General features: G+C 35.6%; 54 protein-coding genes, 1 riboswitch and 3 other annotated features (2 of these 58 cut by a window edge). Of the genes, 1 reads left to right on the top strand and 53 read right to left on the bottom strand.

The window, feature by feature from the left end:
- The 26 genes from aspS to LN051_RS05170 all read right to left on the bottom strand — a co-directional run.
- A protein-coding gene (gene aspS / locus LN051_RS05290; protein WP_229293513.1) for an aspartate--tRNA ligase crosses the window boundary here: on the bottom strand, positions 1-467 show its 5' end (the start). 1,300 nt of this gene lie to the left of the window's left edge; the window shows 467 of its 1,767 coding nt (coding positions 1-467); its start codon is at positions 465-467; its stop codon lies beyond the left edge, outside the window.
- Positions 467-1,738: a histidine--tRNA ligase gene (gene hisS / locus LN051_RS05285; RefSeq protein ID WP_229293512.1), complete on the bottom strand. Its 1,272-nt coding sequence runs from the start codon at positions 1,736-1,738 to the stop codon at positions 467-469. Before hisS ends, aspS begins: the two co-directional genes overlap by 1 nt.
- Positions 1,739-2,074: 336 nt before the next feature.
- Complete coding sequence (locus LN051_RS05280; RefSeq protein WP_229293511.1) at positions 2,075-2,950, bottom strand: N-acetylmuramoyl-L-alanine amidase family protein; 876 nt, start codon at positions 2,948-2,950, stop codon at positions 2,075-2,077.
- Complete coding sequence (gene dtd, locus LN051_RS05275; protein ID WP_229293510.1) at positions 2,947-3,399, bottom strand: D-aminoacyl-tRNA deacylase; 453 nt, start codon at positions 3,397-3,399, stop codon at positions 2,947-2,949. Before dtd ends, LN051_RS05280 begins: the two co-directional genes overlap by 4 nt.
- An 11-nt stretch (positions 3,400-3,410) precedes the next feature.
- Positions 3,411-5,600: a RelA/SpoT family protein gene (locus LN051_RS05270; protein WP_229293509.1), complete on the bottom strand. Its 2,190-nt coding sequence runs from the start codon at positions 5,598-5,600 to the stop codon at positions 3,411-3,413.
- 233 nt (positions 5,601-5,833) lie between these two features.
- Entirely contained in the window at positions 5,834-6,352 is a 519-nt protein-coding gene (locus LN051_RS05265) for an adenine phosphoribosyltransferase (RefSeq protein ID WP_229293508.1), read from the bottom strand.
- A 17-nt stretch (positions 6,353-6,369) separates the two neighbouring features.
- Complete coding sequence (gene recJ, locus LN051_RS05260; RefSeq protein WP_229293507.1) at positions 6,370-8,646, bottom strand: single-stranded-DNA-specific exonuclease RecJ; 2,277 nt, start codon at positions 8,644-8,646, stop codon at positions 6,370-6,372.
- Positions 8,647-8,908: 262 nt separating this feature from the next.
- Positions 8,909-11,188: a protein translocase subunit SecDF gene (gene secDF / locus LN051_RS05255; protein WP_229293506.1), complete on the bottom strand. Its 2,280-nt coding sequence runs from the start codon at positions 11,186-11,188 to the stop codon at positions 8,909-8,911.
- A 440-nt stretch (positions 11,189-11,628) separates the two neighbouring features.
- On the bottom strand, positions 11,629-11,892 hold the full coding sequence (yajC, locus tag LN051_RS05250) for a preprotein translocase subunit YajC (RefSeq protein ID WP_229293505.1): 264 nt from the start codon (positions 11,890-11,892) through the stop codon (positions 11,629-11,631).
- 16 nt (positions 11,893-11,908) lie between these two features.
- Complete coding sequence (gene tgt / locus LN051_RS05245; protein WP_229293504.1) at positions 11,909-13,048, bottom strand: tRNA guanosine(34) transglycosylase Tgt; 1,140 nt, start codon at positions 13,046-13,048, stop codon at positions 11,909-11,911.
- An 18-nt stretch (positions 13,049-13,066) separates the two neighbouring features.
- Positions 13,067-14,092, bottom strand: a complete 1,026-nt coding sequence (queA, locus tag LN051_RS05240; protein ID WP_229293503.1) for a tRNA preQ1(34) S-adenosylmethionine ribosyltransferase-isomerase QueA — start codon at positions 14,090-14,092, stop codon at positions 13,067-13,069.
- Between the two features lie 13 nt (positions 14,093-14,105).
- Positions 14,106-15,101, bottom strand: coding sequence for a Holliday junction branch migration DNA helicase RuvB (gene ruvB, locus LN051_RS05235; protein ID WP_229293502.1), 996 nt, complete (start codon positions 15,099-15,101; stop codon positions 14,106-14,108).
- Positions 15,102-15,116: 15 nt separating this feature from the next.
- Positions 15,117-15,716, bottom strand: a complete 600-nt coding sequence (gene ruvA / locus LN051_RS05230; RefSeq protein ID WP_229293501.1) for a Holliday junction branch migration protein RuvA — start codon at positions 15,714-15,716, stop codon at positions 15,117-15,119.
- A gap of 12 nt (positions 15,717-15,728) precedes the next feature.
- Positions 15,729-16,172 carry an ACT domain-containing protein gene (locus LN051_RS05225; protein ID WP_229293500.1) on the bottom strand — a complete coding sequence of 148 codons (444 nt, stop codon included), beginning with the start codon at positions 16,170-16,172 and terminating at the stop codon, positions 15,729-15,731.
- A 15-nt stretch (positions 16,173-16,187) separates the two neighbouring features.
- Positions 16,188-17,477 (bottom strand): GTPase ObgE, encoded by a 1,290-nt coding sequence (obgE, locus tag LN051_RS05220; protein WP_229293499.1) that lies wholly within the window; start codon positions 17,475-17,477, stop codon positions 16,188-16,190.
- Positions 17,478-17,754: 277 nt separating this feature from the next.
- Positions 17,755-18,039, bottom strand: coding sequence for a 50S ribosomal protein L27 (gene rpmA, locus LN051_RS05215; protein ID WP_037574233.1), 285 nt, complete (start codon positions 18,037-18,039; stop codon positions 17,755-17,757).
- A gap of 10 nt (positions 18,040-18,049) precedes the next feature.
- Positions 18,050-18,370, bottom strand: coding sequence for a ribosomal-processing cysteine protease Prp (locus LN051_RS05210; protein ID WP_229293498.1), 321 nt, complete (start codon positions 18,368-18,370; stop codon positions 18,050-18,052).
- A gap of 2 nt (positions 18,371-18,372) precedes the next feature.
- Complete coding sequence (gene rplU, locus LN051_RS05205; protein WP_229293497.1) at positions 18,373-18,681, bottom strand: 50S ribosomal protein L21; 309 nt, start codon at positions 18,679-18,681, stop codon at positions 18,373-18,375.
- An 11-nt stretch (positions 18,682-18,692) separates the two neighbouring features.
- Positions 18,693-18,767, bottom strand: a sequence feature (ribosomal protein L21 leader region).
- Between the two features lie 28 nt (positions 18,768-18,795).
- Positions 18,796-19,320, bottom strand: coding sequence for a rod shape-determining protein MreD (gene mreD / locus LN051_RS05200; RefSeq protein ID WP_229293496.1), 525 nt, complete (start codon positions 19,318-19,320; stop codon positions 18,796-18,798).
- Positions 19,317-20,165, bottom strand: a complete 849-nt coding sequence (gene mreC / locus LN051_RS05195; protein WP_229293495.1) for a rod shape-determining protein MreC — start codon at positions 20,163-20,165, stop codon at positions 19,317-19,319. Before mreC ends, mreD begins: the two co-directional genes overlap by 4 nt.
- A 248-nt stretch (positions 20,166-20,413) precedes the next feature.
- Complete coding sequence (locus LN051_RS11425) at positions 20,414-20,548, bottom strand: hypothetical protein (protein WP_274704576.1); 135 nt, start codon at positions 20,546-20,548, stop codon at positions 20,414-20,416.
- Positions 20,549-20,621: 73 nt separating this feature from the next.
- Positions 20,622-21,080 carry a DUF4930 family protein gene (locus LN051_RS05190; RefSeq protein WP_229293494.1) on the bottom strand — a complete coding sequence of 153 codons (459 nt, stop codon included), beginning with the start codon at positions 21,078-21,080 and terminating at the stop codon, positions 20,622-20,624.
- Between the two features lie 341 nt (positions 21,081-21,421).
- Positions 21,422-22,105 (bottom strand): RadC family protein, encoded by a 684-nt coding sequence (gene radC / locus LN051_RS05185; protein WP_229293493.1) that lies wholly within the window; start codon positions 22,103-22,105, stop codon positions 21,422-21,424.
- Positions 22,102-22,815, bottom strand: a complete 714-nt coding sequence (locus LN051_RS05180) for a prepilin peptidase (RefSeq protein ID WP_274704575.1) — start codon at positions 22,813-22,815, stop codon at positions 22,102-22,104. The genes radC and LN051_RS05180 overlap by 4 nt, the downstream gene beginning before the upstream one ends.
- A 170-nt stretch (positions 22,816-22,985) precedes the next feature.
- The gene (locus LN051_RS05175) at positions 22,986-24,248 is read right to left on the bottom strand and encodes a bifunctional folylpolyglutamate synthase/dihydrofolate synthase (protein ID WP_229293491.1); all 1,263 of its coding nucleotides are present in this window, start codon (positions 24,246-24,248) and stop codon (positions 22,986-22,988) included.
- 11 nt (positions 24,249-24,259) lie between these two features.
- A complete protein-coding gene (locus LN051_RS05170) occupies positions 24,260-26,890 on the bottom strand; it encodes a valine--tRNA ligase (RefSeq protein WP_229293490.1) in 2,631 nt (876 codons plus the stop codon).
- A 39-nt stretch (positions 26,891-26,929) separates the two neighbouring features.
- Positions 26,930-27,138: a binding site (T-box leader), on the bottom strand.
- Positions 27,139-27,198: 60 nt separating this feature from the next.
- On the opposite strand from LN051_RS05170, the gene LN051_RS05165 reads away from it, so the two are divergent.
- Positions 27,199-27,747, top strand: coding sequence for a DNA-3-methyladenine glycosylase I (locus LN051_RS05165; protein ID WP_229293489.1), 549 nt, complete (start codon positions 27,199-27,201; stop codon positions 27,745-27,747).
- A gap of 138 nt (positions 27,748-27,885) precedes the next feature.
- Here LN051_RS05165 and LN051_RS05160 read toward each other — a convergent pair whose 3' ends face one another.
- From LN051_RS05160 to icd, 27 genes are all read right to left on the bottom strand, one after another.
- Positions 27,886-28,965, bottom strand: a complete 1,080-nt coding sequence (locus LN051_RS05160) for an AbrB family transcriptional regulator (RefSeq protein WP_229293488.1) — start codon at positions 28,963-28,965, stop codon at positions 27,886-27,888.
- Between the two features lie 96 nt (positions 28,966-29,061).
- Entirely contained in the window at positions 29,062-30,345 is a 1,284-nt protein-coding gene (hemL, locus tag LN051_RS05155) for a glutamate-1-semialdehyde 2,1-aminomutase (RefSeq protein ID WP_229293487.1), read from the bottom strand.
- A 13-nt stretch (positions 30,346-30,358) separates the two neighbouring features.
- Positions 30,359-31,336 carry a porphobilinogen synthase gene (gene hemB, locus LN051_RS05150; protein ID WP_229293486.1) on the bottom strand — a complete coding sequence of 326 codons (978 nt, stop codon included), beginning with the start codon at positions 31,334-31,336 and terminating at the stop codon, positions 30,359-30,361.
- Position 31,337: 1 nt separating this feature from the next.
- Positions 31,338-32,012 (bottom strand): uroporphyrinogen-III synthase, encoded by a 675-nt coding sequence (locus LN051_RS05145; protein ID WP_229293485.1) that lies wholly within the window; start codon positions 32,010-32,012, stop codon positions 31,338-31,340.
- A gap of 9 nt (positions 32,013-32,021) precedes the next feature.
- Positions 32,022-32,948 (bottom strand): hydroxymethylbilane synthase, encoded by a 927-nt coding sequence (hemC, locus tag LN051_RS05140; RefSeq protein ID WP_229293484.1) that lies wholly within the window; start codon positions 32,946-32,948, stop codon positions 32,022-32,024.
- Between the two features lie 21 nt (positions 32,949-32,969).
- On the bottom strand, positions 32,970-33,806 hold the full coding sequence (locus LN051_RS05135) for a cytochrome C assembly family protein (protein WP_229293483.1): 837 nt from the start codon (positions 33,804-33,806) through the stop codon (positions 32,970-32,972).
- 15 nt (positions 33,807-33,821) lie between these two features.
- On the bottom strand, positions 33,822-35,162 hold the full coding sequence (gene hemA / locus LN051_RS05130; RefSeq protein WP_229293482.1) for a glutamyl-tRNA reductase: 1,341 nt from the start codon (positions 35,160-35,162) through the stop codon (positions 33,822-33,824).
- Between the two features lie 116 nt (positions 35,163-35,278).
- Positions 35,279-35,872, bottom strand: a complete 594-nt coding sequence (gene yihA / locus LN051_RS05125; protein WP_229293481.1) for a ribosome biogenesis GTP-binding protein YihA/YsxC — start codon at positions 35,870-35,872, stop codon at positions 35,279-35,281.
- A gap of 70 nt (positions 35,873-35,942) precedes the next feature.
- The gene (clpX, locus tag LN051_RS05120; RefSeq protein ID WP_229293480.1) at positions 35,943-37,205 is read right to left on the bottom strand and encodes an ATP-dependent Clp protease ATP-binding subunit ClpX; all 1,263 of its coding nucleotides are present in this window, start codon (positions 37,203-37,205) and stop codon (positions 35,943-35,945) included.
- 199 nt (positions 37,206-37,404) lie between these two features.
- Positions 37,405-38,718: a trigger factor gene (gene tig / locus LN051_RS05115; protein WP_229293479.1), complete on the bottom strand. Its 1,314-nt coding sequence runs from the start codon at positions 38,716-38,718 to the stop codon at positions 37,405-37,407.
- Positions 38,719-38,802: 84 nt separating this feature from the next.
- Positions 38,803-39,726: a hypothetical protein gene (locus LN051_RS05110; protein ID WP_229293478.1), complete on the bottom strand. Its 924-nt coding sequence runs from the start codon at positions 39,724-39,726 to the stop codon at positions 38,803-38,805.
- A 9-nt stretch (positions 39,727-39,735) separates the two neighbouring features.
- Positions 39,736-40,347: an NUDIX domain-containing protein gene (locus LN051_RS05105; RefSeq protein ID WP_229293477.1), complete on the bottom strand. Its 612-nt coding sequence runs from the start codon at positions 40,345-40,347 to the stop codon at positions 39,736-39,738.
- A 224-nt stretch (positions 40,348-40,571) separates the two neighbouring features.
- Positions 40,572-40,928 (bottom strand): 50S ribosomal protein L20, encoded by a 357-nt coding sequence (gene rplT, locus LN051_RS05100; protein ID WP_229293476.1) that lies wholly within the window; start codon positions 40,926-40,928, stop codon positions 40,572-40,574.
- A gap of 57 nt (positions 40,929-40,985) precedes the next feature.
- The gene (rpmI, locus tag LN051_RS05095; protein ID WP_229293475.1) at positions 40,986-41,186 is read right to left on the bottom strand and encodes a 50S ribosomal protein L35; all 201 of its coding nucleotides are present in this window, start codon (positions 41,184-41,186) and stop codon (positions 40,986-40,988) included.
- The gene (infC, locus tag LN051_RS05090) at positions 41,174-41,740 is read right to left on the bottom strand and encodes a translation initiation factor IF-3 (protein ID WP_229293474.1); all 567 of its coding nucleotides are present in this window, start codon (positions 41,738-41,740) and stop codon (positions 41,174-41,176) included. The genes rpmI and infC overlap by 13 nt, the downstream gene beginning before the upstream one ends.
- 27 nt (positions 41,741-41,767) lie before the next feature.
- Positions 41,768-41,901 (bottom strand) — a sequence feature (ribosomal protein L20 leader region).
- Positions 41,902-41,942: 41 nt separating this feature from the next.
- Positions 41,943-43,451 (bottom strand): amino acid permease, encoded by a 1,509-nt coding sequence (locus LN051_RS05085; protein ID WP_229293473.1) that lies wholly within the window; start codon positions 43,449-43,451, stop codon positions 41,943-41,945.
- 125 nt (positions 43,452-43,576) lie between these two features.
- Positions 43,577-43,751: riboswitch (Lysine riboswitch) on the bottom strand.
- A gap of 55 nt (positions 43,752-43,806) precedes the next feature.
- Positions 43,807-45,744 carry a threonine--tRNA ligase gene (gene thrS / locus LN051_RS05080; protein WP_229293472.1) on the bottom strand — a complete coding sequence of 646 codons (1,938 nt, stop codon included), beginning with the start codon at positions 45,742-45,744 and terminating at the stop codon, positions 43,807-43,809.
- Positions 45,745-46,044: 300 nt separating this feature from the next.
- Positions 46,045-46,968, bottom strand: coding sequence for a primosomal protein DnaI (gene dnaI, locus LN051_RS05075; RefSeq protein WP_229293471.1), 924 nt, complete (start codon positions 46,966-46,968; stop codon positions 46,045-46,047).
- Positions 46,965-48,338 (bottom strand): replicative helicase loading/DNA remodeling protein DnaB, encoded by a 1,374-nt coding sequence (locus LN051_RS05070; RefSeq protein WP_229293470.1) that lies wholly within the window; start codon positions 48,336-48,338, stop codon positions 46,965-46,967. Before LN051_RS05070 ends, dnaI begins: the two co-directional genes overlap by 4 nt.
- Position 48,339: 1 nt before the next feature.
- Entirely contained in the window at positions 48,340-48,807 is a 468-nt protein-coding gene (gene nrdR / locus LN051_RS05065) for a transcriptional regulator NrdR (RefSeq protein WP_229293469.1), read from the bottom strand.
- Between the two features lie 158 nt (positions 48,808-48,965).
- On the bottom strand, positions 48,966-49,976 hold the full coding sequence (locus tag LN051_RS05060; RefSeq protein WP_229293468.1) for a glyceraldehyde-3-phosphate dehydrogenase: 1,011 nt from the start codon (positions 49,974-49,976) through the stop codon (positions 48,966-48,968).
- Between the two features lie 295 nt (positions 49,977-50,271).
- Entirely contained in the window at positions 50,272-50,877 is a 606-nt protein-coding gene (gene coaE, locus LN051_RS05055; protein ID WP_229293467.1) for a dephospho-CoA kinase, read from the bottom strand.
- 15 nt (positions 50,878-50,892) lie between these two features.
- On the bottom strand, positions 50,893-51,765 hold the full coding sequence (gene mutM, locus LN051_RS05050) for a bifunctional DNA-formamidopyrimidine glycosylase/DNA-(apurinic or apyrimidinic site) lyase (RefSeq protein WP_229293466.1): 873 nt from the start codon (positions 51,763-51,765) through the stop codon (positions 50,893-50,895).
- 15 nt (positions 51,766-51,780) lie between these two features.
- Positions 51,781-54,411 (bottom strand): DNA polymerase I, encoded by a 2,631-nt coding sequence (polA, locus tag LN051_RS05045; RefSeq protein WP_229293465.1) that lies wholly within the window; start codon positions 54,409-54,411, stop codon positions 51,781-51,783.
- 168 nt (positions 54,412-54,579) lie between these two features.
- Complete coding sequence (pnpS, locus tag LN051_RS05040; protein WP_229293464.1) at positions 54,580-56,280, bottom strand: two-component system histidine kinase PnpS; 1,701 nt, start codon at positions 56,278-56,280, stop codon at positions 54,580-54,582.
- A complete protein-coding gene (locus tag LN051_RS05035) occupies positions 56,281-56,985 on the bottom strand; it encodes a response regulator transcription factor (RefSeq protein WP_229293463.1) in 705 nt (234 codons plus the stop codon).
- Positions 56,986-57,345: 360 nt separating this feature from the next.
- Positions 57,346-57,671, bottom strand: the final stretch of a protein-coding gene (gene icd / locus LN051_RS05030; RefSeq protein WP_229293622.1) for an NADP-dependent isocitrate dehydrogenase. 940 nt of this gene lie beyond the right edge of the window; 326 of the gene's 1,266 nt are visible here — the last part of the coding sequence; the start codon falls outside the window, past its right edge; the stop codon is at positions 57,346-57,348.

The raw sequence follows: 57,671 nt of genomic DNA, 5'->3' as shown, positions 1-57,671 counted from the left end.
CGACGAATCGCTTGTGTTGTACGATGACGTAATTTAAAGGTACGTGCAAACTCTTCACGACGTAAATCTAAATAACGATATTTTAAACGGATATTTTCGTCTACATTTAAATTTTCGTCATTAATAGGAAATGGTGGTGTTTCGGATTTATTAATAATTTTAATTTCTGATGCTTGTACTTCAACTTGTCCTGTTTTGATTTTAGGGTTCACTGTTTCAGCATTACGCTTTGTAACTGTCCCTTTAATTTCGACGACATACTCTGAACGAATACGTTCTGCAATTTCTAACGCATCTTTTGAGAAGTCTGGATTAAATACAACTTGGACAATGCCTTCTCTATCGCGGACATCAACAAAAATGAGTCCACCAAGGTCTCGACGGTTATGAACCCAGCCTTTCAAAATTACTTCTTGACCTAAATAAGATTCAGTTATGAATCCGCAATAAGTTGTACGTTGTGTCATTATATTTTTCCTCCATTAATAAATTGTGCGATTTCGTTTATTTTAATTTGATAACTTTCACCCGTCGGCATATGTTTAATTGCCACTTCATTCGAAGCCAGTTCTTCTTCTCCCAATACGATTGTATACGTGGCTTGAAGTCTATCAGCTTGTTTCATTTGCCCTTTCAATTTGCGAGATAAATAATCTTTATCTACACGTATGTTATCATGTCGCAAATCATTTAATAATTGAACTGCAAAGTCATCTGCTTTTTCACCCATTGTTGCAATAAATAAATCTAAATTTGAAGTGTGTGGAAGCGTAATCCCTTCTTCTTCCAATGCCATGATGAGACGCTCTATACTCAATGCAAAACCAATCCCTGTTTGCTTTGGACCGCCTAATAATTCAAGTAAACCATTGTATCGGCCGCCGCCACATAAAGTTGTAATTGCACCTGTATAATTTTCATCATCAATCATGACTTCAAAAGCGGTATGTGTATAATAATCTAGCCCACGAACAAGATTAGGATCGACGACATAAGGAATACCTAAACGATCAAGATGTGCTTTCACCGCTTCAAAATATGATTTTGAATAGTCATTAAAATAATCCGTAATAGATGGTGCCGTCTTCATTTCAGGTTTATCTTTATCTACTTTACAATCAAGAATACGCATTGGATTAGTTTCAATACGCTTTTGACAATCTTGGCAATACCTATGAATCACTGGTTTAAAATGCGCTCTTAATGCTTCTTGATATTCAACACGAGATTCTGCGTCACCTACACTATTAATGACAAGTTTTAAACGCTTCAATCCAAATGATTGATAGATGTGCATCACCATTGCAAGCACTTCAGCATCAATACTTGGATTTTCAGCACCTATTGCTTCAATGCCAAATTGATTAAACTGGCGATATCGTCCTTTTTGTTTTCGCTCATATCGAAACATTGGACCATTGTAATACAGTTTAACGGGTTGATTTGGCAATCCTTGCATTTTATTTTCAATATAACTTCTAACTGTAGCAGCTGTGCCTTCTGGACGAAGCGTAATACTGCGGCCACCTTTATCTTCAAATGTATACATTTCTTTTTGAACAACATCGGTAGAATCGCCTACACCTCTAGCAAATAAATCGGTACTTTCAAAAATCGGTGTTCTGATTTCTTGATAATTGTAAATTTCCATCAAACGATGTAATTGTGTTTCAATATAGCGCCATTTAGGCGAATCTTCTGGTAATATATCTTGCGTTCCACGAGGAATACTAATCATCGGTCCATCCTCCTTAAAATTTAAAATCACTTAAAATAAAAACGCCCCATGTATGCAAAATCACTCACATACAAGGGACGTACTTTAGCCGTGTTGCCACCCTAATTTAGGCACATTAAAATGTGCGCACTCATATCGCTCATAACGTTAGCAAAACGGCTCTATTTTCATAAAGCACCTCTTCTTGTGTTCATCTTTAGTGCGGACAAGGTTTATATTTCAGCCAAGTATAAACTCTCTAAGTCATGTCAATGCATTAAATCTCAAGAATACAAACGGTTTTAATTATCAAATTCAGTACTAATCATACATGTTTTTAAATTGCATTTCAAGATACTAACTTAAAAAATAATTTTTCAAGCCATCAACAATTGCATTTTCTACAATTTGACGGTGATTTTTATCTTTAATCATCACTTCATCTGTTGGATTGCTAATATAGCCTAACTCTAGTAATACTGCAGGCATATCTGTTTGTCTTAACACTTGGAAATTTTCTTGTCGTACACCTCTGTTTGATAACATACCTTTCTTTTGTATGCTAGCATTCAGTGTTTGCGCTAGTGCTTCTTGTTGTTCATGGAACCAATATACTGTAGCCCCATTCGCTTTATTGGACTCTAGGGCATCATTATGAATACTAATAAAAACGTCGCCAGTTGCTTTTCGGTCTTTTAAACGCACATACGTATCGTCACTTCGCGTTAACTTCACTTTCGCGCCTTCTTTTTCCAATTTCTTTTTAAGTTCCAAACTTGTATCTAAAGTCATATCCTTTTCAAGGGTACTTTTACCTGTTTGACTAGCGGCACCTTGATCTCCGCCGCCATGCCCTGGATCAAGGACAATCACTTTCCCTTTTAAAGGTTGTGCATTAGGATTTTCATCTTCTTTAATGTCTAAATTTGTATGCCATCCAGCAATCCAACCTTTCTGTTTTTCATCGTAAGAAGTAACCTCTAACCATTTACCTTCATGTCCGATAACTTTAAAAGCTTCTCCTTCACGAATGTTAAATAGCACTGGATAACTAGCATTAGGACCTGTCCGAATTTCAGCATCTTCTGTTAAATAAATTTTATTATCAGTATCATCTTTAATGGAATTGATGACTACAAGCAAAATGAAAACAAGCGAAACTAATATTGCGCCAATATAAAAACGCCTAGGTTCTATCTTTTTCGACCGTAACCATTTTTCAAATCGCTTCATAATATTTTGCCGTTTTCACTTTCATAAATAATTGTGACAGGTCCATCATTCTGAATATCGACAGTCATATCAGTACCGAACTCTCCTGTTACAACTTTGATGCCAAATGATTCTAAATACTGATTAAATGCTTCGTATATCTCATTAGCTTCTTCAGGCGCTTTCGCTTTAGTAAAACTCGGTCTATTTCCTTTTTTGACGTCTGCTAATAATGTAAATTGGGAGATAGATAAAATTTCTCCGTTGACTTGTTGTACATTTAAATTAAGTTTACCAGCTTCATCTTCAAATAATCGTGCATTAACAATTTTTCTTGCCAATACTTCTGCGTCACTCTTTGTAGTGTGTTCACCTATACCTACTAAAAGACAATAGCCTTTACTAATGTTGTGGTGAATATTTTCATTTCGAACACCAGCCGACTTCACTCTTTGAACAACGATTTTCATTGTCTGCACTCCTAATTCCAAACTCTTGTTACGGTATATACGTCACCGAGTTGTTTTATTTTATCAGCTACTTTATATACTTCATGTACATTTTTCACCATAATGCTTAAATTAATCACAGCATTTTTATCAATATCTGAGCGTCCTGCAACTTTTACTAAATTACTTGACGTACTATTGACAGCTTGTAAAACCTCATTAAGTAATCCATTACGGTCGTAGGCTGTTACTTCTAAATCAACTTGATATCTTTGAGAAGCGTCTTTAGATTTAACCCATTCCACATCAATTAAACGTTCTTTTTCATTTTGAATATTTGGACATTCCGTACGATGAACTTTAATACCATGACCTTTAGTAATATAGCCTAAAATCTTATCTCCTGGTATAGGGTTACAACATTTAGATAATTTAATTAATACATTATCTAAACCTTCGACATACACACCAGAATCAGTTGTTATATAATCTTTAATTGGCACAGATTTCGTTACAGATTGAGCTTGGTTCAATGCATGTTGTTTTTGTTCTATGCGAATACGTTCTGTCAATTTATTTACAATCTGACTTGACGTCACACCACCAAAACCGACAGCGGCAAATAAGTCATCTACATTGGTAAAATTGTATTTATCATTAACAACTTTAAGGTTTCGTTCTGTTAGTACTTCTTCAACTTTAAAGCCTTGCTCCTTAATTTCAGCTTCGACCATGAATTTACCTTTTTCAATGTTGGAAGAGCGGTCTTGTTTTTTGAAGAAACTTTTAATTTTACTTTTTGCACTTGATGAACGTACGATTTTCAACCAGTCTCGACTAGGTCCATAAGAATGTTTACTTGTACGAATCTCTACGATATCTCCTGTTTGAAGAACATAATCTATCGGTACAATTTTTCCATTTACTTTTGCACCAATCATTTTGTTGCCTACTTCACTATGAATCGCATACGCAAAATCAATCGGTACTGCGCCATATGGAAGTTCAATAACATCACTTGCTGGCGTAAAAGCATACACTTTATCACTTTGAAGATCAAATTTGAGCGACTCGATAAATTCTTGTGCATCCGAAGAGGTGTGATCTTGTTCGGCAATATCTTTGAGCCAATTCAACTTTTTATGGTAGGTTTCACTGTCGTTATCGACCTTTTTCCCTTCTTTGTAAGCCCAATGTGCTGCTACCCCATGCTCTGCAATTTCATGCATTTCATAAGTTCGAATTTGGATTTCTAGAGGGTCACCGTTCGGACCTACAACTGTAGTATGCAATGACTGATACATATTTTGCTTAGGCATGGCGATATAGTCTTTAAAGCGGCCTGGCATTGGCTTCCATAGCGTATGTACAAGCCCTAAAATAGCGTAACAATCTTTAATAGACGGCACAATGACACGTACCGCTAATAAATCAAAAATTTGATCGAATTGCTTTTTCTGTTTCATCATTTTGCGATAAATACTATAAATATGTTTAGGGCGACCGCTAATCTCTCCTTCAATATGCATCATATTCATTTCTTTACGAATATTTTCAATCGCATTTTCAATGTATGCTTCACGCTCACTGCGTTTCTTTTTCATTAAATTAACAATTCGGAAATATTGAATGTTGTCAATGTAGCGTAATGCAATGTCTTCTAATTCCCATTTGATGGTATTAATCCCAAGTCGATGCGCAAGCGGTGCATAGATTTCAAGTGTTTCTTTAGAAATACGTACTTGCTTTTCTCTAGGCATAGCCCTAAGCGTACGCATATTATGTAACCTGTCTGCTAATTTCACTAAAATCACACGTACATCTTTCGCGATTGCGATGAATAATTTACGATGATTTTCAGCTTGTTGTTCTTCTTTAGAACGATACTTTACTTTTTTTAATTTTGTAACACCATCTACAATTGTTGCGACTTCAACATTAAACATTTCTACCACATCATCGAAGGTATACGGTGTATCTTCAATAACATCATGTAAAAATCCCGCTACAATTGTCGGACCATCGAGACGCATTTCAGTTAATATTCCTGCAACTTGAATGGGATGCATGATATAAGGCAATCCATTTTTACGAAATTGACCTTCATGTGCTTTATATGCGATTTGATAACTTTTCAGAACATGTTCATATTCTTTTTCATCTAAATATGTCTTCGCTTTATGTAATACTTCATCAGCACTATATGGATATTCATTATTCATAAAGGCACCCCCATCTTTTAAATAATACTTCTATCATACTACATGATTATCAAGAAATGAACCGAATTCTATTGCTTAAAATCATCATTATATGTTTTTGTGTGAAATATCACAATATCACAACATCAAATTATTCAAAAATAAATGAACGCTTATTTTAGATGTATACGTTTTAAGCTCAAGCAACGACTAAAGGCGAGAACATTTACATGTCCTCGCCCCACTTCATTTAACTATTCATCATATGAGATTAATCGCATGACGTCATAACCTTTAATTTTCTCAATACCATTTAAATATGATAATTCAATAATGAAAGCAATACCAGCAACAATGCCACCTTGCTTTTCAACAAGATTAATCGCAGCTTCGATCGTTCCACCAGTCGCTAATAAATCATCTGTAATTAAAACACGTTGTCCTGGCTTAATTGCATCTGCATGCATAGTAAGGACATTACTACCGTATTCTAAATCATACTCATAACGAATTACTTCACGTGGTAACTTACCTTCTTTACGAACAGGTGCAAAACCAATTCCCATTGCATATGCAACCGGACAACCAATAATAAATCCGCGTGCCTCTGGACCAACAACAATGTCCACATTTTTTTCTTTAGCATATTTTACGATTTGATCAGTGGCATAACCGTATGCTTCACCGTTATCCATTATAGTAGTAATATCTTTAAAATTCACGCCTTTTTTCGGCCAATCTTGAACTTCAGAGACATATTGTTTTAAATCCATGCTTTTCCTCCTTATTCTCACTTACGCATTTCACTTTCCATCCAATTTTTAATGGTTGGAAAATCAGCATATAACAGCTGTTTTTCTACTTCAATTCGGTGTAAACGTCCTTGATAAATTCGACTTGAAGTAATTTCTTGTTTTGGCGCAGTTGAGTCAATTTTAATTATACCATCATTTTGTTGAATAAATTGTAAATCAAGGAAGACTTTTAATATAAACTTCAATATCTGAGGTTCAATTTGTAAATATTGGCTCAATGCCATGCCCTCTTCGACTATATTGAATGTTTGTTTTTGATAAATTAATTTATAACATTGCTTAAATGTATCTAATTTCGGCATACCTTCAAAATAAATCGATTTGTCGTGTGAAAATCGCAAATAGATTTGCGATGCTTTAATTTGTTGCACTGTAACTTTAAAGTCATCAATCGTAAGTGGCAAATCTCTCAAAATACATTTGTCATATGTTTCAGGTAAAGGTTCGCCATAGTAAAATTCATTTTCGTGACTTTTATCACTATTAGGATGAATTAAAACACACGTTTTCGATGCTACATTAAAATTTGGTAAGCGTTTGTTCTTACTGCGATAATCCAAAATTTGAAGCTCTTGACTATTTAAATCTGTAAGTATCAGTTGTGGCGTACGATTCCCATTCCATTCGTTGATTTGTAACTCGCCAATCGCATCAATTTGTTGATTCGCCATCAATTCATGGACACGTGCACCTTCATTCCAAAATAAACCTTGCAACTTTTGCTCTGAAAATGAAATTTTCAAGTGATTTTGTTGCTGCCCAATTGCTTTAGCTTGTTGTATCGTAAGTTGATTGAATCGTAATATTGGGCGCTCAAATTGCATTCCAAATGGACGTAAACGTTCAAGCGCAGTAATATTTTCAATAGTTATGTCTTCGTGATTCACTATTGCGTCAATATTTTTTTCTGGCTGCAAGTCCGAATCTGAATATTGACGAATCATTTCATCATTGAGCGCTTGTTTTAAAAGTTCTACATTATCTATCGCAAGTGTCAGTCCGGCTGCAGCATGATGTCCCCCAAACTTATCAATCAGTTCCGATTGGGAAGTTAATAATTCAAACATTGAAATTTGTGCAATACTTCTTGCGGAACCTTTCGCATGTTGCTTTTCGTGATCAATATTTAAAATCATTGTAGGACGTTGATATTTTTCAACAATACGAGAAGCAACAATACCTAAAATACCTTCGTGCCAATCTTCTTTATACAATACTAAAAATTGGCCACCTTCTTGGACTTGTTTTTTAGCCATAGCTAAAGCTTCTTCTGTGACAACTTGAACGATTGCTTTACGCTCTTTGTTAAAATGTTCGACTTGTTCTGCTAAAAATAGCGCTTCGTCTTCGTCCTCTGACATCAATAACTCAGCCGCTAGTCTAGCATCGTCTAGACGCCCTACCGCATTCAGTCGTGGGCCTATCGTAAATCCTACGGTCTCTTCAGTGACCACATCATCAAAACTGGCTTCGTTTAAAAGGGCTTTTATTGATACGGGCATTTGCTGATTAAGAATATGTAATCCTTGCTTAACGATACTTCTATTTTCATCTCGCATAGGCACTAAATCTGCAATCGTCCCAATCATTGCATAAACCCAAAAGTGACTTGGAATATCGTCAATTAAATGCTGTGCTAACTTTAAGGCAACACCTGCACCACATAAAAAGGGAAACGGATAATCATAATCTGGATGCATAGGATGAATAATCGCATAAGCATTAGGTAACGTTTCACCTATTTCATGGTGATCCGTTACAATAACATCCACCCCTAATGACTGTACCATTGAAATTTCTTCATGACCTTGTATCCCATTGTCAACGGTTATAATTAATTTAACACCTTCATCATAAGCATTCTTAAAAGCTGGCGTACTCGGTCCATAGCCTTCTGTAAATCGGTTTGGAATGTACCATCCTACAATTGCGCCCATTCGCTCTAGTGTTTGAACTAAAATTGTTGTAGAGGTTACACCATCAGCATCATAATCCCCATAAACCAAAATAGGTTCTTGTGCTTGAATAGCACGTTGGATACGTTGTGTAGCGATATCTATATCACTTAAAAGCGCTGAATCGTGGTCAATTAAATCTGAACTTAATATTTGACTAATCGCATCATGTGTCACAATCCCTTTACTTTCAAGGATAAGCTTCATGATAGGTGTTATTTTAAACGCTGATATGACTTCTTCAGAAATCTCTTCATCAGAAGTCTTTGTAATCCATTTATATTTTGATTGAATCATTAATACCCCTCATTTCACACAAGTATTATATCGAATAAATAAGGTGCCGTACAGAAATCAATAAGATTTCATTTTCTTATCTACGTAATGAATGAAATAAATGACACGTGCTGTATGTCTAAAGCTATGGTTTCAAACCTGCAAAAATGTTTAGCAATTCCTATAGTTTCTAAACATAGTCTACAAAATAAAGAAGCTAGAACGTTTTATTGTCCTAGCTTCTTTAAGCATTTCACGCATCATTTCAAAAGTGTAGCAATACTTATACTAATACTTTTTCATCATTTGTACGTTTACGCTTATAAACCGTTAATTTATGGTTATCAGATTTACGAAGTTCACGCTTCTTCAAGATACCCCATAATGGAACAGCAATGAAGATAGATGAAAATACACCTGATACTAAACCAATAAGTAACGCCAATGAGAAGTTGAAAATACTTGATGCACCTAACAACAGTAATGCCACGACTACAATAACTACTGTTAATACTGTGTTAATTGACCGCGTCAATGTTTGGCGTATCGCACTGTTAACAATATAATCAATCTGCGATTCTGTCGTGATGACTTTGACTTTCCGTAACATTTCACGAACCCGGTCAAATGTTACAATCGTATCGTTAATAGAGTAACCAATGATCGTTAAAACTGCTGCGATAAATGTAATGTCCACTTCTAATCGGAACAAACTAAATACAGCAATAATCATAAAAGCATCATGTAGCAATGAAATAATTGAAGAAATACCCATTTGCCACTCAAAACGTAATGAAATATAAATAATCATTCCTATTGAGGCTAAAACCACAGCAAGCATTGCATTTTTAGCAAGCTCTTGACCAATGACTGGAGAAACGGTATTCACTGTAGGCTCATGACCCAGTTCATCTTTAATCGCTTTATTAGCTTTTGAAATTTCTTCTTTAGATAAATCATGTTTAAATTGCATAGACGCTTTTGTATCGTTGTTTCCACCGATAGAAAGTTGATCTGGTTTTAATCCAATGGATTCCATTTTCTTTTCTACGTCCGCTTGTTTTAAAGCGTGATTACTTTGGGCATCGATACGTGTACCTGCTGTAAAATCAATACCTAAATTCAATTTGAAAATAAATAGAATCACTACACCAGCTAAAATAATAAGACCACTTACAGCAAATAATGGTTTTGCTAGTTTCATAAAATCAATTCGATCATAAGGTGTGCTTAACTCTGAAACGTCTTTACCTTCATTAATATCGTGAATTTGGTTTTTCTTAACACCAAACCACCATAATTTCTTTTTGAAGAAATTGGAGTAAACGATAAGAGATAATAAGACACGCGTTAAAAATACCGCAGTTACAAAACTCATGAGAATGGCTAAAAGTAACATTGTCGCAAAACCTTTAACCGAACTTTCTCCAAAGAAGAATAGTACTGTAGCGGCTAAAACAGTTGTTAAGTTCGCATCTAATATCGTTATAAATGACGATTTATTTGCTTTTTTATAAGCTTGTTTTAAATTTCTACCAATTCTCAGTTCATCTTTAATCCGCTCGTACATAATGATATTCGCATCTACAGCCATCCCTACACCAAGCACTAAGGCAGCTAGACCAGGCAATGTTAATACACCTGAAATAAAGTTGAATGCCAATAGCGTTAAATAAACGTAAGTTGTTAATGTAATAACTGCGATAATCCCCGGCAATCGATAAAATAACATCATAAATAAGTAAATAATGCTAATACCGATAATTGAAGCAAACACGGTTTTTTGTAAAGCGTCTTGACCAAATTGCGCCCCTACAGATGTAGAATAAATTTCATCTAATTTTACTGGTAAAGAACCTGAATTTAAAAGGTCTGCAATTTGTTTTGCTTCAGTGATTCCTTTTTCGCCTTGGAAACCACCTGAAATTTCAACGTTTGGTGAATTAATTGGTTTGTCTACTGAGGCAGCAGATACATATTTAGGCTTTTCTTTGGTTTTCTCTTTTTTATAACTGTCACCTTTTTGATAGTCTAACCATACTACCATTACATTTTCTGGTTTTTTTGAAATTTCTTCAGTTACTTTTTTAAACTTGTCACTATCTTTAAGTTTAAACGTTACTGCAGGCTGGTTTGTATTTTGTTTAAATTCTTGCTTAGCTGAACCTTGAACTAAATCTTTCCCTGTTAGCTTCACTTTGTCATCTGCATCACGAATCGTTAAATTCGCTTGAGAAGATAAAATCTTTCTAGCTTGATCTTGGTCTTTTACCCCTGCAAGTTGAACACGGATACGATTTTGATCTTCGACTTGAATTTTCGGTTCAGAAACCCCTAAAACATTGACACGTCTTTCTAATGTTTTAGCAGTTGATTGAACGGCTGTACTATCAATTTTATCGCCGTCAGAAAGTGGTTTGACTTGATATAAGACCTCAAATCCTCCTTGCAAATCAAGTCCTAAGTTGACATCTTTGATTACATTTTTATAAGTTGCTGCCATTCCACCGAATAACAATACAACCACTAGGAAAAATATAATCAATCTACTGACTTTTTTCACATAAACACCTCTTTTAAGCTTATGAGACTAGCATACTTTAGTTCTAGTCAGGCACGCAAGTTATTTTATAGTATATTGAATTATTTTAAACCTTGATTGAGTTCAAATCTTTAAGTTTTTTAAGCAAAATGCTAAAAAAGCTAAATATTTTTACGCTAGGCCACTCTGTCGAAACTTTCAATTTTGAATTACACTCTAATGTACTCCTAAATTGAAGTCCCTTTAATACCTTAACCCAATTACTACAATTAACCCTAAATTACACCATCATTACGCTATAAATTTTTCTTTAGCCAATTTAATACTGTACGCTTTTTCATTACTTTTTTCAAGCTATTTACAAATCACACTTTAAATGCCATAAAAAAACGGGATTGAAATCATACGAAATATCTGTGATTCCCCATCCCGATACAAATGCTCTTCATTCACTTATGTGATTATGAAGGATCCACTTGTTTAATTGCTTGCTTTTCAAATGTCATTTCAGTTCCTTTGCCATTTACAATGACAACTGCAGTTGTTTCGTCTACTGCACGAACTGTTCCTTTAATACCGCCAATCGTAGTTACACGTTGACCAGATTCTAATTGAGCAACCATTTCACGGTGCTCCTTCGCACGTTTTTGTTGTGGACGAATCATAAAGAACCACATTACTACAAAAAGTAGTATTAAGGGTAATAAACTAAGTAATGAAGACATAAACGATAACTCCTATCTAGAAATTTTTCGGATTTTCAACATTGAGACCATATTGTTCGAAAAATTCCTCTTTAAAATCTAAAAGACGATCTTCCCGAATTGCTTGTCTAATGTTCTCCATTAATTTTAGCAGAAAATGAAGGTTATGATAAGTAGTAAGGCGAATACCAAACGTTTCATCTGCTTTAATTAAATGTCTTAAGTAAGCTCGTGTATAGTTTTTACATGTATAACAGTCACAGTTTTCATCTAAAGGTCTAAAGTCTTCTTTAAATTTTGCATTTTTAATGACTAAGCGTCCCGTTGACGTCATACATGTTCCATTACGTGCAATTCGTGTAGGTAATACGCAGTCAAACATATCCATTCCTCGAATGCTACATTCAATAAGCGCATCAGGCGATCCTACTCCCATAAGGTAACGCGGTTTATTTTCTGGCATGAATTGCACCGTATGTTCTACCATTTCATACATTATCGGCTTAGGTTCCCCAACGGAAAGACCACCTATCGCATAGCCCGGAAAATCGAGTTGCACAAGCTCCTCAGCGCTTTGTTGGCGTAAATCTTTATATTCGCCTCCTTGAATGATGCCAAATAATGCTTGATCATCTGGACGTTCGTGCGCATTTTTACATCTTTCAGCCCAACGCGTCGTACGTTCAATAGAATCTTTAACGTATTGATACTCCGCGGGCATCGGTGGACATTCATCAAAAGCCATAATGATATCCGCACCTAAATCATTTTGTATTTTAATAGAATCTTCAGGCGATAAAAATAATTTCGAGCCGTTCGCGTGGTGTCTAAATTCAACACCTTCTTCAGTAATTTTACGCAAATCACTTAAGCTAAAAACTTGGAATCCGCCTGAGTCCGTCAAGATTGGGCCATTCCAATTCATAAATTGATGTAGTCCCCCAGCTTTTTTCACGATTTCATTCCCTGGTTGCAACCACAGATGATACGTATTGCTTAAAATGATTTTAGCTTCCATCTCTTTTAAATCTTCGGGGCTCATCGTCTTTACCGTTGCTTTTGTTCCAACTGGCATAAACATCGGTGTTTCAAATGAGCCGTGTGGTGTATGCACAATCCCTAGCCTTGCGCCAGATTGTTTACACGTTTTGATATGTTCATATGTTACTGCTGGCATAGTCAAAACCTCTCTACATTAAATAATAATCATTGCATCGCCAAAACTAAAAAAACGATAGTTTGAATTCACCGCGTGTCTATAGGCGTTTAATACAAATTGTCTCGTACTAAATGCCGATACAAGCATCACTAAGGTTGATTTTGGCAAATGAAAATTTGTGATCAATCCATCGATTGCTTTAAATTCGAAACCAGGGTAAATAAATATATTGGTCCATCCGCTTGCAGCTTGAAATGTTCCATAATCCCGCATAATGGTCTCTAATGTTCGCGTTGAAGTCGTTCCAACTGATATGATGCGACGGCCGTTTGCTTTAGTAGCATTCAACAACTCGGCTGTGCTTTGTGTCATAGTGTAATATTCACTATGCATTTCGTGATCATCAATATCTTCCACGCTCACTGGGCGAAATGTGCCTAATCCTACATGCAATGTCACAAAGGCAATATTCACGTCTTTCGCTCTAACTTCATCTAATAATGCATCTGTAAAATGAAGACCAGCTGTAGGTGCAGCTGCAGAACCCGACGCTTTAGCGTAAACAGTTTGATAACGGTCGCGGTCATCTAAACGTTCTTTAATATAAGGCGGCAGTGGCATTTCACCAAGTTCATCTAGACGTTCTTGAAGAATCCCATCATAGCTTAAACGCATTATTCTGCCACCTTGATCAAGTTCTTTGATACAAGTAGCGATAATCTTGTCTTCGCCAAAAGAAATTGTTTGACCCACTTTAATACGTTTCGCAGGCTTTAATAAAACTTCCCAATCATTACCTTCGACATTGCTTAACATCAACATTTCTACTTTTGCCTGTGTTTCTTTTTTCACACCAAACAAACGTGCAGGCATTACTTTAGTATCATTTAAAACTAAAGTATCACCGGGCTGAAAAAATTGGATAATATCTTTAAAATGTAAATCTTTCGTCTCACCCGTTTGGCGATTTAAATATAACAATCTACTCGTATCACGCTCTTTTAGCGGAACTTGAGCAATTAAGGATTCAGGTAAGTGATAATTAAAATCTTCTATATTCAAAATAGTCCCTCACTTAATTTGGATAATTAAAATGGGCGTATGCCTTTGGTGTTGCTTTACGTCCCCTAGGCGTTCGTTCTATAAAACCTTGTTGAATTAAATACGGCTCGTATACATCTTCAATCGTAATGCGTTCTTCTCCAATTGACACTGCAATCGTATCCAGTCCAACTGGACCGCCGCGATACTGCTCAATAATACATGCCATCATTTTATGATCTATGTAATCGAGACCTTCTTCATCAACTTGAAGCAAATCTAAAGCATACTTTGTCGTTTCTATATAAATTTGTTCATCTTCATTAACTTGCTGGAAATCTCTTATACGCTTCAGTAAACGATTGGCAACTCGTGGTGTCCCTCGACTTCTTTTTGCTATTTCTAGTGCACTCTCATCGTCTATCGATGTACCAAGCACCTCAGCGGTACGAATAATAATTTGTTGTAGCTCACTTATTTTATAATATTCTAACCTTAAATGAACGCCAAATCGGTCACGTAACGGGCTAGTTAAGCTTCCGGCACGCGTTGTTGCACCTACCAACGTAAACGGTGGTAAATCGATACGAATACTTCTAGCTTCTTCGCCTTTCCCAACAACAATATCTAAGAAAAAGTCTTCCATTGCTGGATACAACACTTCTTCAACTACACTACTTAGGCGATGGATTTCATCTATGAACAAAACATCTCCAGGCTGTAAACCGGTTAAAATCGCAGCAAGATCACCCGGGCGCTCAATAGAAGGACCAGAAACTGTTCTTAAATTCACATTCATTTCATTAGCAATAATATGTGACAGCGTCGTTTTACCTAATCCAGGAGGACCAAATAAAAGTACATGGTCTAAAGGTTCTTGTCTAAGTTGTGCAGCTTTCATAAATACTTCTAGATTAGCTTTTATAGATGATTGACCAATATACTGACGTAAGCGTTCAGGTCTTAAAGATAACTCAAATTCATGTTCATTTATATTTTCATGACCATCAATCATACGATGTTCGTCCATAGAAATCCCCCTTTATCAACTGATGAGTTGTTGTAATCCAAATTTGACAGCTTCATCAACAGAGTCAAACGTTTCTTTTGCCATCTTTTTCTCGATTTTGTTCAATTCTCGTTTAGAATAGCCTAATGCTTCCAACGCAAGTAATGCTTCTTCTTCAACTTTTGAAGATTGGTGGGCACTTTCCGGAATTAATGTATCATCCGATTCTTCAGTCACCACTACCTTACCTTTAAGGTCAAGCACAATTTGGCGTGCGGTTTTCTTACCTATTCCAGGAAATTGTGTTAAATAAGCATCGTTTTCGTTTTCAATCGCTAATTTCACTTGTCTTGGTGTACTTGCTGCTAAAATTGCAAGTGCAGATTTAGGGCCAATACCAGTGACTTTAATCAAACTTAAAAACATATCTTTTTCTTCACAATCTACAAAACCATATAGTAACTGTGCATCTTCTCGGACTATGAGCGCCGTATGAATCGTTGTTACTTGTTGCAATTGTTTTTGGAATCGATATGAGTTTGGTGTTTGAATTTCAAAAGCAATACCCGATGATGTCTCAATTACTACATGTGTAGGGTATAAATGTTGTAGTGTGCCTCTTATATATGCATACATAATGATATCTCCTTACATATTCATTCCAATAATGTCTACATTAGACACATTTTCTATCTGTCTCAATGTATTGATAATATCATATACATTCATGTCAGATTTACTTGCATTTAACGATAACGTTATAGAAGCTTTTTTATCAATAGGGACACTTTGATGAATCGTTAAAACAGATAATTTAAGTTGGGAAATCTTTTCTAAAATTGTAGCAAGTATTCCTACTTTATCTGTTACAAATAAAATAATTGTAAATTCTTGTGAAGCATCTTTAGCTTCTTCTAATGGAAATATCGTATCACGATACTTGTAGAATGCACTTCTTGAACAATCGTGTAATCTTACTGCTTCTTGAACCGTTAAAGATTGGTTTTCATTTAAGCTTTCTTTAACACGTAGCACTTTAGATACGACGTAGGGTAATACATCTTCACGTATTAAAAAATACTGATGTTTCATTGTTGATCGCTCCTATTATTCAACAAATTCAAATTCTCCACCTAAAATTCGAACAATATCACCGTTTTCTGCACCACGTTCGCGCAATGCATCGTCAATTCCCATTGAACGCATTTGACGCGCAAAACGTCTTACTGCTGGGTCGCTATTAAAATCAGTCATTTTAAATAATCGCTCAATCGCATTACCACTCACCACATAAGCACCGTCGTCATCACGCGTAATGGTAAACTTATCTTGTGAAGGCGTATGTTTATATAATACGCGGTTAATGCCTGGTTCATCCTCTTCTGCGTTAAAATCAACATCTTTTACAGACTCTAATGTGTTCGCAATTTCATAAAGTAATTGATCTATATTCTCGCGGGTGTACGCAGAAATTGGCATTATTTTGTAGTCCTCTTCTAATTGTGATTTAAATAGCTCTAGTTGTTCAGTTGCTTCAGGCATATCCATTTTGTTCGCCACAATAATTTGAGGTCGCTTTTCTAATTTTTCTTCATAGGCGCGCATTTCTTTATTGATCGTTAAATAATCTTCATACGGATCGCGCCCTTCCATACCACTCATATCAATCACATGGACAATTACCTTAGTACGCTCGACATGGCGTAAAAACTGATGTCCTAAACCGACGCCTTCTGAAGCGCCTTCAATTAATCCTGGTAAATCTGCCATTACAAAACTTCTTTGATCGGGTGTAGTCACGACACCTAAATTAGGTTGGATGGTTGTAAAATGATACGCACCAATTTTAGGTTTTGCTTTAGATACTATAGATAACAATGTAGATTTACCTACACTTGGAAAGCCAACAAGTCCAACATCTGCAAGCAGTTTAAGTTCTAAAGTCACTTCAAGTTCTTCTCCAGGCTCTCCATTCTCACTAAAATCTGGAGCTGGATTTTTAGGCGTAGCAAAACGTGAGTTTCCGCGGCCTCCACGGCCGCCCTTAGCGATTGTCGCACGCTGTCCATGTTCGACTAAATCTGCTAGCGTTTGTTCAGTTTCTACATCTTTAACAATTGTCCCTGGTGGCACTTTTAAAACAAGATCTTCTGCATTTTTACCATGCATATTACTGCTCTGTCCATTCTCTCCTTTTTTCGCCTTAAAGTGACGTTGGAAGCGGAAATCCATTAACGTTCTTAACCCCTCGTCAACTTCGAAAATAACAGACGCCCCGCGTCCACCATCTCCACCGGCCGGCCCTCCAAAAGGTACATATTTTTCACGGCGATACGCTGTAATACCATTACCCCCATCGCCTGCTTTAAGAAATATTTTCACTTGATCGACAAACATGATTTCACCTCATTTTCATTTTAAATGTTCATCACGCTATTTTGAAGTAATAATAGTGCAATATTAGTTATTAGAACGAGGTTATGTACGATAGTCAACAAGTGCTGATAATTGTTTATATTCGCATTACATCGTTCATTTATTGCTTCATTTATATATCTATCTAATTCTCACGGGCATGTTAAAGTGTCAACTGTAATCTCAATATACCCAATTAAAACACTTAGATAAAAAAGAAACACCAGAAGCAACCTTCTGGTGTGAGTATTGTGACAAATTATTCAGCAACTGCGTATACAGATACTTGTTTTTTGTCGCGACCTTTACGTTCGAATTTAACAACGCCGTCTATTTTAGCGAATAAAGTATCATCGCCACCACGACCTACGTTTTCACCTGGGTAAATTTTTGTTCCACGTTGACGGAATAAAATTGATCCACCAGTAACATATTGACCATCAGCACGTTTAGCACCTAAACGTTTTGATTCAGAGTCACGACCGTTCTTTGTAGAACTTACCCCTTTTTTAGATGCGAAAAATTGTAAGTTTAATTTAAGCATGAGTTACACCTCACTTATAATTTAATTTAATATGATCTTTATATTCTTCTTCAATAGTTTGTAAAGATATCAACATAGATTGTAAGATTAACTGCGCTTTTTCATTTGATGTATCGACGCTTCGAAAATGAAAATAGCCTCCGTCATCACTATAATCTATATCAGGTCTTTCAGAAGTTAAACCTATAATAGCATTAACGCTACCAAAAAGTACCGCCGATGCACCTGCACAAACGATATCTTGACCGTGTTCTGCAAAATCTGCATGACCGTCCATTATAACATCTGTAACCTGTCCGTCATTATTTAACCTTACTTCGACATTAATCATAATTACAAGCTGATTTTATCGATTGTTAACTTAGTATATGGTTGACGGTGACCTTTTTTGCGCTTAGAGTCTTTACGACGACGGTAAGTAAAAACAGTAATCTTTTTACCACGACCGTGTTTGTTAATTTTCGCAGATACTGTAGCACCTTCGATTGTTGGCGCACCAACAGTAACGTTGTCTCCACCTACGAATAAGACTTTGTCAAATGTAAAAGTGTCGCCTTCATTTGCGTTTAATTTTTCAACGTAAATTTCTTGGCCTTCTTCTACTTTGATTTGTTTTCCACCTGTTTCAATAATAGCAAACATACTTTGCACCTCCTATAATTAAGTCACGCCATATATAGGTGACATCGTGTACTTCAAAACCTATATTTGAGCGGTTGTATGTAGCTAAAACTACTCAACTACTGCATCATATCATCACTTTATTTTCATGTCAATAGTTCTCTTTCTTTTTTGACGGCTATCTAAAATTAAATAGATGAAAATGAGTAACACTGCATTCAACAGTAACGTTGTTGGCATTCTAAAGAAAAGAAATTGTATTAAATCAAATTGCATCATCCCTACCATGCTGTATATCAGTGCAACTAATATATCTAAACCAATAATGCTCACTAAAACAATTAAAAATACCATCGAATGATCTCGATAAAAAAGTGAGAAGAACTTCTCAATTGTAAGAATACATATCAAATAGGAGATCAAATACACACCATAAATTTGTCCAAAGTAAAGATCTGTCATCAATCCTAAAAGTATACCTAAAATAATTGCTGTGTATACATTTCGATAAAAGGTAAGTAATAGTAGAAACATCAGTGTCAATCTCGGCACTAAGACGAACTGCAAGCCAAAAATATTAATTGGCGATAACATCGCTAGTAATGTATCTAAGTAAAAACAAACGATGCCTAAAAGAAAATAAATCCCTGCACGTTTCATGAAGGATCACCTTCTGAATCTGAGTTTGAGTCATCAATTGTTTTTGGATCACGTTTTGCAACGTATACCGTACCAATTTGATTTAAATTTGCGCCCGTTTTGATGACTACCTGTTTGGACAAGCCGTATTGATCATTTTGAACTTTTACGACTTCACCAACATAGATACCTTTAGGGAGTTGATCGCCTAAACCACTTGTGATGACTTTATCGCCTTTTGCAACTTTATTACTATTATCGATGTCTGAAATAATCAGTTCATCATTTTTCTCATCATAGTAATCTATCAAACCAAACGCTTCTTTCCCTTTATTTTGAACATGTACAGAAAGCCTATTCGTACGGCCTTTAGTAGAAATTAAATTCACTTGTGCTGAGAATTGATTTACTTTTGCAACGCGACCTATCAAACCATCAGTCGTCATCACAGCCATGTTTTCTTTAATCCCTGCTTTTTTACCTTTATCAATAATTAAAGTATTCATCCATTGATCAGGATGACGCGCGATAACATTGACGGCCATTGGCTCGTACTTGGAAATATCGCTAATCTTGAGTTCTTTACGCAGTTGTTCATTTTCTGTTTGAAGTCTCTGATTATCAGATTTTAATTGATTTTCTTTTTTTGTAGGTTTAGTATCATTTTGAAAAAGGGCACGCGTAGTTCCCGATAACACTTGTATCGGATATGTAAAAATACGCTGACCGAAAGATAACGTATCACCGGCATATTGCTCTGGCAAAGATTGTGAATGAGAGCGAATAGACAATCCAATCAAAGCAATAAAAATGATGAGTGCACAAAACAATACTATCAACTTATTGTTTTTTAAAAAATGGGACAACCTCAACACCTCAATATGTAATTGTAAATAACACTATTATTTTATATTACTCACTCATTTAAATAAAGTCTCATGGGTTGATTTATAAAAATATTTACACTCGAGTCTAAGCGTAACATGAATTGGCTAAAGATTCTCTTACGAGTAAATTCATTTTGTTTCTATTCCATGTTTATATCAAAAAACGCAAAAAATTAAGCGAGACATTGTGTATCATGCCCATCTTAATCTTTTGCGTATAAATGATTTTATTCATCTTCCTGTTGTTTTACTGTTTTTGGTTCATCTTCCTTATATAAAGTTTCGTCCTTGCGCCATTGAGCAAATAATTTTTGCGCTTTTAACTGTTCATTGCTTTGTTGCGCATTATTTTCATTAGACATCTGACTCACCCTTTTTACATTTTTTACTCCTATAGCCTAACGTATGTAAAGTTAGATTTCAAACGTGACTAGTTTAGTTAAAAGATGAAAGTGGAGACATTTCAATTTGATGCCCTTCTCTATTTAGATCAAAATATAAGTCATGTTCAGTCGTGTAAACCCTTACTTTTTTACTTCCAAATTTATACATAATATATTGTGTATCCCTTTGAGCAATTAAATATTCATTATCATATCCCATGCGTGTAAAATCATTTACTTGCATAAACTCATGTTTATCAATCCAATTAAAAAACTGTCGCGCTTGACTAGAAGGAACATTACGTAAAATTTCATTGTCCTCTAAAATATACTTTTGTCCTTCAAGTGGGACAACATACCCTTCTTCATCCACATATTGTTGCGCATTGCTAGTTAGAGGATTCCATTTAGCTTCATTTACGAAAGGGACATTTTTTAAGGCAAAATAAGTAAGGGCACCTACTAAAAATAGCATAGTTATAATTTTTACAATACTAATAATCGCTCTCATTAATTGCCTCCTTTATCATTACTATTATAATATACATACATCATTGATTACGTCATACTCTAGACTTAATTTAATCACGAGCGCAAGTTGGATGCAATTTTTATTTAAACTCAGTATGATGTAATAAAGGAGTGACAAGCAATTGAGTATACTTTCTATTTTTCTAATCATTTTACTGGTTGTCTTATTATTTAGAGTGAGTGTGTCGATTATTCGATTTTTAATAAAGGCCGGAATATTTGTATTAATCATCTACTTGTGTTATAAATCATTCATGTTGCTGGCTGAAAATTTTCAACTATAATGTAAAACGTTACGTGCGATTTATGCATGTAGCGTTTTTATTTTTCTTCCATTTTTGCAATGATCGACACAAAACATTGATGCCCAACGACAATATGGTCAAGCAATTGAATCCCCATTGTTTCACCACAATTTTGCAATCTTAATGTCGTATCAAAATCTGCTTGTGAGGGTGTTGGGTCTCCTGAAGGATGATTATGCGCCACTATAATTGCATGAGCAGAGTGTTTTAACGCAATTTTAAATACTTCTCTGGGGTGGATAATCGCACTATTTAACGTCCCTTTAAATAACGTTTCTTGATGAATAATTTGATGTTTAGTGTTTAAAACAAAAACGATAAATTTCTCTTGTTTTTCTATGGTCAATTGGGGATATAATAATTCTGCAATTTGTGCTGGCTTCCTGATAATGCTTAACGGACTAATATCCGTGCGAAGATTCAAGCGATGTGCCAATTCAAATGCCGCTAATAATGTCGCACTTTTACTTTTGCCGATGCCCTCAAATGAAATTAATTCTTGCAAAGACATTTCTTGAAGCATTTTTAAATTTCTACTATAGGCTAATAAACGAGCAGCAATATCTAAACTCGATCGCCCTTTACTTCCTGTATTAATTAAAATCGCTAATAACTCTGTATTGGATAATGCTTTCGCGCCTTTTTGTAGTAAGCGTTCTTTAGGCATTTCATCAGGTGATAAATCTTTAATTCGTGTCATAATACGCCTCCAAACCATTGATTTAAAACAGGATAATAGTAAGAAGTGACGAGAAAAGCCAAAGTAATAGAAGGGACAAGCGGAATCATCTGTTTATGCTTTAAAAAAGTATAATATAGAGGATATGTCAATGTAGCAATAGGAAACGTGAACCAAATGACATATAAAATAAAATGTAACGGCATAATGCAAGTTAATACAATAAAAAGTTTAATATCACCAAACCCAATCCATTTTTGAAACGTGATGCCTATAATAAAAAGAATACTTAATAAAGCGAGTTTAGCCGATGATATTTGAAATGATTGAGGCGTGAATATTAGTGTGGTAATCATTAATAAGAAGAGCAATCGATGTGGAACGATATAATATCGGAGATCAATTAGACTTAATGTCAGTAGTAAAAGGCTTAAACAAGCTAGGTAATATGTTTGAATTTCAAATTTTTCTTTCAATATGGCATAGCTTAATATGCCTGCCAAACATTCACCTATCCATAAATAAAACGGAATTTTATTTTTGCAGTAGAAACATTTTCCCTTTAAAGCTATGAAACTAAAGATAGGAAATAACATCCACCACTTTAACGTCTTTTGGCATTGTTCACATTTGGAGCGTACAAATAATATAGACCATTTCAGCGATGTGCATTTGGAAAAATAAAACAAAAAACTAATTAAACAACTCCCTATATAACTTTGTAATAACATTGCTGTCCCCCTTTTAAACCATTATACATAATGCTCAGACACTTGGCTAAATCTCATTTTTAAAGAATTCCAAACGCATAGAGACAATATAATAAAACGTGCTTAAGTACATAGAGAATACATTAAAAATTCCTATGACTAAGCACGTAAAAAATAATATATTAAAATTTTTAATAACCTAATTTCGCTTTAACTTCACTAATAAAATAGAGACTACCTGTAATCAACAATGCCTCACCTTCATAATTTTTAATGAAGGACACGTAATCATCAATTAAGGTTTTATCTTCAAAGTCTACTTCATCATAAAGTGTTTGTTTAGGTAACGCTTTCGGAAAATCAAAGCTTGTCACATAAAAATGATTCGCTATCGTATTAAAAGCATTTAACATATTTGATATCGGCTTGCCTTTAATGGCAGCAAATAAAATATCTACTTTATCAAGTGCATAGTAACGCCCAATAGTATCAACAAGCGCGTCAACGCTTTCTTTATTATGCGCACCATCAATAATGATAAGTGGAGAGGAAGAAACTTTTTCGATTCTTCCAATCCATTGTACACTTTCAATACCTTGAATCATCTTATTAAAATCTATATCAATGATTTGTCGTTCATAAAGCTCTATTAATGCCGTAATCGCTAATGACGCATTTTCTTTTTGATGTTCCCCTAACATTGTCAAAGCGATATTTTCCATTTCGTAATCTTTATAACGATACGTAAACTCATCATCTTCTGATACGACTAAAATATCGCGATCAAATTCTATTGCAGGTGCATTTAAATCTGAAGCAAGTTGTCTTAAATATTTTAATGCTTCTTCATTTTTTACAGCATATACAACAGGAGTATTAGGTTTGATAATCGCACTTTTATCTTTAGCAATATCAAGGTAAGCATTGCCAAGAATGTCTGTATGGTCTAAACCAATACTCGTTAGTATACTCAATATCGGTTGGATGACATTTGTCGAGTCATTTTTAACACCAAGACCTGCTTCTACTATAACAAAATCTACAGGGTGAATCTCTCCGAAATAGAGATACATCATTGTCGTAATGATTTCAAATTCCGTAGCTACACCTAATTCCGTTTCAGCTTCCATAGATTCACTCACTGGTTTTACACGAGCCACAAGCTCTACAATCGCATCGTTTGAAATCGGGGTTCCATTTAAACTAATACGTTCATTAAACGTTTCGATATAAGGAGACGTAAAAGTACCGATATTGTAACCATTATTCACAAGCGCTGATCTTAAAAACGCCACAGTAGAACCTTTGCCATTTGTTCCGCCTACATGAATGGCTTTCATTTTACGTTCAGGGTTGTTTAAGCGCGCTAACATCCATTCCATACGTTTCACACCAGGTTTGATACCAAATTTGGTACGTTCATGAATCCAATACAAACTATCTAGATAATTCATATTATAAACTCCTAAGCTTTTAATTGTTCAATTCTTGACTTCACACCATCAAACTTTTCTTGATATTGCGCTTGCTTCGTGCGTTCTTCATTAATGACTTTTTCAGGTGCTTTATTGACGAAGTTTTCATTTGCTAACTTTTTATTCACGCGGTCTAATTCTTTTTGCCACTTTTCAAGTTCTTTTTCGAGACGTGCAATTTCTTTATCCATATCAATAAGCCCTTCAAGCGGTAAAATCACTTCGCCCGCTGAAACAACAGATGTCATTGCTTTTTCAGGTATCGAAACTTCTGTTTCAATTTCCAATACGCTAGGATTACAAAAACGCTCTAAATAATGTCGATTAGCGATGAGTAAATCACGTGTTGCTTCATTTTTCGTTTGAACTTTAATTGGAATTTCTTTAGATAACGGTGTGTTGACTTCAAGACGTGATTGACGAACTGATTTAATGATTTCAACAAGTTGTTGCATCACTTGCTTACTTTCATCAAAGACAAGTGTCGAATCAACTTTTGGCCATTCACTCGTTACAATTGATTGTCCTTGATGTGGTAAATTTTGCCATATATGCTCAGTTACAAAAGGCATAAATGGATGTAACAATCTCATAATCGTATTTAGCGTATAACTTAATACAGAACGTGTAACATCTTTTTGCGCTTCATCTTCCCCGTTCATAGGAATTTTGCTCATTTCGATATACCAATCGCAAAATTCATCCCAGATGAAATTATAAAGCACTCTGCCTACTTCACCAAACTCATATTTTTCGCTTAATTGCGTTACAGTATCGATTGTTTCGTTTAAACGTGTCAAAATCCATTGGTCTGCGACAGATAAGTTTTGTGACATATCGATATCTTCGAATTTAAAGTCCTCACCAATATTCATTAGGCTAAAGCGTGCCGCATTCCAAATTTTGTTAATAAAATTCCATACTGATTCAACTTTTTCTGTTGAATAACGTAAGTCGTGTCCAGGAGATGAACCTGTTGCTAAGAAATACCTCAAGCTATCAGCACCATATTCATCAATCACATCCATTGGATCTACACCATTTCCAAGAGATTTACTCATTTTACGACCATCTTCTGCACGAACTAAACCATGTAACAACACGTCATTAAACGGTTTTTGTTCCGTAAATTCAAGACCTTGGAAAATCATACGTGCAACCCAGAAGAAAATAATATCATATCCAGTAACAAGTACATTCGTTGGGTAATAACGTTGATAATCTTGTGCATCCACATCTGGCCAACCTAATGTAGAAAATGGCCATAAGGCACTTGAAAACCATGTATCTAAAACATCTTCATCTTGTGTCCAATTTTCACTGTCTTCAGGTGCTGTTTCACCAACATAAATTTCTCCAGTTTCATTGTGATACCAAGCTGGAATTTGATGTCCCCACCATAATTGTCTAGAAATTGTCCAATCGCGAATCTCTTCCATCCAGCGATTGAATGTTTTCTCAAACCGTGTTGGTACAAAATCAATGCGCCCATCACCTTTTTGATTATTTAACGCTTGTTGCGCAAGTGGTGCCATTTTAACAAACCACTGTGTTGATAAATAAGGCTCTACAACAGCGCCCGTACGTTCAGAATGACCAACAGAATGCACATGGTCTTCAATTTTGATGACCAATCCTTCTGCTTCTAAATCTTGAACAAGCTTTTTGCGACATTCAAAGCGATCTAAACCTTCATACTCGCCTGCATTCTCATTCATTCGACCTGACTCATTCATAACGACAATGCGTTCAAGTTCATGACGATTTCCGATTTCAAAATCATTTGGGTCGTGCGCCGGTGTTACTTTCATCGCACCGCTTCCAAATTCTTTATCAACATAGCTGTCCGCGATAATAGGCAGCTCGCGTCCTACACGCGGTAAAATAACTTTTTTACCAATAATATCTTGATAACGTTCGTCATCAGGATTAACTACGATGGCAGTATCTCCTAGCATTGTCTCTGGACGTGTCGTCGCAATTTCGACAAATCCTTCTCCATCAGCTATTGGATATTTAAAATGGTAAAATTTACCATTTACATCTTCATGTACCACTTCAATATCTGATAACGCTGTACGAGCTTGAGGATCCCAGTTAATGATGCGTTCGCCACGATAAATTAATCCTTTATTGTACATATCTATGAACACTTTCCGGACTGCTTTACTTAAGCCCTCATCTAACGTGAAACGCTCTCTTGAATAATCTAGCCCTAAACCAAGTTTCGCCCATTGTTGTCGAATGAAATCAGCATATTCGTCTTTCCATTCCCATGCTTTTTCTAAAAACTTTTCGCGTCCAATATCATGACGTGAAATGCCTTCTTCTTTCATTTTTGCTTCTACTTTAGCTTGCGTTGCGATTCCAGCATGGTCCATGCCTGGTAGATAAAGCGTGTCATAACCTTGCATGCGTTTCATACGAGTTAAAATATCTTGCAACGTCGTATCCCATGCATGGCCTAAATGCAACTTACCTGTGACATTTGGGGGTGGAATTACAATCGTATATGTCTCTTTCTGTTTATCTTCTGATGGTTTAAAAAGTGATGCATCTAACCACTTTTGATAACGTCCCGCTTCTACTTCTTGCGGATTATATTTAGGTTTCATTTCCATATTTTTCCCTCCGTAACATAAAAAAGAACACCTGTCCTAATATAGGACGGATGTTCCGTGGTACCACCTATCTTCAATAGTTTTTTCAACTATTGCACTCAAATGATTAACGCTCATGAAACGCTTTGGCTTACTTTAAATGGTTTCAGCCAAAGTTCAAGTGGGCTACCTTCAATAAGGCTTTTATGCATTCACAGCACCATGCACTCTCTAAAAAAAGCGACTTATCTACTCTTCCCAAAGTTATATTTAATTCATACTTATAGTATACTGAATTCAAAATGAAGTCAATATAAGGAGCGATTTTTATGAACCCTTGCGCATTTGGGACAAAGGATCCAACGTATATCGCTTATCACGATAATGTTTGGGGAAAACCATTATATGAGAGCCGTGCACTCTTTGAATTGCTCGCATTAGAATCACAACACGCCGGTCTTTCGTGGCTAACCATATTAAAGAAAAAAGAAAGCTACAAAGAAGCTTTCAAACAATTTAACCCGTATGAAATTGCGAAAATGTCTTCAAAAGATATCGACAATTTGATGACGTTTCCTAATATCATTCATCATAGAAAAAAATTAGAAGCAATTATTGCACAAGCTCAAGGTTATATCGAAATCGAAAAACGTTACGGTAGCTTTAGTGATTTTTTGTGGTCTTACGTTAATCATCAACCTATAGATTTTAAATACAAAACGCCTGAAGAAAGAATCACAGTGAATGCTACAGCAAAAAAGCTCTCAAAAGATTTAAAGCAATTTGGTTTTAAATTTGTTGGTCCAATTACTATCTTTTCTTTTATGGAAGCTTGTGGAATGTATAATAGCCACCTCATTGATTGTCCAAATCGATGAATCGTGTTACTAAATATAAATCGAGACTCGGAGGTAATGCATCATTGTTTTCGGTAACCGACAAACAATGTCCCAAAGTGATTTGCTCCAAGTCTCGATTTTAAAATTAAATAACAAATATAATCTACGCCTAGCACTTTATTTGTTTTCTGAGATAGACTGAATCTTCATCCTATAACTGAGGTAGTAATGGATGAGTGGTGCAATGATAAATAAAATGAAAAAGATTCTAAAAATGTGGTAGCTTGAAATCATTGCCACATCACCGCCAGTCTCTAGTGCTACAAGCACAATTTGACTCATTCCGCCTGGTGCTGCACTTAAAAAAAGCTCATTAATCGAGGCTGTATTAAATAATTTAAGTCCCAACACCATCACAAATGCGCCTAATATTAAGCAAATGTTTTGAAATGCTATAGCTATTGCGATGCGGCCTTTCATGCGATCGAGTAAATGTGCAATTTGGATGCCTACGCGTATCATATATATCATTTGCGCTATTGCAATAATCGGATAATCTACGGTAAATGAAAGGCCTGTCGTAAGGTTCCATATGACTAACACCAAAATAGGCGCTAACAACATCTTCGTTGGAAATTTAATCCATGCCATTAGAGCATAAACAAGCGCAATCCCCACCGTTAGAATGAGAATAGATTGTATTTGTAAAGCTTCTGTTAATGGTTTGGCGTGTTCAATGAAATTGTTATGATCTTGTTTGAAAAAGAATGAAATGAGCGGCACTAAAATGACCACAAAAATAATTCTTGAGGTTTGAGTTAGGCTCACTATAAGAAAGTCTGCTTTTTTATTTTCATCAGCCATCACAAGCATTTGGCTAAGTGCACCTGGTATAACACTTAATAATGCCGTTTCAGTATTTACTTTCGCGATGCGTCTAAAACCAATAGAAACAATTAAAGCTAATCCCAAAAGTAATAAAGTCACTAAGATGATTGAAAGCCAATCATCTTTAATATCATTTATGACTTTGGATGTAAAAGCACAACCAATTTGTACACCTAACATAATTAAACCCAATTCACTCAGTAGTCGAGGCCATTGAACTTCTAATTTCAAACAACGAACTACAATGATACTTGCGATAATGGGACCAAACATCCATGGCAACATCACATTGAAAAATTTCAAACAAAGGCTACAGATTAAGGCCAAAATCAATAATATGATATTGTTCCTTAGATGACCACGAACCATTTTAAACACCGCCAATTAATAAAAGTTTACTTTCGAATTGTTAGTATGAGTCATATTTTAAAAATGCTTTTATCACACTTTATAATGTGTAATTACTTATAAAATACGACTTAAAGCAGTATCAAATGCTTCTAATGTTTTATGAATATCTGCTTTAGTATGTGCAGTAGATAAAAACATTCCTTCAAATTGAGAAGGTGGTAAAAATACCCCTTCTTTAGCCAATTCACGATACATTTGACCGAATAATGCTATATCACTTTCATTTGCTTCTTTAAAATTTGTAACTGGACCTTTATTTAAAAAGAAACCAATCATCGAACCTGCACGGTTGATGACAATAGGCACTTGGTGTTTATCAAATATAGATTTCAAACCATCTTCTAACATGTCGCCTAATTCATTAAAATAATCGTAACTTTCAGGCGTCAACTGGCTTAAAGTCATGTAGCCGCTTGTCATCGCAAGTGGATTTCCTGACAATGTGCCAGCTTGGTAAATGTCGCCACTCGGAGCAATATGATCCATAATCTCTTTTTTACCGCCAAATGCACCTACTGGCAAGCCGCCACCGATAACTTTTCCTAAACATGTCAAATCAGGTGTTACGTTAAAGTAACCTTGTGCACAATGATAACCCACACGAAAGCCTGTCATCACTTCATCAAAAATCAACAAGGCATCATTCTCGGACGTAATCGTTCTTAAGCCTTCAAGAAAACCTTCAACTGGTGGAACAACGCCCATATTTCCAGCTACAGGTTCAACAATAATTGCCGCAATATCTTCGCCGAATTGTTCAAAAGCATATTTAACTGCTTCTATGTCATTGTACGGTACGGTAATTGTATTTTTGGCAGTACCTTCAGGAACACCTGGTGAATCTGGTAAACCTAACGTTGCAACGCCAGAGCCTGCTTTGATAAGTAAAGAATCACTGTGTCCGTGATAATTCCCTTCAAATTTAATAATTTTATTTTTTCCTGTATAACCTCGTGCAAGTCTTAAAGCATCTAACGTTGCTTCTGTACCTGAAGAAACCATTCTTACTTTTTCGATAGAAGGGACACGTTCAATAACAAGTTCAGCCAATCTATTTTCTTCTAAAGTAGAAGCGCCAAAACTTGTTCCGCGTTCAACTACTTCATGAATTGCTTCTATCACTTTAGTATTTCGATGTCCAAGAATTAAAGGACCCCAACTAAGTACATAATCTATATACGCATTGCCATCGATATCATAAATTTTACTCCCTTCGCCACGTTCCATAAATAATGGCGGTGTATCCACAGCTTTAAATGCTCGAACAGGACTATTTACTCCTCCTGGCATTAGCTGTTTGGCAATTTCAAAAGCTTGAGTTGATTTTTCATAACGCATCTCTTTTAGCCCCCTATTGTTTTTCAATATATTTACAAATATCTTTTGCAAAATAAGTAATAATTAAGTCTGCACCTGCGCGCTTCATAGAAATCATTTGTTCCATCACTACTTTTCCCTCATCAATCCAACCATTTAACGCAGCAGCTTTAGTCATACTGTATTCCCCGCTCACATTATAAGCTACAACAGGAATATTCGTATTGTTGCGAACATCACGTATAATATCTAAATAGCTTAGTGCTGGTTTTACAATCATCATGTCTGCCCCTTCTTTGAGGTCGCTTTCTAGTTCGCGTAATGCCTCCAAACGATTAGCCGGATCCATTTGGTATGTCTTTCTATCTCCAAAAGATGGTGTCGATTCTGCAGCATCGCGAAACGGGCCAAAGAAGCTAGACGCATATTTAATACCATAACTCATAATTGGAATATGTGAATATCCAGCTGCATCTAAACCTTGTCTTATCTCTGAAACAAACCCGTCCATCATATTACTTGGGGCAATAATATCTGCGCCTGCTTTCACTTGCGAAACTGCTGTTTTTACAAGTAACGGTAACGTTTTATCGTTGTCTACGTCGTGTGTATGCGCCTCGATTAAACCGCAATGTCCGTGATCTGTATATTCACATAAACAAGTATCCGCAATGACTAAAATGTCATCATACATTTTTTTAGCGATACGTGTCGCTTGTTGAATCACGCCTTCATCAATAAACGCACCAGTCCCACACGCATCTTTCTCATTAGGAATGCCAAAAAATATGAATGAACGAATGCCTAAGTCATATGCTTCTTTTATTTCTTCATGTAATAAATTTAAACTAATTTGATATACATTTGGAAGAGAAGAGATTTCTTTTTTTACGTTATCTCTTTCAACTACAAAAATAGGATAAATTAAGTCTTCTTTTCGTAAATGCGTCTCTCTTACCATTGCTCTCATCGTAGGAGATACACGCAAACGTCTATGTCTATCAAAATTCATTTTATGACCTCTTTTCAACAATTTTTGTGATAATGCTATTTAAAGTTTGTTTATCGGATACAATACAATGATAACCGTATTGTTGTATTGTCTCTTCAGTTTGGCTGCCAATGGCATAATAAAAATCTCGTAAATTCGGTGGCGCTTGTTTAAAAAAAGCATGGGCTGCGGAAGAACTCGCAAAAGTTAACGCATCAATTGTATGATTTTCAATTGCTACGCGTGCTTGTTGTATGGCAGCTTCATTTGGCACCACATCATAAAGGTCAATCTTCACAACATACATACCTTCAGATCGTAACGTCTCTTGAAGTAATGGCCTTGCTTGTAAACTGGATGGAATCAATAACGTATCCTCTTTTTTAAAAGGATGATTTGCTAAAATTCCTTCTTGAGAATAATCATTAGGGCAATAGTCCACCGCTATTCCTAGTCTATTACAAAACATTTTTGTTTTTTCACCAATGACTGCGATGAATCTATACTGCAATCGTTTCAAAAAGGGATAAAAATATTTTACTGCATTTTTTGAAGTAAAAATAAGCCAATCATAACGTGCACTTAACACATGGTCATCAAAGGTTAACGCGACCGTTTTGATAAAAGGGACGTGTTTTATCAGTGCACGTTGATCTTCATATAAATGTGTTTGTGTCATCATTACAACTGGCTTCATTTTAACACCTCAATGGGATTCATTTAAAGCTTGTATAATTTCATTAGCGCCTTGAGATTTAAGCTGGGCACTAACACGCTTACCAAGTTCAATAGGGTCTGTTCCTACGACTTCATGTTCAAAACGTTGTTTGCCGTCAGGTGACATAACTAAACCTTTGAAATGAATTTGGTTATCTTCCATGACCTTTGCATAACCTGCAATAGGAACTTGGCAACTTCCGTCCATATCTTTTAAAAATGTGCGCTCAGCTGTCACACATGCTGCTACACTTTCATTATGGACTTGTTTCAGTAATTCTAATAATGCTGTATCATCTGAACGACATTCAATCCCTAATGCGCCTTGACCAATCGCAGGTACCATTAAATCTTCCTCAAGATAGGTCGTAACAATCTCGTCAGACCAGCCCATTCTTTTTAGACCGGCTGCTGCTAAAATAATTGCATCATAATTTTCTTCGTTTAACTTTCGAATACGTGTATCAATATTTCCGCGTATCCATTTGATTTCTAAGTGTGGGTATTTCGCCAATAATTGTGCACCACGACGTAATGAACTTGTCCCAACAATGCTTCCTGCCTTTAATGCCTCTAATCGAACATGATCTTTAGCGAGATACGCATCAAAAGGTATTTCTCTATCGGGGATGCAACCAAGTGTTAGTCCTTCCGGCAACACGCTAGGAACATCTTTTAAAGAATGGATTGCAAAATCTATATTTTTGTTAAAAAGCTCGTTTTGTATTTCTTTTACAAATAAACCTTTTCCGCCTACTTTTGATAATTGTCGATCAATAATTTGATCGCCTTTTGTAACAATCTCTTTAATTTCTACTTCTAAAGTAGGGTCTATCGCCTTAAGCTTTTCAATAAATTGCTTGCTTTGCGTTAAGGCCAATTGACTGCGTCTAGAACCAATTACTAATTTACGCATGATTCATCCTCCAAAAAAGTTTTATACTCCCGTCCATTGATGAAAGCTAGAAAGCTGCGTCACTAATATAAGATTAATCATACAACATATAAACAATCCTATATTGGCATAAATTAACGCAAGTGATGAAAACTTGCGCATTAATCTTAATGTTATGTAAACCCCATAACAAGCTAATATCAATAGTGAAGAAATGACTTTTAAGTCAAAAAATATATGTCCGCCAAGTGTAATGAGCCCCCATTGAATTCCTAATACAACACTCACAAAGAGCAACATTACACCGACAAACGAACTGTAAAAAACACCTTTTTCAAGCGTTGCTACACTACCTATTCTAAAATAATCTTGATTAAAGCGTTTTTCTTTAAGATTACGAAATTGGATTAAATACAAAATAGCGTTGACACAAGCAATGGCAAAAAGGACATAGCTCAGTAATGCAAATGAAATATGGAAAATCAATAATTCATTAATTGCATTTAAACGAGTGCCATCAAGCCGAAATTGGTTAGGATGAAATGTATGCACCGCCATAAACATAAAACCTAAAAAGTTCAAAAGTACAATCATATAATCGGAAATTCTAAAAACTGAAAAAATGAATGTAATTGTCAATATTAACCACGTTAAAATATAGAAACTCTCAATAATCGAAGTTAATGGTAATTGCCCCATCCAAAATATATAAAGTACTAATGAAATGGTTTGAAGTACCCATGCAAAACCTAAAGTATAAAATCCTATATTTTGAAACTTGCTATTTTTTTGTAATAAATCAAGTGTTAGACATAACACGCTAATCAAGTAAATAACAAAGATAAATTCATGAAAACGTATAAAAAACGCTTCTTCCATAGCATCACCAATTCTTTAATTATCTAAAAGGAAAAATCTTTGTTTGAGTACATGTCTCTTTTTTTCTGCTGCTTCAACTTTGTAATCTGTCGTCACATTTAAATTAAAAATATCTTTAAATAATGCTAATTTTTCTTCGGAATATTTATCATCACTAATTTCTTTTGCTTGCTTTATTGGGTCTTTAAGCATTTGATTAATAATACTTTTAGTATGTTTAGAAATGACTTTGCGTTCACGTTCTGTTAAATTTGGTAATTTGCGGTCAATACTGACCATTGTTTCTTCTTGAATGGCCATCGCTTTTTCACGCAAAGCACGAATAACAGGCACTACGCCTAACATTTTTACCCATTCATTATGTTTCTGAATTTCTGAAGGAATGCGCTCAGCAATTAACTGTGCAGCTTTTTTGCGTTCTCTCATGTTAGCATCTACAAGCCCTTTTAAATCATCCACATCATAAATAAACACATTAGCATCTACGGTATCACATGGTTCAATATCTCTTGGTACAGCAATATCAATTAGCACTTGTTGATTTGTTTTATTTACCGAATGTGTCAATTCAAGAAGCGCACTTGTAATGACAAAACCTTGGGCACTTGTCGCACTTATCACAATATCCGCTTGGGACAAAAAGTGTGGTAACGCTTCAAAGTCGCCAACAGTGATTTCATGTTTTGAAGCTAGTACTTTTGCACGTTCAAACGTACGATTAACCACAGTGATATCTGAAACACCGGCGCCTTTTAAATTCATAATAGCAAGTTCAGCCATTTCACCTGCACCAATAACTAAAGCATTTCGACGTTGAAGCTTTCCATATACTTTTTTAGCTAGCTCCACAGCAGCATATGAGACACTCGTCGCATGATCTGCGATATCTGTTTCGTGATGTGCTTTTTTACTAAATGTGATCGCTTGTTTAAACAATTCATTGAAAATGATACCCGTTGTTTCTGCATTTTGCGCCGTTAAAAAGGCATCGCGAATTTGACCTAAAATTTGAGTCTCACCTAATACAATAGAGTCAAGTCCAGAAGTTACTCTAAAAAGGTGTTCGACAGCCTCGTTTTCAACTTTTACATCTGTAAATTGTTTAATTTCTTCCACATCAAAGTTAAACTCGCGCGCTAAAAATCGTTGAACATAATAACGCCCTGTATGAATTTGATCCACAACCGCATAGACTTCTGTACGGTTGCATGTTGATACAATTACATTTTCTAATATTGACTTTGTTTCAAATAATGTTTCATGTACGCGCCCCATATCCGCGTTATTGAAACTTAATTTTTCTCTTAATGATACGTCCGCAGTGTGATGATTCACACTTACTGAAATAATATGCATGATAACGCCCCCGTTATTTCTACAATACCCAAATTATAACATACATTAAAGTCATTCTAATTAAAATCGTTTTATTTTATAATTCAATCAATGATGATGTCAAGATTTTGACAAACTTACGCGTCAATATATTGCGCTATAGCTTCCCATATCACATGTTGCTTTGTTTTTTGTAAGGAAGAATAGCTTATAATTTGATCTCCTTCTTCAACTTCAAGCTTTTCTTTAATCATTTTAATATGTTTTTGAACTTTCCCTTTAGGAATTTTATCTTCTTTAGTTGCAATAATAAGCGTAGGGATCTCATAATATTTGAGAAAATCATACATTAATACATCGTCTTCTGTAGGTGGATGTCTAAGATCTACTAATTGAATTACTAACTTTAACGCTTCTCGTTGTGTAATGTATGTTTCAATCATTTTTCCAAAAGCTTCTCGTTGTTTTTTGCTTACTTTAGCGTAACCGTAACCAGGTACATCTACAAAAATGAGCTGGTGATCAATATCAAAGAAGTTGAGCGTTTGCGTTTTACCTGGCTGTTGTGACGTTCTTGCCATATTTTTTCGCCCTATCATACTATTAATAAAGGTCGATTTCCCTACATTAGAACGTCCGCTTAGCGCAACTTCGGGCAAACCTGACTCTGGATATTGGTCCGGTTTTACAGCGCTAATTAAAATATCTACATTGTTCGGATTAATGTTCATGTCTTCACCTCAATAAAAAGACCTAAGTTGAATCGTTACATTCAGCTTAGGCCCTTATTAATGCCTATCGTTATGCAGAAGTTTTTTTATCGTTTAATAAGTTTCCTTCTGAATCATATAAATCAGGCTCTGTTTCATTTATAATCGTTTCTTTTGTAATGACGATTTTTGCTACGTTTTCAGTCGACGGGACGTCAAACATAATATCAATCAATGCTTCTTCAATGATAGAACGTAGACCACGCGCACCTGTTTTACGTTCAATCGCTTTTTCACTAATTGCATTTAAAGCTTCTTCAGTGAATTCAAGTGCGACATCATCAAGTTCTAACATTTTTGTATATTGTTTGACAAGCGCATTTTTAGGCTGCGTTAAAATGTTTTTTAGCGCCTCGACATCTAGCGTTTCTAAATTCGCTACAATTGGCACACGTCCAATAAACTCAGGAATTAAACCGTACGTTTGTAAATCTTCAGGACGAATGTGCTCCAATAATGAAGCCTCATCATAGTTAGAAGCTTCACTACTTGCGAAACCAATCACTTTTTCACCTAGACGACGTTTAATGACTTCTTCGATACCGTCAAAAGCGCCACCAAGGATGAATAAAATGTTAGTCGTATCTATTTGAATGAATTCTTGGTTAGGATGCTTACGTCCACCTTGAGGCGGCACACTAGCTGTTGTACCTTCTAAAATTTTAAGTAGTGCTTGTTGAACCCCTTCACCTGAAACATCACGTGTAATAGACGTATTTTCTGATTTACGTGCAATTTTATCGATTTCATCGACATAGATAATGCCTTTTTCCGCTTTATCAATGTCAAAATCAGCTGCTTGAATTAAGCGTAGTAAAATGTTTTCAACATCTTCACCGACATATCCAGCTTCAGTTAAGCTCGTTGCATCTGCAATAGCAAACGGTACATTAAGTGTACGTGCTAAAGTTTGAGCTAATAACGTCTTACCACTACCCGTAGGTCCAATCAATGCGACATTACTCTTTTGTAATTCGACATCATCGTCTTTAGGTCCAAGTTGTTTCACACGTTTGTAATGATTATAGACTGCGACAGCTAATGATTTTTTAGCTTTATCTTGGCCGATAACATAGCTGTTTAGTTGTTCCATTATTTCTTTTGGTGTAGGTAATTCTGTAAGTTCTTCTGCGTCGCTTTGACTCAATTCTTCTTCAACAATCTCAGAGCAGAGCTCGATACATTCATTACAAATATACACGCCACTTCCTGCTACAAGCTTTTTGACTTGATCTTGATCTTTACCACAGAAAGAACATTTTAAGTTTTCTTCATCTTCATTGAATTTAAACATAATTTATTACACCCCTGTTCTTCTATGACTATACTAAAAAGCATTCTATTACGCAAATAGAGCAACTTTCAAGTGATTTGCATAAAATAAAGATAGGAGTGAGTGCGTGAAACCTGTGTGCTTCTTGGCTTCCATCACTCACCCCCGCAACTATTAATTTATCTCATTGTGTCTTTTATTAAAGCTTTAAGAGACGCGCTTATTTTTCGCTGTCTTCTTTTTTAGGTGCATCAACAAGTTTCGCTTCTTTAACTAACAAGTCAATTACTTTTTTCACACGTACATCGTTTTTAACGATGTCTGTATTACCTAATGTAGCCTTAATGTCATCTACAGAAATTCCGAATTGTGAACTCATTGTTTCAAGCTCTTTTTCAACGTCCTCATCAGTTGCTTCGATATTCTCTGCATCTGCGATAGCTGCTAATGTTAAGTTAGTTTTAACACGTTGCTCAGCGTCTTCTTTCATTTGACCACGTAAATCTTCTTCTGATTGACCAGAAATTTGGAAGTACGTTTCAAGGTTTAAACCTTGTTGTTGTAAACGTTGCGCAAACTCTTGAACCATGCGGTCTTCTTCAGTTTTGATCATCGCTTGAGGAATATCTACTTTTGCATGATCTGTCGCTTTAACAATTGCTTCTTCTTTTTGCGCATTTTCAGCTTCAGTTGCTTTGCTTTCCGCAAGTTGCTTGCGTAAGTTTTCTTTATATTCATCAACTGTGTTTGCTTCTGAATCAAGTTCATTTGCAAGCTCATCGTCTAATTCTGGTACTTCTTTAGTTTTGATTTCGTTAATTTTAGTTTTGAATGTCGCTGGTTGACCTGCTAATTCTTCAGCATGGTATTCCTCTGGGAATGTGACTTCTACATCTTTTTCTTCTCCAACTTGTAAACCTACAAGTTGCTCTTCAAAACCAGGGATAAACATACCTGAACCAATTTCTAAGTCGTAACCATCTGCTTGGCCACCTTCAAATTGTTCACCGTCAACATAACCATCGAAGTCGAGGTTTACAGTATCGCCTTCTTCAACTTTACCGTCTTCTTTAACAACCATGTCTGCCATCGCTTCTAAACGTTGTTTGATTGTTTCTTCAACTTCTTCGTCTGTTAATTCAGTGTCTTGTTTTTCAATTTCTAAACCTTTATAGTCACCTAATTCAACTTCAGGCTCAACCGTTACTGTCGCATCAAATTTGAATTCTTTGCCTTTTTCAATTTGAGTTACTTCAATTTCTGGTTGGTCTACAGGATTAATACCTGCTTCTTCAACTGCATTGCTATATGCTTTAGGTAGTAAAATATCAACTGCATCTTGATATAAAGCTTCTACGCCAAAACGTTGTTCGAAGATTGGACGCGGTACTTTACCTTTACGGAAACCAGGTACGTTAATTTGCTTTACTACTTTTTTAAAAGCTTGATCTAATGCTTTATCTACTTCTTTAGCAGGAACAGTTACTTGTAATAACCCTTCGTTGCCTTCTTTCTTTTCCCAAGTTGCTGTCATGTGTATAAACCTCCATGATATCCTTTTAAAATTTTTCAACTTCTTCATTATAGCATATGTTGATGTCGTGATAAACCCAAGCGCCTAGGTATTTAACATTTTTATGAATTCTACTATTGAACTTATTTCATCATTTTGAGATGAAGATTCACCAGTTAACGATTTAAAATACACTTGATATGCAAGTAACCACTGATCCATCGTTGCTACCGAACGAATATCGAAAGGATACAATGCGATATTATGTGTATTGAGATGAATATACGCTTCAGATACTAATGAAGGCATTTCTTTTTCTAGCCAGTCTATCAACTGTGGCACAAGTTCAATTTTAAACTGAGAATGCGAAACACCTGAAAGCGCACTCGGTTTAACATCTGTCTTTAATCCAAATTTTTCAATATGAACGGTTTGATTATATCGAGCAAACGTTAAATATTCAACAATTAAACTTACAATACGGTGATTTAAGGCTTCATAATTGAGATAATGTGCAAATGTTTCACCATATTGGTAAGCATTGTCGTCGATTAAGTTTAAGAGTAACTTTGTCTGCTCGCCTGTGTTTAATTCAAAAAACTTTTGTAATTGATGTTGCATAAAATCTTTACGCTTATTAAGTTCAGCATTGGCTTTATCACGTAGCGGTAAAAAAACGAGACGTGTTTGATGTGCTTTTACTTCATCAATGACTTGATCAATGACTTCCACTACAGAGCGATATTGTTTTAATTTAAAAAGGCTTTTCACGTAATAAATCATGAGCGTGTCGTATGGTTGAAAGCCTTGAGACATGAGGATATTAGCTTCTTCTTTTAATTCTAAATAAGATTCTAATTCCCATAATGTTTCGCACTTTAATAGCGCTAACGTTGACGTCAATTCAAATGCTTTCTCATACTCTAAAAACAAGTCATATACTGTATTATATTGATTTTGCTCAAAAGCGTGTACGATATCTTTTTCTAACTTCTCTTTTCTTTTAGGGAACGGGATGATTTCAGTCATTTCAATCACCTATTTCATTTCTTTTAAAATAAGCGCACTCCAAGATTCGAACTGTTCTAAATCAGTAATCGTATTCAAAGCTCTCCATTCAATTTTCAATGTATCCGTTTCTTTCGCTTCAATTTCATTAGCGTCCACCTTAATTTTGAACACAACGCCAATGTGGACTTTGCCCACTTCATTCGTATCATCATTGATAAATCCAACATGCTCTAATGCATTGGCATCGGATACGACTAAGCCTACCTCTTCTTCAAGCTCTCGACTTGCATTAACAGTAATTAATGCCTCGATGGATTGTGCATCAGGAACATCATTCATATGCCCGCCAACACCTATTGAACCTTGGCCATGTAAACGTGCTTCTCCTCCACCAGTTAAACGCTCATAGACGAGTATTTCACCGTTTTCATTTTCAAGTAAACAATACGATATCAATTGCTTAAAAGATGGATCTTCCTCCATATCTCCGCGGCGTTTAATTTCATATTCATTTAATGCTTTAAAAATTTGTGCACTTTTTGAATCGTCTTTAGATATAAATCCATTGAATGTGTTGGTTTCATTGTCAAACAGTAATTGACGTTTGACTACTGCGATTTGCTCATCAAATTTAGACATGATTGGCTCCTTTTTGATTGTTTTCTTAATCGTATCAAAAATTCATTACTACGCAAAGAAATATCCCGATTTACTACGCTGTCAATCGGTAAAATACATTTTGACTTTCTAAGGGTAGTGCGGTTATTTTCAAAGTGCTATATTAAAGTGTTTAAAAACAAAAAACAAACGCTTTTCACTTAAAAAATGCACTCTTAATTCGTGATAAGCGTTTGTTAATTATATTATTTTAAAGCGTCTTTCGCTTTAGCTACTAATTCACCGAAAGCTTTGTCATCTGAAATCGCGATTTCAGAAAGCATTTTACGGTTAATATCGATACCAGCAGTTTTTAAGCCGTTCATTAAACGAGAGTAGCTAATGTCATGTTGACGTGCAGCAGCGTTAATACGTGTAATCCATAATTTACGGAAGTCACGTTTTCTTTGACGACGGTCACGGAATGAATATTGACCTGATTTCATCACTTGTTGTTTTGCTACTTTATATAATGTACTTTTTGCACCGAAGTAACCTTTTGCTAATTTGATCGTCTTTTTACGACGCGCTCTTGTTACTGTTCCACCTTTAACACGTGGCATAATAAATTCCTCCTTTTGTCTCTTGGGGTATGCATCTCATACCATTTAAAATATGTCTTATTTAACGTATGTTAATAATTGGCTTACGCGTTTTGCATCGCTTTTAGATACTAATGATGCTTTACGTAATTGGCGTTTTTGTTTCGTTGATTTGTTTGCGAATAAGTGAGAAGTGTAAGCTCTAGAACGCTTTAATTGACCAGATCCAGTTCTTTTAACACGTTTCGCTGCTCCGCGATGAGTTTTCATTTTAGGCATAGTGAGTTCCTCCTATTAATCGTTGTTTTTTTTTCGTTAATTGGGGCTAACATAAGAAACATTTGACGGCCTTCCATTTTAGCCTTTTGTTCAACAGAAGCAATGTCTTTACATTCATCTGCAAACTTTTCTAAAACGCGTTGTCCAATTTCTTTATGCGTAATTGCACGCCCTCTGAAACGAATAGAAACTTTAACTTTATCACCTTTAGATAAGAATTTACGTCCGTTTTTAAGTTTTGTATTGAAGTCATGTTCTTCAATTGTAGGACTTAAACGGATTTCTTTCACGTTGATAATTTTTTGTTTCTTTTTCATTTCTTTTTCTTTCTTTTGTTGCTCAAATTTGTACTTACCATAGTCCATAATACGAGCAACAGGCGGTTTCGCATTAGGTGCCACAACAACAACATCTAAGCCTAGACGTTCTGCCATTTCTAATGCTTCATTTTTGGTTTTCACACCAATTTGGTCACCGTTTTGACCGATAACACGTAATTCTTTTGCGCGAATCTTTTCATTAACTTGCGTTTGATCCTTAGCTATGGTTGACACCTCCAATAGTTTTACGAATGGTCCAAGTACAAAAAAGAAGCGAGGACACACAGTGTCCCCGCTTCTTCAATCACATGAACTTTCAATCACATGTTTTCGTTTACCTGCCAACAGCCTTTTGCGTCGCTACAGGTGAGAAGCGGGTGCTTCTACTTGGTCCGTTTCGTAATCAACAGAATTAACTATACCAAGTTGTTACGAATTAGTCAACATGTTTCTGAAAGTTTTTTTCTTTAGTTGTCACTGAAGGATCTAAGTTAACCTCTTTCAAAGGAATTAATTTCGTTTTATATCTTAACTTATGGTAAATAAAGAAGCCTAAAAATACCGGAATACCCATATACGTAATTAAAAAGCGATTAAAATCAAACTGACCACTTTGAATAAAATCAACATCTTGTCCAATAATAACAACGATACATAGTACACCTGCTAAAATCGGACCGAATGGGAATAATTTCGCTTTATAAACTAATTTGTCTTTATCGTAATTTTGAGCCTCAAAAGCTTTCCTAAAACGGTAATGGCTAATTGCAATACCGACCCAAGCGATGAATCCAGTCAAACCACTTGCTGCTACGATGTATTCATATGCGTTACCACTCAAATGTTGCACTGCAAAAATAAAAACTACAACGGCTGCTGTTGCAAGCATTGATACAATAGGTGTACCATTTTTATTTGTGCTTCCAAAAACACGTGCTGCAAGACGGTCTTTACTCATTGAATAAAGCATACGCGTACTTGCATACATACCCGAGTTCCCCGCTGAAAGTACTGAAGTGAGGATGACCGCATTCATAAATGAGGCTGCAAATGCTAAACCTGCATTTTTAAATACTAACGTAAAAGGTGACGTTGCAATGTCATTTTTTCCACCCATTAGCGCTGGATTGTCATAAGGAATCAACATACCAATGATGAAGATCGCAAAAACATAAAATAACAATATACGCCAGAAAACTTGTTTGATCGCTTTAGGTACAGCACGTTGAGGGTTTTCAGATTCTCCTGCAGTAATCCCTACTAATTCCGTACCTTGGAATGAGAAACCTGCAATTAAGAAAACACCAAAAATAGCAAGTAAACTTCCGCCCAAACTATCTCCTAAAATTGGAGCATCACCTTTAGTAAACGTATCAAAACCTACAGCTGGTCCGCCCATAATACCAAAAATTGTTAATAATCCAACGATAATGAAAATAATAACTGTTGCTACTTTAATAAAAGCAAACCAATATTCACTTTCACCATAAACTTTTACAGATAGTGCATTCAAACTAAAAATCACACACATAAATAGGCAACTCCAAGCCCAAGCTGGTAAAAATTGTAAAGGTGCCCAATATTGAATCACTTGCGCTGCAATAGTCACATCAGCCGCAACAGTAATCACCCAGTTGAACCAGTAATTCCAACCTAACGCAAACCCTAGTGACGGATCTACAAAACGTGTTGCGTACGTACTAAATGACCCTGAGACAGGTAGATAAGTGGCCATTTCTCCTAATGATGTCATTAAGAAAAACACCATGATACCAATGATGGAATAACCGAGTAGTGCCCCCAGCGGGCCAGCGTCTCCAATGGCACCGCCTGACGTCATAAATAACCCTGTCCCAATTGCTCCACCGATGGCAATCATCGAAATATGTCGATCTTTAAGTTGTCTTTGAACAGTGTTGTCTTTTTCCGAATGAACCTGATTCATAAACATTATCCTTTCTTATTACTTAGAGGTAAGTGTAACAACTGCCCGATTCTAACTATTAACATTAAATATCGTTAAAAAAAGACAAAGCTCGCACCTAGGATGCAACCTTTGTCTTTTTTCATAACATAGATAGCACACCACTATTGTGACAGTCTGGCCCCTATTCGAAAACCAGCCCAATAAAAAGTATTCATGGTGTACTTTTTACTTCGGCGTCTTTACCTTTAATTTGTGCAACATATGTCCCATTCAACTTCTGACAAACGACTCTTTAAAGACGCAACCTCTAACTAAATTCGTATTTACTTTTAATTAATATCTACTATAGCTTAATCCGTAAGCATTGACAAGTTTATCGTTTCTTTTTTAAACGAATTTCGTCAATCAAATTCCAAATGAATTCATCTTTTTCGATTGTTTCTTGATCTTTAGAGCCGTATTTTCTCACATTCACTTCGTTGTTTTCAACTTCTTTATCCCCAACAACGAGTTGATATGGTATTTTTTTCATTTGAGCTTCACGGATTTTGTAACCCATTTTTTCATTACGGTCGTCGATTCGAACTCGAACACCTTGTGATTTAAGCTCATCATGAATTTGTTTCGCATAATCATAATGTAAATCAACATTAACAGGAATAATTTCAACTTGTTGTGGCGCTAACCATGTTGGAAATGCACCTTTTGTTTCCTCAGTTAAGAAGGCAACAAAACGTTCCATAGTAGAAACGACACCGCGGTGAATTACAACTGGTCGATGTTGCTCGCCGTCTTTACCGATGTAATTTAAGTCAAAACGTTCAGGCAATAAGAAGTCAAGTTGAACCGTAGATAACGTTTCTTCTTTACCCATTGCTGTTTTAACTTGGACATCAAGCTTAGGTCCATAAAAAGCTGCTTCCCCAAGCGCTTCTTCGTATACTAACCCGAGTTCATCAGATGCTTCTTTCAACATAGATTCTGCTTTAATCCACATCTCATCATCATCGAAATATTTCTCTTTATCTTCAGGATCACGATAACTTAATCTAAAGCGATAATCTTCAAACCCAAAATCTTTATACACATCAATAATCATATTCACAACGCGTTTGAATTCATCTTTGATTTGATCTGGACGTACAAAAATGTGTGCATCATTAAGCGTCATTCCACGCACACGTTGTAAACCAGATACTGCACCACTTGCCTCATAACGATGCATTGTACCAAGCTCTGCAATACGAATTGGCAGTTCACGATATGAATGCGGCTTATTGGCATAAATCATCATATGATGCGGACAGTTCATCGGACGTAACACCATCGCTTCATCTTCATCAAGTTGCATTACAGGAAACATATCGTCTTGGTAGTGGTCCCAATGTCCTGATGTTTTATATAAATTGGTATTTGCCATCACCGGTGTATACACGTGGTCGTATCCAAAATTGATTTCTTTATCAACAATGTAACGTTCGATTTCACGGCGAATTGTCGCCCCGTTTGGTAACCATAGCGGCAATCCTGCACCGACCAATTGGTTGTTTGTGAAAAGCTCTAAGTCTTTACCGATACGTCTATGATCGCGCTCTTTACGTTCTTCAAGCATTTGTAAGTGCGCTTTTAAATCTTTTTTGTCAAAAAACGCTGTGCCATATATACGTTGAAGCATTTTGTTATTACTATCTCCACGCCAGTACGCGCCTGCTGTTGAAAGCAATTTGAATTCTTTAATTTTAGCAGTTGACGGCACATGGACGCCGCGACATAAATCAGTGAATTCTCCTTGTGAGTATAATGTGACAGTTTCATCTTCAGGAATTGCATCAATAAGCTCTAACTTATATGGATCCTCACTGAAAAATGCTTTTGCTTCGTCTCGTGATACAACACGACGTTCGATTGGAAGATTTTCATTTACAATTTGTTTCATTGTTTTTTCTATTTTTTCAAAATCATCGCTAGAAACTTTAGTTTCCATATCAAAGTCGTAATAAAAACCATCATCAATGACAGGGCCTACTCCAAAATTCACATCTCCATAAAGACGTTTAATTGCGTGCGCCATTAAGTGCGCTGTAGAGTGACGTAACACTTCTAACGCTTCGTCACTTCCTGGTGTAACAATTTCAATGTCCCCGTTTTCTTCTAAAGGCGCTGTTAAATCCACCAATTGTTGATTAAATTTTCCTGCTACTGCTTTTTTACGTAAACCAGGACTAATAGATTGTGCGATTTCTTCTGTTGTTATCCCTTTTTCAAAACTTTTTTCATTTCCATCCGGAAAGCGAATACTAATTTCAGACATATGCATCCTCCTTATTAATATCAAACGACTAAAAAATAAAAAAGACCCCATCCCAAAACAGGGACGAAGTCATCGCGGTACCACCCTAGTCATACATGTATGTACATGCAAACTCTACATAAGATAACGGTCTTGAGCCGGACATTTATTACAAATATCATACATGAGGGAGTAACAAAATACGCTATTAACTACATTCTCAACAACAGTAGCTCTCTGTATAATAGGGAGTATTTCATCGTGTCCTCTTATTTTCGTCGTCATTTAGTTAATTACATTATAACGCTTTTTTTGAGTTTTTCAACGTTTTCTATAATTTTCTCCTTCAAGATGATACGCTTTTGTTAACGTTTTAATGCGTTCCATAATACGCGCAGCTTTTGTAACTTCTGTACCACCTCTTGTGACAGCTAAATGGTGTTCAAGTTCCTCTAAATTTAAGTTCGAGCTAAAAAATGTAGGTAAATTTTGAATCATACGGTAATGTAGTATCGGCCCTAGCACCTCATCACGAACCCATGGAGAGATTTCTTCTGCGCCAATATCATCTAAAAATAATACAGGGGCTTCTCTCACTTCTTTTACACGCCTATCCGTTGAGCCATCTTTAAAACCACTTTTAAGCGTTCGAATAAATTCAGGTACGTAAATAATCGTAGACGGTACGCGATTACTTTTTAACTCGTTCGCTATCGCACCGAGTATAAAAGATTTGCCCGTACCAAATTCACCGTACAAGTAAAGTCCTTTAGTCGGTTCACGGGCAATCATTTGATCAATCATTTCGTCTAAATGCATTGCCAATTTCAACCGATTTTGCCGATTCATATAAATATCTTTGATTTTAGCGTTTAACGTATCTGGATGCATATGAAATGACGTTATCATATTATTATAAAATTTAGCTTCATCATGTTTGATTTTACACGGGCATGGTTTATATCTAATTTTGATACGGTTATTTTCAAGGTATAACTCAGGAATATGCCCTTTTACGAAATTAGGACAGTTTTCATAATCGTGATTGTCATCGTACGTTTTTTGTTGGTCTTTATATTCTTGTAAAATATTTAAATCTTCATCAATGATACGATTAGTCAAAGTTTCTTGATGAGCTTCTAAAAAACGTTTAACGTCTGGGTCTTGTAATACATCTCGCTTAATTTTTGCAATCCGCTTCTCAAACGCTTCACTCGATCCCATAATATGACGAAATGACTTCATTCTTTCTCACCTGCCCGCTTTTTATTTTTAAGTTTGTTTAAAAACGCCTCTCTTTCTTTTGCAAGACGTTCTTGATCTTCATCTGCCAGCTTAAACTCTTCCGGATGCGTTAACCAACGCGGTGTTTTTTCTTTAGAATGTAAGGGCGCCTTATTTTGATAATGATAGGCTTTATTCGTGTTTTTAGTGTAAGACTGTGCTTGCTTTTGTTTAATTTTTTGTGCGTGTTCAACCGCAGATTTAGCATCTGTCACACCATTTTTCTTCCAACTTGAAGCGACTGAAAGTACATAATTTTTAGGTAAGTTTTGGTCTTTAGTCAACAATACATACTGTAATAAAACGTTTATCGTACCGAAACTCAATTTCTCTCGCGTCAATAAGTCTTCAACCATTGATTTTTGTTGCGGCGTCGGTTCAGCATCTCCCCAAGATGTAAGCATCACAATAGGACTCGTATTGTCCATCATGTCATACCATTCTTCCCAATTCGTTACTTCAGTTTGAGCATGGTTCACCCCTTCATCCGAGGTTGCTGAAATTTCTGCTTCTGTTAGCGCCGGGAGCGCTTGTTGGTTTTCAATGAGGTAATAATCTTGCGCCGTTTTACGTAATGTAGCAAGCGAAAGTGTTTGATCCGCATTTAATGACTTTAAAATAATCGTCTTCATAACGTCTGGAGACAAGCGATATAAAGTCGCCAATTGTACAATCGTCGTTTTATTTGGTTCAGAAATAACTTCTCGGCTCACATATTGTGTTTGTAACATATCTTTTAAAAGTTCAAAATCAAACGCTACATCTGATAAATCCACGCCCTCATATCGATTCTCGCGCATATACGTTTCATTCGTGTGTTTTTGATTTTTAGGAACTTTAAAGACATCTGTAAACTTTTTAGTCACTTCAGAAAAGCCTTTTAAATCTTTGTTTTTAGGTATAAAAAAGCGCTTAATATCATGAAAACGTGTTTGTCCGACAACTTGGTAAAAATACACCGACAACATAGGATCATTAAAAAAATTGTATGGCGTTGGTGGCGAGACTAACTCATAAACAAACTGTGTCGTTTGCTCATTATGACGGACATATGTTTTTAATAAACCAATGCCTTCTAATAAATCAAGTTTTTCTCGAAACTTTAATAAATTGATTTTAAGTTCTGACATTATCGTATAGTGTGTATATCCTGCTTCAAAATCACTATCTTGAAATTGCTCCAAATATTGATAATAACTTACTGCCTCAGCACCGATAAGCGGGATGAATAAACGATTCAATACTTCTTGGTGCACGTGATGATAATGGTATGGACGGATAACAATAAATCCGTCATGAGGCATAAGTTGGTTTTGATACATAGAAACCATGTTATTCACTCCGCTTATTTTCGTTAATGATACCTTGCATTGATTTTAACAATTGATCGATATCTTTAAACTCTCGATAAACTGATGCAAAACGAACATAGGACACTTGATCGACATCAATTAGTAAATCCATTACATGTTCGCCAATATCTCGTGAAGAAATTTCGGCCATACCAGAGTCTCTTAATTTCCATTCTACTTGATTTGTAATTTCTTCTAGTTTTTGGAAACGCACAGGTCTTTTTTCGCAAGAACGTACAAGTCCATTTAAGATTTTTTCTCGATTAAATTGTTGACGTGTCCCGTCTTTTTTCACGACAATTAACGGACTCATTTCAATGTGCTCGAAAGTGGTGAAACGTGTTCCACAATGCTCACATTCACGTCTTCTTCTGATTGCATTGAGGTCGTCTACATGTCTTGAGTCCACAACACGGGAGTGCGTATGTTGGCATTTCGGGCATTTCACGACTTTTCACCTTCTTATATAATTTTGTTTCATTATACTACAAACCGCTTTAATAACCAAAATTGGACGATTAAAAAGAGCCAAGGTATGCGTATCACCTTGACTCTTTATGAGCAATATTACATTTTAATCATTATTTCGCTTGCTAACTTTAAATTTTAAGCAGTCACTTTAATCGCTTTCGCAATTTGTTGTAAGACATCTACAACACGTGTAGAATATGCCCATTCATTATCATACCAAGCAAGTACTTTTACTTTTCTGTCTCCCATGACAATAGTAGATTGCGCATCAACAATTGCAGAATGACTGTCCGTGTTGAAATCATCTGATACTAACGGTTCATCAACAATATCAACCACACCACCTAAGTTATTATCTCTAAATAATTGGTTAACTTGTTCTTTTGTGACTGATTGTTTTAAGTCAACAACTAAATCTACAAGAGATACATTTTTCGTTGGTACACGTAGTGCCATACCATGCAATTTACCTTCTAATTCAGGTAGCACTAATGCTAACGCTTTAGCTGCACCAGTTGACGTAGGAATAATACTTTCGAAAGCTGCACGCGCACGACGTAAATCTTTATGTGGATTATCTATGTTATTTTGATCATTCGTTACGGCATGAACTGTTGTCATTAATCCGTTTTCAATGCCAAATTCATCGTTTAATAATTTAGCTACCGGCGCTAAACAGTTCGTCGTACATGAAGCATTACTGAAAATATCATATTGTTCAACGTCTAATTGGTCGTCGTTGACACCTTTAACTATCGTTTGTACATGGCCACCTTTAGATGGTCCTGTTAGCAATACTTTTTTAGCCCCTGCTTTAATGTGCGCTGCTGCTTTATCACCGTGATTAAATTTACCGGTTGCTTCAATTACTACATCGATATTTAAAGCTTCCCAAGGTAAGTTTTCAGGGTTGCGGTCTGATACAAGTTTAATCTCTTTTCCATCTACTGTAATCCCATTTTCAATAGGTTGTACTTCTTTGTTGAAACGCCCGTGCGTTGTATCGTATTTAATAAGATGTGCAATTGTTTCTGGTGGATAACTTGCATTAATCGCCACCACCTCAACATCTTCTCTGTTTAATGCAATTCTTAAAACCATACGGCCAATACGGCCTAAACCGTTAATCGCAATCTTTGTCGTCATGAAAAAAGCACTCCTTGTTAATGTGTTATACTTATAATTAAGAGTATATCATAATCGGACGAAAATGAAACCGTTTACCAAGATAAATTTTACTTATTACATGTTATTTGTTAATTTTAATTGCTTTACTTAATTTTGATATAGCACTAACAAGTCGACACCCACTTAATGTTCAAACACATATACTGGAAAATAAAGTTTTACAATAACACATTTTTACAAGACAAAGACGAAACTAACCATTATAACAACAAAAACACCTTCCGCTTTTTCGTAACAAGCGAAAGGTGTTTGCTTATATGTCCTTGAGATAGCCTTTTTCTGCCAATACAGCTTCAAGGTTTTGCTTTAATTCTAATTTAGTATCAAAGTTATCAATGACGACATCCGCCATTCTACTCTTTTTATCGATTGAAATTTGACTGTATATACGCGCTTTGGCGTCTTCAATAGACATGTTGTTTCTTTCTATAAGGCGATCAATTTGAATGCTCGGAGATGTATAAACTAACCATACTTCATCAACTGTCTCTTCTAAGCCATTTTCAAATAATAATGGAATATCCATTACTACATCATGACCTTCTGATAAATAATGCGCTTTTTCTGCCTCCATTATTTCTCTTACTATCGGATGAATAATCGCATTCAATTTTTCACGTTTTTCATCATCATAAAACACTTGTTGGCCAATATATTGACGATTCATTTCACCGTTTTCATCGATTGCCTCATCTCCAAATACAGCTTTAACTTGTGCTAAACCTTCTGACCCTTTTTCAACTGCTTTTCGAGAAGCAACATCCGCATCAACAATTTTAAAACCGTGCGCTTTTAATAGTTCAGCAACCGTAGATTTGCCCGTAGCAATTCCACCGGTTAAACCAATGACTTTTGACATAACATACCTTCTTCCTTATTTTTGACAGTTCTTGCAATAATGGGTATTTCTACCGCCAATTATCGCCGTCTCAATGGGACTTTGACATATAGAACATATTTTTTGTTTATAAACTTTTAAATTATTTTGCATTGTTCCACGTTGGCCATCTGCATGAACATAATCGGAAATACTCGTTCCGCCATACAAAATCCCTTTTTCCAATGCTTTTACTACACTATTAAACACTTCGATCCGTTCATTTAGTGTCAATGTTTTGCTTATGCGATGCGGGTCAATACTCGCATCAAATAAAGCTTCACACGCATAAATATTACCGCATCCAGAAATCACACGATGTTCTAAAATCATACGCTTAATTGGCATGTTTTGGAATTTTTTTACTTCGAATTGAGATAAAAAATGCGGTAAAGCTGCATCATCAAATGGTTCTGGTGCAATTTCCAGTATGGAAGGATACTCCTCAAGCGTTTGCACATTTCTAATTTCACCAAAGCGTCTAATATCTGAATATACTAGAAGCCAATCGTTGCTTAAATGAAAAATCACATGCCAATGCTTACGGTAATTTGTGATTGGGATATCATCAATATTTTTTACAACGAAAAAGCCGCCCGCCATACCTAAATGTGAGATTAACACTCTTTTGGTTGTATTATTCATCAATTCAATAAGAATATATTTACTTTTACGATATACCTTTTCAATAGTGAACTGTATCGTATATTGTTTGAAAGCTTCTAGGCTAATGCCTTTAATTATCGTTGCTTTTCCCTCAGATTTTCCTCGTATGACACTAGGAGAAAAAGTGACATTTTCAATCGTCGCTCCTTCGATTAAAGGTTGTATCCCTCTTTTAACATGTTCTACCTCTGGTAATTCTGGCAACTTGTTCCCTACTTTCTATTTCGCATCGTACCATGTGTCACCATAATCAGATTCCACACTTAGTGGCACATCTAATTCTAATGCATTTTCCATAATTTCTTCAACAAAGGCGCTAAACGCTTCTACTTCCTCTTTAGGCAACTCAAAAATAAGTTCATCGTGCACTTGTAATAACATTTTCGCTTTGAACGATGACTGTTTCAGTGCTTCATCCAGTTGGACCATCGCACATTTAATGATATCTGCCGCACTGCCTTGAATTGGAGAATTCATAGCCGTACGTTCAGCAAACCCACGTTTATTAAAATTGCGACTCGTAATATCTGGAATATATCGACGACGTTTTAAAAGTGTCTCTACGTAACCCTCTTGTTTCGCATCTTGTACGATATCCTCCATATACGTTTTCACGCCAGGAAAATGATTTAAATAATCATCTATAAACTGTTTTGCAGCTTTTCGCGTAATGCCTAAACTTTGACTCAAACCATAATCACTTATCCCATACACAATACCAAAGTTTACTGCTTTTGCTTGTCTACGCATTAAAGATGTCACATCAGATGCATCTACATTAAAGACTTTCATCGCTGTAGTTGTATGAATATCTTCATTATGAATAAAGGCCTCTTGTAATGTTTTGTCTTTTGTAATATGTGCTAGCACACGTAATTCTATTTGAGAGTAATCTGCTGCTAGAATAACACTGTCTTTGTGCGTAGGTTTAAATGCTTTACGAATTTTGCGTCCTTCTTCAATTCGAATAGGAATATTTTGTAAATTTGGATCTACAGAAGAAAGACGTCCCGTTTGAGCTAATGTTTGATTGAAGCGTGTATGAATACGTTGATCATCCCAAATGACTTTTTGTAACCCTTCGACATACGTCGATTGTAGTTTTGAAAGAGTTCGATATTCCAGTATTGCATCAATAATAGGATGTTCATCTTGCAACTTTTCTAGTACATCCACTGCTGTAGAATAACCTGTTTTCGTCTTTTTTATTACCGGCAGAGAAAGTTTTTCAAATAAAATAACGCCTAATTGTTTAGGAGAATTAATATTAAATGTTTCACCTGCTTGATCATGAATTTCCGATATCAATTTTTCAAGTTTGGCTTGTATTTCTGTTTCCATCGTTTTAAGCGTCTCGATATCTGTATGAATTCCAGTATATTCCATTTCACCAAGAATCATTGCGAGCGGTAGTTCGATTTCATGTAAAAGTTTCAATTGTTCATTTTCTTCAAGCGTCTCAGTCATGCGCGGACACATGATGTCAATTGCATCTAAAATCGTTGCGATATGCACTGCTAATCTATCATCGTCTGGCACTTTAAAAGATTTACCTTTTCCATATACCGCTACGTCATCTTGCACAGATGTTCCTTCATAAGAGGCAGCTACAGAAGCAACGTCTTCAATCGCTTGTGAAGGATCAATTAAGTAACTTGCTAACATCGTATCAAATTCAATATTTTGAATGTCAATGCCTAAACGTTTAAATGCTACATACGTTTTTTTAGCATCGTAGACCAATTTGCGTGTTGACTTGTGCTCTAACCATTTTACCAATGCCGTATTACTCTGAATTTCTGAAGCATTAATCACATAATAAGCATTTTCTGTTTTTAAACCTAATTTTAAAATATCATTTTTGATATAATTGTCACCTTCTACTTCAAGGTGAAGGCAAGCTGAATCTAACTTATCAAATTCAATAGTACTGAGCTCTTTTAAAACCTTGTACTCTTTTTGAGGCGTTGTTGATGTTTCAGCTTTAGCGTCTATATCATTTAACAATTGACGAAATTCGAGTGTTTTAAATAAATTAATTTTCTCACTCTCATCAATCGACATTGGTCGTTTTGTATCTTCTAAACTGACCTCGATAGGACTCTCTCGATTAATCGTCGCCAACACTTTACTCATTAGCGCATCTGCTTTGCTATTTTCTAGCTTTTCTTTTAATTTTTTGCCGCTAACATGGTCAATGTTTTCGTATACACCTTCAACGGTTTTGAATTGATGCAGCAACTTAAGCGCTGTTTTTTCACCGACGCCTTTGACACCTGGAATATTATCCGAAGTATCTCCCATAAGTCCTTTTAAATCTCTAATTTGATCTGGCACTAAACCACCATATTGTTCGGAAATAAATGCAGGTGTATAGTGATCAACCTCTGTCACACCTTTTTTAGTATAATAAATCGTTACATTTTCAGAAGCGAGTTGTGTTAAATCTCTGTCCCCAGTAATTATAATGGTTTGTAATCCTTGCTCATCTGCTTGGCGACTTAACGTTCCGATAATGTCATCCGCTTCGTAATTTTCAAGTTCGTAGCGTTTAATTTGATAAGCATCTAGCAATTGACGTATATACGGAAATTGCTCACTTAATTCCGGAGGTGTTTTTTGACGGCCACCTTTATAATCTTGATACGTGTCATGACGGAAAGTTGTTTTACCGGCATCAAACGCAACTAGAAAATGTGTGGGTGACTCTTCTTTCATAATTTTTTCTAATAAACGTGCAAATCCATAAATTGCATTTGTATGGATACCTGCTTTATTTTGCAAAAGTGGCAATGCGTAAAAAGCGCGAAAGCTCAAACTGTTACCATCAATTAAAACTAATTTTTCCACGACGGTCCCTCCTAGTTACTTTATATTTATTTTATCACATCCCAAAATAAATACCCATTTCAGAGACTATATCAAGCCATGTACACGTAAAAGAGTAGTACTTTATATAATCTATAAAATGAGAAAACCAGAATATAAAATATCCTGGTTTTCACATCGTTATCATTTTTATTCTGGTAAGCGCACTCTGAATGTGGAACCAACACCTAACTCACTTTCTATTTCAATACTACCTTGATAACCTTCTACAATATGCTTTGTAATTGAAAGGCCTAGGCCAGTACCACCTGATTCACGACTTCGTGCTTTATCAACACGGTAAAAACGTTCAAATATGCGATACGTTTCTTCTTCAGCAATACCAATGCCCTCATCAATCACTTCTATTACTTTTTGACGTTTATCTTTAAAAACACGCAACGTAACTGTTTTATCAGCGGGAGAATAATTTACCGCATTAGATAGTAAGTTCACAATTACTTGCGACATTTTAGATTCGCTCGCTAATGCAGTCACTTTGTCGTCGATTTCATCAATTAATTGGATGTTTTTATCATTTGCGATAGGCTGAAACATTGCGAATGCATTTTGTGCCACTTGTGATAAATCAATCGGATGTTTTTCCAATGTTGCATTTTGTTCTATTTTAGATAAATCTAATAAATCATTTACTAAAGATTGAATGCGATTAGACTCTTTTAGCATGATATTTAAGAACATGTCTAAAGAGGCTTCATCATTTTTTGCCCCATCAAGCAATGTTTCTGTAAAACCTTTCATCGACGTAATTGGTGTTTTTAATTCATGCGATACATTTGCAACAAAATCTCGTCTCAAATTTTCTAATTTTTTAAGTTGAGTAATATCATGCAATACGATAACCATACCTTGGAGTCGTTTTTTTGTACGCGTTAAAATTGGCACGCAAGATGTATCAAAGAACTTTTGATGGATATGATTTAAATGTAATTCCACTTGATCGTAAACAGGCTTCTCTGTTCTAAATCCTTCAACAACTAGCTTTTTGAGTGAAGGGTGTAAAAGCTTCTCATAATTTTGATGTTCCACGCTTTTCGTTTCATTAAAGATATCATAAAACGTTTTATTCGCAACAACGATATTTCCATGCTTATCTATCATTAAAACTGCACTCGGAATATTTTCTAAAGTCGTTACTAAGCGATTACGTTGAATTTTTTGCTCGCTATTTAAACGTTCTAATCGCCTTGCCAAAACGTTAATCGTCACATAGAGTTCTCGTGTTTCTTTCACACTACTTTCTGGTACACGCACTCTATAATTCCCTTGTGTTAATAGTGAGGCTGCATACGACACCTCATTGATAGGTTGAATATAAGTGCGATTAATGTAACGTACGGTAAAAAAGATGAGTGCTATAATGACAATTCCTATCAAAATCAAGTATTTCCAAAATTGCATTTGCAAGGCGTATACTGTGTCATATTTGCCACTCATTAATAGCGTCGTATTTCCTTTTTCAATGCCAAACAGGTATTCCCCAGCCTTGCCATCAAGCATATAGACAGGGTTTTCAGATTGAAGTTGTCGTTCAAGCTCAATTTTTCTTTTTTCAATTTCAAAGTCTTTAACGGTATTGACTTTAAATTCCTTACCGTCTTTTGAAATTAAAATATTTGCTTCATATGTTTTGGCCAAAGATTGAATACGCGCTTTATTATTATCTTGGTATAAATTGATAATTTGCTTGGCTTGTTTTTGTAATTCTTTCTTTTGATAGTCCACAGAGATCGTATATATAGAATTATGTACGATAAACCCTAATATAAGAAAACTTACAACAGTAATTGTTGTAAGTATAATCAATAACTTATGATAAAACTTAATCATTTACTTCGGTCGCTCCAATTTATAACCTAAACCACGTACAGTTTTAATAAATTGTGGTTGTTTAGGATTTTCTTCAAGCTTATCACGTAAATGACTAATATGCACATCCACAATACGTGAATCACCAGCAAATTCATAATTCCATACAGAGTTTAACATATGCTCTCTCGTAATGACACGACCTTGGCGTTCTATAAGATATAGTAATAATTCAAACTCTTTTGGTGTAAGCTCTAACAACTTATCGTTGCGATACACTTCAAAATAATCTGGTCTAATACGGATAGGACCAATGACAATGTCTTCATCATCATCTTCCACACGTGATGTTTCAAATTGTGATGAACGACGTAAAATTGCTTTCACACGTGCAACTACTTCTCTTGGTGAAAACGGCTTTGTCATATAATCATCTGCCCCTAGTTCCAAACCTAAAACACGATCAAACTCATCGTCTTTAGCGGTCAACATGAGTATAGGGACCTGATTCTTATCTGAACGAATTGTTTTACATACTTCAATGCCGTCTTTTTTAGGTAACATAACGTCTAATACGATTAAATCAGGTTGTGTTTCTTTTTCTTTTTCAATCGCTTCCTCACCGTCTTGTGCGATTTCAACGATATAACCCGCTTGCTCAAGATTGTATTTGAGTAGTGTGACAATGGATTGTTCATCATCAACCACAAGTACTCTTTGCACCATTCCATGTCCCTCCTATGTTAAATTAAGTTCATTATAACTTAAAATGAACTTAAAAATAATATGCTATTAGGTAAATTTACAATATCTTCATATTGATTTAACAATTATTACAACGTACCCTTACATTCATTTTACCCTAATTTAAAAACTAGCACACGTAGTCGTAATCTTTCATTTGCCCTTATCCCACTGTATGCATTGAAAAGAGGCTAGGACATTCCATGTCCAAGCCTCTAAAGCATGTTTGTCCTAGCTATTAAATTAGCAATGTTTCAACACCATTTTCATAACTTCAGTTGAAAATTCAATGCTAATCCATTTGATTCTCGTTTGATATGTTATCAAAAACACATGCTACAATTATAAGTTTTTAATTAATTCATCAGCAAATTGAGATGTTTTAACTTCTGTTGCGCCATCCATCAGACGTGCAAAATCGTATGTTACGACTTTTGAAGCAATCGTTTTTTCAACAGATGCTGTTATTAAATCAGCAGCTTCTTGCCATCCTAAATGTTCTAATAAAAGCACACCTGATAATAATACAGATGATGGATTTACTTTATCTAAATCAGCATATTTAGGTGCTGTACCATGTGTCGCTTCGAAAATGGCATGTCCTGTTTCGTAGTTAATGTTAGCACCAGGTGCAATGCCGATGCCGCCGACCTGAGCAGCTAACGCAT

It is taken from the genome of Staphylococcus ratti, from assembly GCF_020883535.1.
GTDB lineage: Bacteria > Bacillota > Bacilli > Staphylococcales > Staphylococcaceae > Staphylococcus > Staphylococcus ratti.
This window is presented reverse-complemented; position numbering and strand designations above follow the sequence as displayed.

Coding starts and splice junctions, on each gene's coding strand:
- LN051_RS05265 (WP_229293508.1), bottom strand. CDS start 6,352: ATGGATTTAAAACAATATGTCTCTGAAGTTCAAGATTGGCCGAAAAAA.
- LN051_RS05135 (WP_229293483.1), bottom strand. CDS start 33,806: ATGGAAGAAGCGTTTTTTATACGTTTTCATGAATTTATCTTTGTTATT.
- rplT (WP_229293476.1), bottom strand. CDS start 40,928: ATGCCACGTGTTAAAGGTGGAACAGTAACAAGAGCGCGTCGTAAAAAG.
- rpmI (WP_229293475.1), bottom strand. CDS start 41,186: ATGCCTAAAATGAAAACTCATCGCGGAGCAGCGAAACGTGTTAAAAGA.
- LN051_RS05210 (WP_229293498.1), bottom strand. CDS start 18,370: ATGATTAATGTCGAAGTAAGGTTAAATAATGACGGACAGGTTACAGAT.
- yihA (WP_229293481.1), bottom strand. CDS start 35,872: ATGAACATTAATCCGAACAATGTAGATATTTTAATTAGCGCTGTAAAA.
- ruvB (WP_229293502.1), bottom strand. CDS start 15,101: ATGGACGAACATCGTATGATTGATGGTCATGAAAATATAAATGAACAT.
- LN051_RS05085 (WP_229293473.1), bottom strand. CDS start 43,451: ATGAATCAGGTTCATTCGGAAAAAGACAACACTGTTCAAAGACAACTT.
- hisS (WP_229293512.1), bottom strand. CDS start 1,738: ATGATTAGTATTCCTCGTGGAACGCAAGATATATTACCAGAAGATTCG.
- tig (WP_229293479.1), bottom strand. CDS start 38,718: ATGACAGCAACTTGGGAAAAGAAAGAAGGCAACGAAGGGTTATTACAA.
- LN051_RS05170 (WP_229293490.1), bottom strand. CDS start 26,890: ATGGAAATGAAACCTAAATATAATCCGCAAGAAGTAGAAGCGGGACGT.
- LN051_RS05070 (WP_229293470.1), bottom strand. CDS start 48,338: ATGGTTTCTATGTATCAAAACCAACTTATGCCTCATGACGGATTTATT.
- pnpS (WP_229293464.1), bottom strand. CDS start 56,280: ATGATTAAGTTTTATCATAAGTTATTGATTATACTTACAACAATTACT.
- LN051_RS05225 (WP_229293500.1), bottom strand. CDS start 16,172: ATGAAACATCAGTATTTTTTAATACGTGAAGATGTATTACCCTACGTC.
- obgE (WP_229293499.1), bottom strand. CDS start 17,477: ATGTTTGTCGATCAAGTGAAAATATTTCTTAAAGCAGGCGATGGGGGT.
- radC (WP_229293493.1), bottom strand. CDS start 22,105: ATGACACGAATTAAAGATTTATCACCTGATGAAATGCCTAAAGAACGC.
- coaE (WP_229293467.1), bottom strand. CDS start 50,877: ATGTCAAAAGTCATTGGTTTAACCGGTGGAATTGCTACGGGCAAATCT.
- hemA (WP_229293482.1), bottom strand. CDS start 35,162: ATGCATATTATTTCAGTAAGTGTGAATCATCACACTGCGGACGTATCA.
- LN051_RS05105 (WP_229293477.1), bottom strand. CDS start 40,347: ATGTCTAAATTTGATGAGCAAATCGCAGTAGTCAAACGTCAATTACTG.
- LN051_RS05190 (WP_229293494.1), bottom strand. CDS start 21,080: ATGAGAGCGATTATTAGTATTGTAAAAATTATAACTATGCTATTTTTA.
- mreD (WP_229293496.1), bottom strand. CDS start 19,320: ATGAAACGTGCAGGGATTTATTTTCTTTTAGGCATCGTTTGTTTTTAC.
- dtd (WP_229293510.1), bottom strand. CDS start 3,399: ATGAAAATCGTTGTTCAAAGAGTGAAGTCGGCTGGTGTTCGAAATGAA.
- recJ (WP_229293507.1), bottom strand. CDS start 8,646: ATGATTCAATCAAAATATAAATGGATTACAAAGACTTCTGATGAAGAG.
- hemL (WP_229293487.1), bottom strand. CDS start 30,345: ATGCGTTATGAAAAATCAACTCAAGCTTTTGAAATTGCCAAACAGCTA.
- dnaI (WP_229293471.1), bottom strand. CDS start 46,968: ATGAAGTCATTTCGTCATATTATGGGATCGAGTGAAGCGTTTGAGAAG.
- LN051_RS05270 (WP_229293509.1), bottom strand. CDS start 5,600: ATGAATAATGAATATCCATATAGTGCTGATGAAGTATTACATAAAGCG.
- hemC (WP_229293484.1), bottom strand. CDS start 32,948: ATGCGTAAATTAGTAATTGGTTCTAGACGCAGTCAATTGGCCTTAACG.
- LN051_RS05175 (WP_229293491.1), bottom strand. CDS start 24,248: ATGAATTATCTAGATAGTTTGTATTGGATTCATGAACGTACCAAATTT.
- rpmA (WP_037574233.1), bottom strand. CDS start 18,039: ATGCTTAAATTAAACTTACAATTTTTCGCATCTAAAAAAGGGGTAAGT.
- LN051_RS05160 (WP_229293488.1), bottom strand. CDS start 28,965: ATGGTTCGTGGTCATCTAAGGAACAATATCATATTATTGATTTTGGCC.
- LN051_RS05110 (WP_229293478.1), bottom strand. CDS start 39,726: ATGACTGAAATCATCCCGTTCCCTAAAAGAAAAGAGAAGTTAGAAAAA.
- LN051_RS05165 (WP_229293489.1), top strand. CDS start 27,199: ATGAACCCTTGCGCATTTGGGACAAAGGATCCAACGTATATCGCTTAT.
- ruvA (WP_229293501.1), bottom strand. CDS start 15,716: ATGTATGCATATATAAGAGGCACACTACAACATTTATACCCTACACAT.
- tgt (WP_229293504.1), bottom strand. CDS start 13,048: ATGCCAGCAGTAACATATGAACATATCAAAACGTGTAAACAATCTGGC.
- yajC (WP_229293505.1), bottom strand. CDS start 11,892: ATGTCTTCATTACTTAGTTTATTACCCTTAATACTACTTTTTGTAGTA.
- LN051_RS05035 (WP_229293463.1), bottom strand. CDS start 56,985: ATGGTGCAAAGAGTACTTGTGGTTGATGATGAACAATCCATTGTCACA.
- LN051_RS05060 (WP_229293468.1), bottom strand. CDS start 49,976: ATGACGACAAAGATTGCGATTAACGGTTTAGGCCGTATTGGCCGTATG.
- rplU (WP_229293497.1), bottom strand. CDS start 18,681: ATGTTTGCTATTATTGAAACAGGTGGAAAACAAATCAAAGTAGAAGAA.
- LN051_RS05180 (WP_274704575.1), bottom strand. CDS start 22,815: ATGTTATTACAAAGTTATATAGGGAGTTGTTTAATTAGTTTTTTGTTT.
- LN051_RS05280 (WP_229293511.1), bottom strand. CDS start 2,950: ATGAAGCGATTTGAAAAATGGTTACGGTCGAAAAAGATAGAACCTAGG.
- clpX (WP_229293480.1), bottom strand. CDS start 37,205: ATGTTTAAATTCAATGAAGATGAAGAAAACTTAAAATGTTCTTTCTGT.
- LN051_RS11425 (WP_274704576.1), bottom strand. CDS start 20,548: ATGTCTAATGAAAATAATGCGCAACAAAGCAATGAACAGTTAAAAGCG.
- hemB (WP_229293486.1), bottom strand. CDS start 31,336: ATGAATTTTGATAGACATAGACGTTTGCGTGTATCTCCTACGATGAGA.
- LN051_RS05145 (WP_229293485.1), bottom strand. CDS start 32,012: ATGAAGCCAGTTGTAATGATGACACAAACACATTTATATGAAGATCAA.
- thrS (WP_229293472.1), bottom strand. CDS start 45,744: ATGTCTGAAATTAGTATTCGCTTTCCGGATGGAAATGAAAAAAGTTTT.